The sequence below is a fragment of the Streptomyces sp. NPDC047061 genome, assembly GCF_040643955.1.
Lineage (GTDB): Bacteria > Actinomycetota > Actinomycetes > Streptomycetales > Streptomycetaceae > Streptomyces.
Genome location: NZ_JBEYVI010000052.1, coordinates 1 through 56,827, shown reverse-complemented (window position 1 = coordinate 56,827; position 56,827 = coordinate 1). Strand labels below are relative to the sequence as shown.

Genomic DNA, 56,827 nt, shown 5'->3' with positions numbered 1-56,827 from the left:
TGGGCGAGCTTGTCGCCCTCGACGTCCAGGTCGGGGAGCAGGCGGTCCAGCCAGGCGGGGATCCACCAGGCTCTGTCCCCCGCGAGTGCCATGGTGGCCGGGACGAGGGTCATCCGGATGACGAAGGCGTCGATGAGGATGCCCGTGGCCAGGGCGAAGCCGGCCTGTTTGATCATGGGCTGGGCGTTGAAGACGAAGCCGGCGAAGACGGAGACCATGATGGTGGCCGCCGCCAGGACGACCGAGCTCGCGCGGGCGAAACCGGTGACGGTGGCGTCGAGGGCGTCGGCGCCGTGGACGTGTGCCTCGCGCATGGAGGTCACCAGGAACATCTGGTAGTCCATCGCGAGTCCGTAGAGGACGCCGGTGATGATGACGGGCAGCAGGCTCACGACCGGTGCGGTGGCGTCGAGTCCGATGAGGTTCTGCAGCCAGCCCCACTGGAAGACGGCCGTGGTCAGGCCGAAGGTGGCGCCGATCGTCAGCAGGAAGCCGACGGTGGCCGTCACGGGGACCATGAGGGAGCGGAAGACCAGGAGCAGGATGAGCAGGGAGAGCCCGAGGACGGTCGCCACGTAGAGGGGCAGGACGTCGGCGAGCCGGTCGGAGACGTCGATCGCGAGCGCGGTGAAGCCGGTGATGCCCACCGTGACACCGTGAGCCGTGCCCATCCGTGCGCTCTTGGCCCGTACGGCGGTGACGAGGTCCTTGGTGGCGTCGTCGTTCGGACCGCCGGCGGGGACCAGGCTGAGGATGGCGGTGGTACCGGTCCTGTTCATCCCGGCCAGGGAGACCGAGGTCGCGCCCTTCACACCGCGCAGGTCGGAGGTGACCGCCGCGAGGGTCCCGGGAGTGAGGGACCGGCCGTCCGCGCTGGAGTTCACGGCGATCAGGAGCGGGCCGTTGTAGCCGGGGCCGTACGCCTTGCTGGTCAGCTCGTAGCTGCGGCGCTGTCCGGTGTCGGGGTTGTAGCTGGCGCCGGAGGGCAGGCCCAGTTTCATGCCGGCGGCGGGCACGGCCAGGACCGCGGGGATCAGGATCGCGGCCGCGAGGGCGGCGTACTTGTGGCGGACCAGGTGTGCTCCCCAGCGGGTGGCCCGTCCGCCGTCGGCGGCGGATACGTGCCGCTGCGCCCTGTGGCGGATCCGGGCGGGGCAGATCCGCTCCTTGACCAGACCCAGCAGCGCCGGCAGCAGGGTCAGGGCGAGCAGCACGGCGATCGCGACCGTGGCGGCCGCGACGAGGGCCATGGTGCTGAGCAGCGTGATGCCGACGACCAGGAGTCCGGCGAGGGCGATGACGACGGTGGTGCCGGCGAAGAACACGGCGCTTCCGGCGGTCCCGACGGCCCGGCCGGTCGCCTCGTGCGCGTCCAGACCGTCGTCCAGGATCAGCCGTCGCTCACGGTTGACGATGAACAGGGCGTAGTCGATGCCCACGGCCAGGCCCAGCATCAGGGCCAGCACCGCGGCGAGCGAGTGGATCTCGAACACGGTGGAGAGGGTGAACGCGCCGCCCACTCCCACGGTGACGCCGACCAGCGCGATGACCAGGGGCAGACCGGCCGCGACGACCGACCCCAGGGTGACCAGCAGGACGAGGGCCGCGACGGTGACGCCGACGATCTCCCCGACGCCGACGATCTCGGGGATCTCCAGCATCGACGCCGACGGCAGCACCTCCAGGCCGCCGTGTGCGGCCTGCCGCTCGGCGGTCTCGATGGTGCTGTCGATCGTGCCGGAGGGAAGCTCGTAGGTCTGCTGGTCGAACTGGAACTGCAGCAGCGCCGTCGAGCCGTCCGCGGAGACGATCACACCCGGCACCGGCCCGCCTTCCGACTGCAGGGGGACGGGGGTCCTGCCGGAGGACGGCGTTCCGGAGGCCTGGGCCACCGCGGTCTGGGCCCGCAGCAGGAGGCTGTTCTTGCCCTTGGCGGCCTCCGCGGCCAGGGCCTTCCTGGCGTCGATGACGTGGTCGTGGCCGTAGACGGCGTTCACCGCCGCCAGCAGGGCGGACCGGACCCGCGCGTCCTCGATCCGGGCGCCGGCCGGGGCCTTGAAGAGCAGCATGCCCTGGCCGCCGGACGCCTCCGGCAGGGAGACGGCCAGGTCGTCGATGACCTGCTGGGACGGGGTGCCGTCGATGCGCACCTCGTTGCTGAGCTTGACCGGGTAGGTCACGAGCAGGGCTATGACCGCCGTCAGCACGGCCAGCCAGCCGCCGATGACGTACCACGGTTTGCCGTAGGCGAACCTTCCCAGCCGGTACAGCAGAACGGACACAGCTCTCCCTTTCGTCCGGTGGTCCGGCGGTCCGGACCACGTCGCGAAGTGAGAGGGTACTACCAAAGCAATAGTCAACTATCACTACGATAGGATGCTATCGCCGCCGGAGGGGCGGCCTCCATCGCAGGACAGGGAAGAGTCACGCATGGCAAGCACCAACGAACGCGCTCCCCGGCAGCGGGTCGACGCCCGCTCCAGCGTGGAGCGCATCACCGCCGCCGGACGCACGGTGCTGGGCAGGGGGGACGGCTCGCTGGAGCAGATCGCGGCCGAGGCCGGCGTGGGCATCGCCACGCTCTACCGTCATTTCCCGAACCGCGAAGCCGTCGTGCGGGCCGTCCTGGACGACATCCTGGAAACCGACCTGCTTCCGCTGATCGACGGCGCCGCCGACGCCCCCGACACGCGCCGGGCGCTCCAGGACATCGCCACGCGGCTGCTCGACCTGATCACCGAGGAGCGGGGCCTGGTCACCTTCGCCAGCAACTTCGCCGACGTGGCGGTGGACGTCCTCCAGCACTTCAGCGCCTCGCTCCACCCGCTCCTGGTGCGCGGGCAGCAGGCCGGCGAGATCCGCCCCGACCTCACCGCCGAGGACATCCCGCACTTCCTCGTCATGGCCGTCGCCGGCCTGGCCCTCCCCGGAACCGCGCCCTCGTTGCGAGCCCGCTTCGTCGCCCTGCTCTTCGACGCGCTCGACCCCGCCGGCGCAACCCCCCTGCCCCCGCTGCTCACCGGCGAGGAGGACCTGCGCACCGCCGTCGGCAACGTCACGCGTACCTGAGCTCCCCGGGTCGCCTCGGGTTGCCTCGGGCCGCGACGTCCTCGGGGGTCAGCGGGGTTCGAGACGCAGCGTGGAGGCGCGGGCCCGGTCGGTCAGGACGTGTCCGACGATGCCGGTGTAACGGCCGTACTTCTCCCGGTAGGCCGCGTCCACATCGGCGTACTCGCCGGGATCGGCGTCGTGGAAGGCGACGTCGGCCCGGACGCCTCCGGCCTCGACGCGTCCCCGGTGCCGGGAGCGGGTGCCGCGGTACCAGGGGCCGTCGACGCCCTTGACCGAGCGGACGTAGAGCCGGTCGCCCGCGCGGACGACCCACATGGTCACGGGGGTGCGGAGGGTGCCGTCGACGCGTTCGGACGCCAGGTCCAGTTCTTCCGCCGTGCCGATCCTGCTCAGGTCGGCGTCGTTCCAGGTGGTCATGGTCCTCGCCTTTCGTAGACGGGGGGCGATTGTCTTCTGGGGGAGTGCGTCACGCCGTCGGATCGGCGAAGGTCGCGCCGTCGACGACGAACCGGTAGCGGACGTCGGAGGCGAGGATCCGCTCGTAGGCGGTGTTGATGTCCTGCGCGGCGATCAGCTCGATGTCGGCGCTCACGCCGTGCTCGGCCGCGAAGTCGAGCATCTCCTGCGTCTCGGCGATGCCGCCGAACAGCGACCCCGCGTAGGAGCGGCCGTTCTGGCACAGGGTGAGGACGTCCATCGGCATCGGCTCCGTCGTCACCCCGGCATTCACCATGGTGCCGTGCAGCCGCAGCATCCCGAGGTGGTCGGGGAGGGACACGGGCGCGCTGACGGTGTTCAGGACGATGTCGAAGGTGTTGGCCAGTTCGGTGAACGCCGAGCCGTCACCGGTCACGGCGTAGTGGTCGGCGCCGAGGGCCATGGCGGCCTCGCGCTTGCCGTCGGACCGGGACAGCACGGTCACGTCGGTGCCCATGGCCTTGGCCATCTTCACGCCGAGGTGGCCCAGGCCGCCGAGGCCGACGACCGCGACCCTGGTGCCGGGCCGGGCGCCGAACCGCTTGAGCGGGGCGTAGACGGTGATGCCGGCGCACAGCAGGGGAGCGGCGGCCGCCGGGTCGAGGGATTCGGGCACGCGGACGACGAAGTCCTCGGGGGCGACGATCGCCTCGGAGTAGCCGCCCTGGGTGTGGGCGCCCGGTTCGGCCGGGTCGGGGCTGCCGAAGACCAGGGTGTGGCCCTTGAGGCAGTACTGCTCCTGGCCTGCCTTGCAGTTCTCGCACGCGCGGCAGGAGTTGACCATGCAGCCGATGCCGACCAGGTCGCCGACGCGGTGGCGGGTGACCCCGGAGCCGGTCTCGGTCACCCGGCCGACGATCTCGTGGCCGGGGACGAGCGGGCTGACCGGCAGCGGGCCGAACGCGCCGCCGACGAAGTTGATGTCGGAGTGGCAGACACCGCAGTAGAGGATGTCGAGCCGGACATCGTGCGGGCCGACGTCCCGGCGCTCGATGCTCAGGGCGGTGAGCGGCTTGCCCGCTTCGTGGGCGCCGAACGCGTTGACGGTGGTGGGCATGGTGGTTCCTTTGCGCAGGTACGAGGTGAAGTCGGGCTTCTACGAGGTGACGTCAGGCTTCGGGGATGGCGCGGCCGTAGGCCGCGAGGGTGACGTTCTCCGGTTCGGGGCCGCCGCGGTGGCCGGTCTCCAGCGTGTCGAGGGCCTTCAGCTCGTCCGCGGTCAGCTCGAAGTCGAAGACGTCGATGTTCTCGGCGATGCGGTGGCGCCTGGTCGACTTGGGGATCACGGAGCGGCCGTGCTGCAGGCCCCAGCGGAGCAGCACCTGGGCGGGGCTCTTGCCGTGCGCCTCGGCGATGCCGGTGACGACGGGATCGGCCAGGACACTCCTGCGGTTCTCGCCGTACCCCGGGTAGAAGGTGATGCCGCCGATGGGGGACCACGCCTGGTTGACGATGCCGTGCTCGTCGTCGAAGTCGAGGACGGCGCGCTGCTGGAAGTAGGGGTGGATCTCCAGCTGGTTGACGGCGGGGACGACGGTGGTGGCGTCGAGCAGCGCGGTCAGGTGGTCGACCATGAAGTTGCTGACACCGATGGCCCGGACCTTGCCGTCCGCCAGGAGCTTCTCCAGGGCGCGGTAGGCGGCGAGGGTCCGGTCGAAGTCCGACGGCAGGGCCTGGTGCAGGATGAGCAGGTCGATGCGGTCGACGCCCAGCTTGGCGGCGCTCTTGTCGAAGCCGTGCAGGGTCTCGTCGTACCCGTAGTCGCTGATCCAGATCTTCGTCTCGACGAAGATCTCCTCGCGGGGTACGGCGGACTCGCGGACGGCCCGGCCGACCTCGCGTTCGTTGCCGTACGCGGCGGCGGTGTCGATGTGCCGGTAGCCGAGGTCGAGCGCGGCCGTGACGGCGGCCCGGGTCTCGTCCGGCGGGGTCTGGAAGACGCCGAGTCCGAGGGCCGGCATCTCGACGCCGTTGTTCAGGGTGAGGGTCTGCATCACAGGGACCTTTCGGTACGGGTGGCCCGGCCGCCCACGACCGGGACCTCGGTCTTTTCCAGAGAACCGCGCCTCGGGCCGCGGGTGGGAGTCACTGCTCTTCCAGGTAATGGCAGTACCTCGCAGGCCTTCGCCGACGGATCTACGGTGAGGAGAACGGCGCTGTCGTCAGGAGACCGGCACCGGATTCACGCCGACGATCAGAAGGAGCCACCGCATGTCCGCCCTCGCTGCCACCGCAGAAGCTCCGGGGCCCGAGCATGGCTGACACCGACAGGAAGACCCTGGCTGCCGAGGTCCGCGAGTTCCTGAGCACCCGGCGGGCCCGGATCACCCCGGAGCAGGCCGGGCTGCCGGTCTACGGCGGGAACCGTCGGGTCGCCGGCCTCCGCCGTGAGGAGGTCGCCCTGCTGGCGGGCATGAGCGTGGACTACTACATCCGGCTCGAGCGCGGGAACCTCACCGGCGCCTCGGACTCGGTGCTCGACGCCCTCGCGCAGGCCCTCCAGCTGGACGAGGCCGAACGCACCCACCTCTACGACCTCGCCCGCACGGCGACGCCGTCGGGCAGGCGGCCCACGGTGACCGCGTCCCGGGTACGGCCCACGATCCTGCGGCTGCTCGACTCGATGACCGACGTGCCGGCGTACGTGCGCAACGCGCGCTTCGACGTCCTGGCCGCCAACACGCTGGGCCGGGCGCTGTACGCACCCGTCTTCGACTCGCCGCTGTTCGCCCGGCGCGGTCCGGTCAACACCGCACGCTTCATGTTCCTCGACCCGGCCAGCCAGGAGTTCTGGACGGACTGGGACAAGGGCGCCAACGACGCGGTCGCCTTCCTGCGCACCGAGACGGGGCGGGCACCCCACGACAAGCTGCTCACCGATCTGATCGGAGAGCTCACGACCAAGAGTGACGACTTCGCCCGCCGGTGGGCCCGCCATGACGTGAAGTTCCACCGCTCCGGCGTCAAGCACCTTCACCATCCGCTGGTCGGTGATCTCGCGCTGCCCTACGAGGCGATGGACCTGCCGGCCGATCCCGGCCTGCGCCTCAACTTCTACAGCCCGGAACCGGACTCCCGGGAGCGGGAGGCCCTGGGCCTGCTCGCCAGCTGGGCGAGTTCCGGCACCGCCGTCTCCACCGTGAACGACTGACCACCGCACGATCCACCCCACACGATCTAGGAGAACCGTTTCATGCAGTACCGACCGCTCGGGCGCACCGGCGTCCAGGTCAGTCCGCTCTGCCTGGGCGCGATGATGTTCGGCCCCTGGGGCAACGAGGACGAGGCCGACTCGATCCGGATCATCCACCGCGCCCTCGACGCGGGCATCAACTTCGTCGACACCGCCGACGTGTACTCCGCCGGTGTCTCGGAGGAGATCGTCGGCAAGGCGCTCAAGGACCGCCGCGAGGACGTGTTCCTGGCGACCAAGTTCTTCATGCCGATGGACCCGGACGACCCCAACCAGCGGGGCGGCTCACGGCGTTGGATCATCCGTGAGGTCGAGAACTCCCTGCGGCGGCTCGGCACCGACCACATCGACCTCTACCAGGTCCACCGCCCCAGCCCCGACACCGACGTCTCGGAGACCATCGGCGCGCTCTCCGACCTCGTCCGCCAGGGCAAGGTCCGTTACCTCGGCTCCTCGTCCTACTCCGGCTCCCAGATCGTGGAGGCCCAGTGGGTCTCGCGCGAGCGGAACCTGGAGCGGTTCGTGACCGAGCAGCCGCCGTACTCGATCCTGGTCCGCGGCATCGAGGAGGACGTGCTTCCCACCGCGCGCCGCCACGGCATGGGCACCCTCACGTACAGCCCGCTCTCCGGAGGCTGGCTCTCCGGCCGCTACCGCAAGCACGCCACCGAGGGGCCCGCCTCCGCGGCCCGTCCCCAGGCCCGCTTCGACATGAGCACCCCCGCCAACCGGCGCAAGCTCGACGCCGTCGAACAACTCGCGGTCCTGGCGAAGAAGGCCGGTCTCACGCTCATCGAGCTCGCCGTCGCCTTCGTCGTCAACCACCCCGGCGTCACCTCGGCGATCATCGGGCCCCGCACCATGGAACAGCTGGAGGCGTTCCTGCCCGCCGCCGACGTCACGCTGTCGGCCGACGTGCTCGACGCCATCGACGAGATCGTCGCACCCGGCGTCACCGTCAACCCGGTCGACAACAGCTACGGCGACTTCGAGCTGCGCGCCGACCAGCGGCGGCGGTGAGCGAGTAGCTCGGCAGGCCACGGGTGTCCGACCCGCTCGGCGCCCCGGCATGTCCGTGGCCCGGGCGGTCGCACCGTCAACGGGTGGTGTAGTCCGCGGTGAGCCGGTCGAGGAACGTCGTGAGCCTGGCGTTCATCCCGGTGTAGTCGTTGGCGCGCAGCTGGTCGGGCTGCTGGACGTAGGGGCGGTCGGCGAGTGCGGCCAGTTCCTTCCCGTCGTGCTCGATCAGGGCTTCGATGCAGTCCGGGGTGAACTCCATGTGGCACTGGAAGGCGTACACGTAGCGGCTGTAGGCGATGATCTGGCGGGGGCATCCGGCGCTGGTGGCGAGCACGGTCGCATCGTCGGTGAGGCCCGGCATGTCGTTGTGCCAGTGGCCGGTGTGGAAGGAGTCCCCGAAGCCGGTGAGGAAGGGGTGGGCTCGTCCGGCGTCGGTGAGCGTGACGGGGAAGGAGCCGATCTCCGTGTGCGGGCTGGGCGCCCAGGCGGCGCCGAGGGACTCCCCGACGAGCTGGGCACCGAGGCAGATGCCGATGACGGCCCGGTCCGTCTCGATGCAGGAGGAGATGAGGGCCGTCTCCGCGGCCGCGTCGAAGTGCGGGCACTCCTCGACGGTCGTGGTGGGCTGCTGGGGGCCGCCCATCACGATCAGCAGGTCGATGTCCTGGCCGGACGTGGGCAGCGCGTCGCCCTCGTGGACCCGGGAGAAGCTGAGGTCGTGGCCCCGGGATCTGGCCCAGTCCTCGAGGGCCCCCGGGGCTTCGAACGCCTCGTGGACGACTATGTGTGTGCGCATGGCTTTGCCGGCCTCTCTGTCTCTGTCGCTGTCTCTGCGGGTGGGGGGAGCGGATTGTCGTGGTGGCTGATACCGCCGGCTCCTGGCCGGGGCGGATCAGGCCGGGCGGGCGTGGAGAACGGCGGCGAGGTCGTCGGTGAACTCGCGTGCCTGCTGCATGGTGAGCGTGGCGGTGGTCACCCTGATCTCCTGGCTGCCGCCGGCCCCGGCGGCGAAGAGGTGGCCGGGCTGGACCGCCCACCCACGCCGCGCCAGTGCGTCGGCGACCGGACGGCCCTCCGTGCCCAGCGGCACCCAGACGTTCAGGCCGTCCGGCCGGTAGCCGGACGGACGGCCGATACCCCGCTCGGCGAGCTCGGCCAGCAGCAGTGAGGCGCGCTCGGCGTAGGCGTCGCGCGCGCGGGCCGTCAGCTCGTGTACCTGTGGATCACTCAGCAGCCGGTACACGGTGTGCTGCAGCAGCCGGCTCACCCACGTCGTCCCGGTGTTCAGCCGCGTCTGCAGGCGCTGGGCGCTCTCCTCGTCCGTCGCGACGAGCGCGAGCCGAAGATCCGGCCCGAGGAACTTCGAGACCGAGCGCACCAGCGCCCACCGCGAGACCTGGGGCGGCGTGATCCGGTGGTACGGCGCGCTGGAGACCGCCCAGAAGTGGTCGTCCTCGATGACCAGGACCTGGGGATACGCCGCGAGGACCGACGCGAGCTCCGCGGCGCGCTCGCGGGTGATGCTCACACCGGTCGGGTTGTGGGCCCGCGGCGTGCACACCACCGCCCGTACCCCGCTCTCCAGCGCCGCCCGCAGGGCCTGGGGGCGCATTCCTTCCCTGCCGACCGGGACCGCGACGGTGCGCAGACCGTTCAGCCGCAGGGTGCCGATGCTGGCCAGGAAGCACGGGTCCTCCACCGCGACCGCGTCGCCCCGGGTGAGGTAGGCGTTCAGCAGCCGCTCCGTGGCGTCGACAGCGCCGTGTGTGACCAGAACCGGGAAACCGTCCGCGGAGAGGTCCGGTGCGAACTGCGCCCGGGTCCAGGCGGCGAGGTCCCGGTCGACCGACGGCGCGCCGTACAGCGCGGGCCGGTACCCGCCGCCCCGGAGCGCCCGCAGCGCGTCGGGGAGCAGCTCCGGATCGGGGTTGCCGCTGGCCAGATCGATCCGCGCCGGTGAGGACGCCCCCGCCGGTTCGCCCCTGGCCCAGGCGGGCACCCGCATCGGCCCCGCCCTCCTCGGGCTGGCCGCGGCCTGCGGTCACGACACCCTGCCGGTACGGCCCCGGCCCCGCGTCCGCATCCTGGTCACCGGCGACGAACTCACCCACACCGGCCGCCCCGCCCCCGGCCGGGTACGCGACGCCCTCGGCCCGCTCCTCCCGCCCCTCGTCCAGGCGATGGGCGGCGAGACCGCCGACGTCCACCACGTACCGGACCGGCCCACCGGCTCCCTGGCCACCGCCGTCCACACCCTGCCGTCCTACGACGCGGACGTGACCGTGGTGACCGGCTCCACCTCCGTCGGCGCCACCGACCAGCTGCGGCTCCTGCTCGCCGACGCGGACGCCCGGTGGGCGGTCGACGCCGTCGCCTGCCGTCCCGGACACCCCCAGCTCCTGGCCCGGCTCCCCGACGGCCACTGGGTCGTGGGGCTGCCCGGCAACCCGTACGCCGCCCTGGTCGCCGCCCACACCCTGCTCGCCCCGCTCCTGGCCGGCCTCACCGGTCGCCCGCTGCCCGCCCTGCCCCGCATCCCGGTCACCGGCGACATCCGCACCGCGCCCGGCCGCACCCGGCTGATCCCGGTCACCTGGGACGGAGCCACCGCTCACCTGGTCGGCGGCCACCGCCCCGCCTTCCTGCACGGCGCGGCCCTCGCCGACGCCCTCGCCGCCATACCCCCGGACTGGCAGCCCGGACAACCGGCACCGCTGCTCCTGCTCACCGGGTGACCCGGGAACCACACGTCCGGTCGGCGGCCCGGTGATCGCCGGGAAGCCGAGAAGCGATCCCCGGGACACGAACCCCTGCCACGTTGGTCAGCGACCCAGGCAGAGAGCCGTGGCACCCGACGATCGCCGTCCGGCCCGGGGGTTCACGCGGCCCTGTCCAGTGACGCCCGCGCCACGGCCGTTCCGGCCCGGAGCGCCGTGACCGGGTCGGGCGCCATGTCGAGTTCGACGAGGACCGTGCCGGCGCCGGGGGTTCGGGACATGGCTGCCGCCCAGCCGGGCCAGTCCACGATGCCCTGGCCCAGTTCCGTCATGTACGGCTGCTGCCGGGCGTACACGGTCTCGTCGATGGTGAGGTGGGTGTCGATCGGTCCGACCGCGTCCTTCCAGTGCGCCAGGGCGATGCGCGGCGCGTGGCGGCGGGCGACGGCCACCGGGTCGCCGCCGCCGAGGGCGATGTGGCAGGAGTCGGGGCACAGCCAGACGTACTGCGGGTCGGTGAGGGCCATGAAGAGGTCGATGTCGCGCTCGTACCAGAGGGTGCTGTTCGACTCGGTGTGCAGGGCGAGACGCACGCCGTGCCGGGCGACGGCCTCGCCGACGGCGTGGGCGACGCCGGCCATCCGGTTCATGTAGGCGGCGTCGACGAAGAGAGGCGGGCGGGTCCCGAACGTCCGGCGCATGGGCAGCCCGGCGACGAGGAGGTCGGCTCCGGCCTCGGCGAGGAAGGCCGCGCGGCGCTCCGCGTCGGCCACGATCGCCGGGAGGCTGCCGGCGTCCTGCCAGCTGGGGGCGTCGCTGTCGGCGATGAAGGTGCTCACCAACGACAGGCCCCGGGAGGTCAGTTCGCGCCGGAACGCCGACGCGCTGCCGAACGCCCGCAGCACCGAACCGATGTCACCGGGCGCAAAGGTCAACTCGAGGCCGGTCACGCCGGATTCGGCCATCGCGTCCATCACCCGCTCCCAGAAGGCCACGGGGTCGGCGAGGGCCCGGTCGCGCACGGCGTCGTCGGAGTCGAGGCCCCAGAAGTCGGGGTGGTAGAAGGTGATGACGTCGGTGGCGAAGCGCGGTGTCACTCGGAGCCTCCTCGGGCGTTGTAGACGGCGACCTCGTCCGCGTCGACGGCTTCCCGGTAGGCGCGGAACACGGTCAGTGCCTCGTCGCGGAGCACGTCCCGTACGACCTTGATGCCGCGGGCCTCGAACTGCTCGGCCCAGTCCGCGCCGAGCGGGCCCTCGTCGAAGGTGGTGATCTCCTCCAGTTCCGGGCCCTGTCCCGCGACCACGAGACCGCGCACCCCGGACCACAGGGTGGCGCCGTAACACTGGACGCACGGACGCCAGTTGACGACGAGTTCGTGGGCCGGCACCCCGTGGCCGCCCAGGTCCCAGCCGCCGGTCGCCTGCTGTGCGAGCCCGAGGGCGACGACCTAGGCATGGGCGCTGGAGATACCGGAGGCGAGGACGACGTTCACGCCCACCGAGACGATCCGGCCGGTGTCCTGCTCGGCGACCAGCGCGGCGAACGGACCGCCGTCGCCCTCGCGCCAGTTGCGGTCGGCCAGCCGGTGCGCGAGCCGCATCCGGTCCGCCCGGTCGGGGACGACCGCGGGCACGTCGGCCAGCTCGTCGTCGATCCACGCGGGCAGCGAGACGCGGAACTCCCTGGGAATGTCGATCATGGTCAGACCTTCTGTCGAGGGGTGGTGGTCAGCGCGGGATCCCGCCGGCCCGCGGTGTGTGCGGTGACGGCGCGGGCGGCCCGGATGGCGGTCACGGCGCCCGTCAGGGTGACGTTCGCGGCCATCGCCGTGGGGATCACGCCGTTGCCGGCGAGGTACAGGTTGTCGTGGCCCCACACCCTGCCGTCCGGGTCGCACACGCTGGTGCCGTCGTCGGCGGGGCCGGAGCGGACGGTGCCGGTCAGATGCAGTGAGGAGCCGGGCGGCAGCAGGGCGCTCTCGGTCGCGGGGTCGAAGGGGCCGAACTCCTCGGCCAGCGAGCGGACTTCGTCCTGCGCCCGGCGGATCAGCGCCCGGTCGGCGGCGGAGTGGGTGAACTCGACGCCGATCCGGGGCATCCCGGCGAGGTCCGTGTCCGACTCCGAGAACACCAGCCGGTTCTCCGGACGCGACTCGACCGGGACGTACAGCGAGATGCCGACCGAGTGGGCGAGCGGGCGGCCCGCCTCGTCCAGGTACGTGCGGTTCATGATCTGGCCGTGGAACGGCTGCGCGGCGCCGTTGTGCGGCAGCCACAGGGAGTCGGTGCTGAACTCGCCGGGGCGCGGCAGCGGCAGTGCGTCGAGGCCGATGCCGAACCGGTCGAGGTCGAGCAGCGCGCGGGCGGTCACGAAGGCGTGTTCGTTGAGGCGGCGGCCCAGCGCGTCGGGGCGGATGCCCGAGGCGAAGAGCAGTTGCGGAGTGCGCAGCGCGTCGGCGCACACCACGACGGTGTCCGCGTCCAGGTCCGACTCGAAGCCGTCGGCGACCCGGCGCAGCCGGGCGCCCGCGACCCGGCCGTGCACGACCCGGAGCCTGGTGACGAGTGTGCCGGTGACCAGGGTGAAGGCCGGGTCCGTGGCCGTCGCGAGCGGCGGGAAGACCGTCGCCGGGGCTGTGCGCGGCATGGGGCCGGCGGTCGTCGGCGTGACGGCCATGGGCATCGGCTGCGGGCGTCGGTCGGCCGGTCCGATGCCGTCGTAGCGGCGGCGCAGGATGTCGAGGACCAGTTGCCCGACCCCCGTCGGACCGATCGCGGCGGGTGCGACCGCGAGGAGCCGGCGGGCGGTGTCGAGGTCCGTCGCCCAGGCGGCCGGGTCCCCGGAGTCGAACACCTCGTGCCCGGCCGGCCAGGGGGTCGCGGCCGTCCAGTGCACGCCCATGCCTCCCGCGTTCCACGCGAGCGCGGCCTGGGGCATCGCCTCGGTGTCCTCCCCGAAGGCGAGCGCGTGGTACATGCCGGGCGGCAGGCCGGCGAGGTCGCCGGGGACCTCGCGCACCACCTCGGCGCCCGTGTACATGCCCTGGATGCCGGTGGCGACTTGTTCGTTGTAGCGGGCCCAAAGGAGGGGATCGTCGAGATCGTGCAGGTGTCTGCCGGGGGTGTCGCCGATCGCGGTGCCGGCTTCGACCATCGTGATCCGCAGCGCCGGATCGGACGCGCGCAGTCGCCGGGCCACGACGGCGCCCATGATGCCGCTGCCCACGATCAGGACATGGGTGTGGGGGGTGTGGGGCACGGAAAGCTCCAAAGGATCGGTGACGCAGGGGGACAGAGGCTCGGTACGGGAGGTCCGAACAACTGGGTGTCCATGCGGTCGAGTGCCAGCTTCACGGCGCCGACGAGGGCGGCGTCGCGGCCCAGGCCGGTGGCCCGCAGCTCGACCGCGGGGGTGCGGGCGGCGCGCAACGCCTCGCGCACCCGGGGCAGCAGCACGTCGGACGCGTCCTCCAGACCGCCGCCCAGCACGATCAGGGAGGGGGCGACCGTCCAGGACAGGGTGGTGAGGATCGCGGCGATGTGCGCCACGAACTCGTCGACCTCGGCGAGCGCGCCCGCCTCGCCCGCCCGGGCGGCCTCGACGCGGCCGAGCGCGACGGCCCGGCGCTCCGGCTCCGGCGAGGTGAGCCAGGCGACCGGCCGGTCCTCGACCGAGTCCGTGCGCATCGGCACCGCCTCGATGATCTCGCCCGCCGCTCCGTCGAGCCCCCGGTGCACCGCTCCCCGGATCAGGATGCCGAGGCCGGCCCGGTTGCCGAGCATCGCCCAGACGACGTTGTCGTGGTCACCGGCCACGCCGCGCCAACGCTCCCCCAGGGCACCGAGGTTGGTGTCGTTGTCCGCGAACCAGGGCACCCGGATCCGGCGGGTGAGTTCCGCGGGCAGATCCACGCCCTCCCACCGGGTCGTGTGCACGAGCCGCCGCACCACGCCGTCGTCGTCGATCGCGCCACCGCTCGCGAGCGCACCGGCCCGCAGCCGCTCGACCGACCCGCCCGCGTCCGCCAGCGCTTCCCGCACCAGCGTCGCCACGTCGTCGAGCGAGGTCCGCGGGTCCGGGTAGGAGCGCAGCGGGCGGTGCGCCCGGCCGACGATACGGCCGCGCACGTCCGCGACGACCGCGGACACGGTCTCCGTGGTGATCTGCGCGGCGGCCAGCAGGGCGTGCTCGGCCCGCAGTTCGTAGCGCCGGGCGGGCCGGCCTGCGCAGCCCCGGGCGGGTACCCGGTCGAGTTCGGCCACCCAGCCGGCCGTCAGGAGGGAGTCGAGGATCAGCTCTATGGTGCGCCGTGACAGGGTCGTCCGCTCGGCGAGGGCGGTGAGCGTCGTCGGCCCGGCCGACACCGCCAACGCCCGCAGAATCACAGAGGTGTTGACCCGGCGTACCGCGCTCTGGTTCATGCCCGCCATCAGCACGGCTCCGCCGCTGCCGGGACCACGGGGTCGTACCCGCCCGTGACGTCGGCGGCGGGCGCGGCGCCGGGACGGCCGTACTCGCGTGCCGTGTCGCCGGGTTCGCCGGTCGCCGGCGCCCAGGACGGCCGTCGTCCGCGCACGAACCCGACGAGATCCGCGTGCATCGACCCGGCCAGCTCCTGGGGCGGGCGCGGGCCCAGGGCCGCCCGGACGCCCGGTGCGTCGAGGACGTCGTAGAAGAACGGGATGTCGACGCAGTGGGTGGCGCCGCCGGTGGCGGGGGAGGGCCACTCGAAGGAGTACAGCCAGGTCCCGGCGGTGGCCTTCCGCCTCAGGCGTGCCGCGCGCGGGCAGGCGGCCCGGAAGAGGGTGTCGGTGACCCGGGTGCCGGCCGCGCGGGCGGACCGCGCTGCCGCGTCCGCTGCCGCGTCCGCTGCCGCGTCCGCTCTCACTCCGCCGTCGAACTCGTCGCCGGTCGCCCCCAGCAGCAGCGGTACGTCGAGCCCGTGACCGGCGAGCCCTTCGGCGGGGGACACCGGCAGGATGCCGTCACCCGTGACCGGCCCGAGCACCAGCACCTCCCCACCTCTCACATCCCTTACCGCCTGCTGCAGTCGTGCCACGCCGACGCCGCTGAATCCCTCCCGCGTCGGCGGTACGCCGAGCCGCGCCCCGAGCCGTTCCAGGAAGCCGTAGGCGGTGTCCCTTCCCGCCTCGAAGAAGCCGCCGGAGATGCTCACCGCCCGCTGGAAGCGGCCCCGGGCGGCCGGTGACGCCAGCAGCGCCAGCACCGCCGCGCCTCCGGCCGACTGCCCGGCGAGGGTGACCCGGTCCGGGTCACCGCCGAACGCGGCGATGTTCTCCCGCACCCAGTCGAGAGCGAGCAGCATGTCGCGCAGCCCGAGATTGGCCGGTACGCCGTCGAGCGGCGCGAACCCGTCCACGCCCAGCCGGTATCCGACCGTCACGGTGACGACCCCGTCCCGGGCGAAGGAGCGCCCGTCGTACCAGGGGCTCGCCGGACTCCCCGCGAGGAAGCCGCCGCCGTGGATCCACACCAGGACCGGGCAGTGTTCGGCGTCGACCGGGGCGACCACGCTCAGGTTCAGCACGTCGTCGCCCGGCACGGACGGCTCCGGGATCGTGGTCGTCGCCGACAGCGGCACCGCCTGCGCGGTCGCGCCGTGCCGGGACGCGTCGTACGGCTCGGTGAACCGGCCGCGCGGCACCGGCGCCGCGAACCGTCGGGCGCCGACGGGTGCTTCGGCGTACGGGATGCCGAGGAAGCGCCGGACCCGGCCCGCCCGGTGGCCGACGACCGCGCCCGCCGGGGCCCGCACCGTGTCCGTCGTGATCACCGTCACCGCATCCCCGTTCCCGCGATGCCCTGCACGAAGTACCGCTGGAGGCACAGGAAGAGCACCAGCACCGGCAGCATCACCACGATCGCACCGGCCAGCATCAGACCGTAGTCGGTGACGTGCGCCGCGGCCTGGCTGGTGGCGGCGAGACCCACCGGGAGGGTGTACGTGGACATGCTCTGGGCGACGACGAGCGGCCAGATGAAGTTGTTCCACGAGGTGAGGAACGACATGATCGTGATCGTCGCGACCGCGGGACCGGCCAGCGGCAGGAAGATCCGGAAGAAGATCCGGAACTCGCCCGCCCCGTCGATCCGGGCGGCCTCCAGCAGCTCGTCGGGGACCGACAGCGCGTACTGGCGCATGATGAACACCGACAGCGGCAGCGCCACGGCGGGCAGCGCGATGCCGGTCAGGGTGTCCGCGAGCCCCAGGTCGACGGTGATCACGAACTGGGTGACGAAGACCGTGGTGAACGGCACCATCATGGCCCCCATGACCGCGCCGAACGCGAGCCGCTTCCCCGCGAACTCCAGCTTGGCGAGGGCGTATCCGGCGGCCGACGCGGCCACGAGGTTCCCGACGACCACCATCACCGCCACGACGACGCTGTTCACCAGGAACCGGCCGAAGCCCTGGGTGCGGAACAGCCGGACGAAGTTGTCGAGAGTGAAGTGGTGCGGAAGCCAGGCGCCGGGGTCGGAGCGGATCTCGTCGAGACTGCGCAGCGAGCCGCCGGCCACCCAGACGAACGGCAGCAGCGTGAGCAGCGCGCACAGCACCAGCGCCCCGTACAGCAGGGGCTGGGAGAGGGACCGGCGCCGAACGGCGGTCCGGTCGGCGGAGGTGGGTTCGGTGTCGGTGCGTTCGGTGTCGGTGTTCTGGTACGCGGCTACGGCGGTCATGAGCGGGGCCTCAGCAGTCGGAACTGGACGACACTCACCAGGGCCACCATGACCAGCATCACGAAGGACGCGGCCGACGACATGCCCAACTGGCCCACGCCGAACTGGTGGTAGGTGTACAGCGCCACCGACTCGGTGGAACCGAGCGGGCCGCCGTCGGTGAGCAGGTAGGGCTCGTCGAACACTTGCAGGTAGAAGACGGTCAGCAGGACCGACACCATCAGCGTGGTGGGCATCAGCATCGGCAGGGTGATGTGCCGGAGCTGCCGCCACCGGCCCGCCCCGTCGAGGGCCGCCGCCTCGTACACGTCCCCCGGGATCGCCTGGAGCCCGGCGAGGAACAGCACCATCGCGGTGCCGAAGTTGCGCCAGACGCCGAGCGCGATGACCACGGGCATGGCCAGATGGGTGTCGTCCAGCCAGTTCGGCCCGGCCAGGCCGACGGCGGACAGCACACTGTTGACCGTGCCGTTCTCGTTGAAGGCGTACCGCCAGATCAGGGCGACCGCGACGACGTTGGTGACGACCGGTGCGAAGAAGACCGTGCGGAAGGCGCCGCGCAGCCGCCGGATGCCGGAGTTCAGCGCCAGGGCCAGCACGAACCCCACCGCCATGGTCAGCGGCACCCCGACGGCCACGAACAGCGCGGTGTTGAGGATGTCCCGCACGAAGCTGTCGTCCTGGAACAGCCGGACGTAGTTCTCCAGGCCGGTGAAGTCCACCGCGAGCGGATGCCGCAGGTCCGAGCCGCGCAGATCGGTGAGGCTGAAGCCGAGCGCGGCGACGGTGGGTACGGCCGTGTAGACCAGGAAGACCAGCGTGAACGGCGCGAGGAACAGCCAGCCGACGGCCGTCCGGCGGGTCCTCACCGCGCTCCCGTGCCGAGGCTCTCGGCGTACGCCTGGACGTTCGCCGCCGCCTTCGCCGCGCTCTCGGTGCCCTTGGCCACGGCCTCCATCTCCTTGCCCAGCCGGGTGGCGACCTGCTGCCAGGTGGACACCTGCGGGAACGCCCGGGTGTTCTTCAGCTGGGTCAGGAAGGCGTCCAGCAGCGGCTGTCCCTTGATCGCCGAGTCGTCCCAGGCGGAGACGACCGCAGGCAGCGAGCTGTACGCCTTGTACTGCGCGACCTGGGTGCCGGGCTTCGCCAGATACCGGACGAACTTCCACGACGCGTCGGCGTTGCCCGCGTCGGCGAGCACGCCCCAGCTGCCGCCCGCTGAGAAGGACACACTGCCCGACGACCCCGCCGGCAGCGGCGCGGTGGCGACATGGGCGGCAGTCCAGCCGGTCTTCTTCGCCGCGGTGTCGAGCTGCCCGACGACCCACGGTCCGGTGATCATCATGGCCGTCCTGCCGGACACGAAGTACGGCTGTGCGTCCAGGAAGGTCGGTCCGCCGGTGTCGGCGACCTTGGAGGTGAAGAACGACGCGTTGTACGTGAGGGCGTCGGCCATGGCCGGGGTGTCGAGTGTCCACTTCCCGCCGGAGAGCAGCGAGCCGCCCGCCTGCCAGGCGTACATGGCGACGTCCTGGCCGTTGAAGATGTCCCAGCCGATGTCCGCCCCCAGCCCGTGCGCCGCCCCGGCGCCCTGGAGCGCCTTGAGGAAGGGCACCATCCCCGCCCAGGTCGTCGGCGCCGTGACACCTGCCTTCTTGGCGAGGTCGGAGCGGTAGACCAGCGCGTACGTGTACGCGTACCAGGGGACCGTGTAGGCGACGTCCTCGACCACACCGGCGTCCCACAGGCTGGTGAAGAAGGACTTGGGGTTGACCAGGTCGTCCGGCACGGCCCGCAGGATCGACGGGTCGAGGAACTGGGCCTGCGACTCCGGGAAGAACTGGGCGACGTCCGGTCCCTTGCCCGCGGCGATCGCCGACTGGAGCTTCGTGTAGTACTCGGCGTTCGGGATCAGCGTGAACTTCACCGTGAGCTTCGGGTTCGCCGCCTTGAACGGCTTGATCACCTTGTCCAGGACGTCCGCATCGCCCTGGGCGGCCCAGATGTTCAGGGTGCCGGTGGCCGGAGAGTCGTCGACGGGCGCGGCGGAGGACTTCGCGGCCGTGGTCGCGTCGCCACGGCCGCAGCCGGTGAGTGCGCCGGCGCCGAGCAGCGCCAGGCCGGCGGTCAGCTTCAGGGCACCGCGTCTGGAGGGGAGGGACATTCGGGGGCTCCTGGATTTCGCGGGAAAGCAGCGTTATCGCTGACTGCGAAGCTACGAACGCCGTGTTGCACGGGCGTGGCCGAGCCATCACGAATAATTTCGGAACTTGTAGCGAAATCGACGAGGCGCTCAGCAGGAGCGTTCCCGGTCTGCGAGGCCGACCCGGAGAGCACGGGACAGCGGTTCTAGGAGGAGCCGCTCTCTCCTCCCCCCGACGGCCATAATCGATCCATGGGGACTGTGGCAGCGTTGTACCGGTATCCGGTGAAGTCCATGCTGGGTGAGGCCGTGATCGCCGTGGCCGTCACGGAACGCGGATTCGCCGGTGACCGGGGGTACGCCGTACTCGACGGGACGGGTGCCGTGGGCAGCGCCAAACACCCCCGCAAATGGGGCGAGTTGCTGCGCTGCCGGAGCCGGCTGGACGACTCAGGCGCGGTCCGGGTCGTGCTGCCGGACGGCACGGCCCTGTCGGTGGAGGACCCGGACCTCGACATGCAGCTGTCCAAGTTGCTGGGCCGCCAGGTGTTCGTGTCGGCCGTCGTACCGGAGCACAGCAGGCTGGAGCGGGCCGTGCCGGACTACGAGGGCGGTGTTCCGGACGTCGTGCGGGAGACCGCTTCCGTCGACGCCACGGGCGCGAGCATCACGACGGGCGGGGTCGCCTCCGGCACGTTCTTCGACTTCGGCCAGGTCCATCTCGTCACCACCGCCTCCCTGCACCGGATGCGGACCGTGTATCCCGCCGGGGACTTCGACGCGCGCCGGTTCCGGCCGAACCTGGTGGCGGACACCGACGAAGGGCCGGGTTTCCCCGAGGACGCCTGGCCGGGATCACGCCTGCGCGTGGGCGAGGCGCTGTTCCGGGTCGTGGTGCCCACACCCCGCTGCGTGGTCCCCACCCTCGGCCACGACGAGCTGCCGCCGGACCCGGGCATCATGCGCGCGGTCGCCCGGGACCACCGCATCCCCGTGTTCGACCTCGGCCGGCTCTCGTGCCTCGGCGTGTACCTGGACGTGCTGGAAGCGGGGACGGTCCGGGTGGGCGACGTGATCACGGTGCAGGAGGCCGCCTGATCACCGCCCTCGGCCTCCGGGTCCACGCCGCCGACAGGTGAGCGGGCCACCGCCTCACGAGTGCAGTTGTTTCTCACCAGGGCTCTGCGGCCGAGGACAGGGAACCCACCGCGTAGGTGTCGTAGATCTCCAGGAGGTCTTCGTCCTCGGGGATGTCCACCCTGTACTCCGTCTCCCGGCAGACCAGAGCGCTCAGCCGAGCCAGACGGCGCAGCCCGGGAAAGACCTCGTTCTGCACGAAACGGGGATCGGTGCCCTCGGCCCGAAGGGGCGCCGCTACCGCTTCCTCAAGACCTTCCGAGGGTTGTGCGAGGGCGATGTGCAGCTCGCTCCATCCGCGAAAGCGGTGCAGGAACTGCGCCACGGTGTCCTCGACGGCGCAGCGCAGGAAGTCGCCTCCTTCCACCGCCTGCTCGTCATCGATCACGCAGTACATGCCCAGGGTCGGGATCGGTCGGCATGCGCGGACGAGGCTCTGCCGCGCGGTCACCGGCAGACCCAGCCAGGACGTGAGTCCTGGTGCGTCCGCCAGCGCGGTGGCCGCTTTCCGCTCCGCGATGTCGGTCCGGTCGCTGCCGACGGCCAGAGTCGTCAGCTGATTCGGACGGGACGGGTCCCAGTCGATGACGCACAGGATCGGCCCGGCCGTTACTCGATACACGTCTCGTCCCCACCGTTGAAGTACTTCGACTCGTAGGTGTACACGGTCGTCGCCGTCGAAGCCGTACCCGGATCCGCCATGTCTTGCGGTTTCCGCCGAGAACGCGTGCGACCGCCGCCACCGGGGGTCGCCGGGCGCACAGTGAAGCCACCGGCGACGACGCCGGACGGACGAAAGGTGCCCAGGATGCCGGAATTCAACGACGGGACCGCGGAGACCGAACTCCCGGCCGGTCCGGTCATGGTCACGGACGTCGTGGTCGTGGGATCCGGACCGGCGGGCGCCGCGGCGGCCCTGGCGCTCTCCACGCTCGGCGTGGACAACATCATGATCACCAAGTACCGCTGGACGGCGAACACCCCTCGCGCCCACATCACGAACCAGCGCGCCATGGAGGTCTTCCGCGATCTCGGCATCGAGGACCAGGTGCTCGCCGACGCCACGGACCACGACCTCGTCGGCGACACGGTGTTCTGCACCAGCATCGCCGGGGAGGAGATCGGCCGGATCCACACCTGGGGCACCCGCCCGGACCGCGAGGCGGACTACCGGCTCGCCTCGCCCTGTCTCACCGTCGACATCCCGCAGACCTACCTGGAGCCGATTCTCGTCCGGAACGCCGCCCGGCGCGGCACCCAGGTGCGCTTCTCCACCGAGTACCTCTCCCACACGCAGGACGCCGAGGGCGTCACCGTCGACGTCCTCGACCGGCTGACCGGGAAGGCGTACCTGATCCGCGCCAAGTACCTGATCGGCGCCGACGGTGCCCGCTCCATGGTCGCCGCCGACATCGGGCTGCCCTTCGAGGGGGCGATGGACATCGCCGGCTCGATGAACATCACGTTCAAGGCCGACATCAGCCGCTACGTCTCCCACCGGCCCTCCGTCCTGTACTGGGTGATCCAGCCCGGATCGAACGTCGGCGGGATCGGCGCGGGACTCGTCCGGATGGTCCGTCCCTGGAACGAGTGGCTGATCGTGTGGGGCTACGACATCAACGAGGAGCCCCCGCAGGTCGACGACGCGGCGGCGGTCCAGATCGTCCGCAACCTCCTCGGCATGCCGGACCTCGACGTCGAGATCACCGGCACCAGCCTGTGGGGCAACAACGAGATGTACGCCACCCGCCTGCACAGCGGCCGGGTGTTCTGCGCCGGCGACGCCGTCCACCGGCACCCGCCGAGCAACGGCCTCGGCTCCAACACCTCGGTGCAGGACGCCTACAACCTCGTGTGGAAGCTGGCCGCCGTCCTCAAGGGCCAGGCGGATCCCGCGCTGCTCGACACCTACTCCGCCGAGCGGGCGCCGGTCGCCGAGCGGATCGTGAAGCGGGCCAACAGGTCGAGCCGGGAGTTCGTCGACATCTTCAAGGCCCTCGGTGTCCTCGACGCCACGACGGAGGCCGAGATGACGGCCGCGATCGAGGAGCGCAAGGCCAACACCCCCGAGGGCGCCGCCAAACGGGCCGCGCTGGTGCGGGCGATGGACCTGAAGAACTACGAGTTCAACGCGCACGGCGTCGAACTCGGCCAGTTCTACACCTCGTCGGCGATCGTCCCCGACGGCAGCGCGCCGCCCGTGTCCGAGCGTGACCCCGACCTCTACTACGAGATGTCCACGGTGCCCGGCGCGCACCTGCCGCACGCCTGGGTCGGGGACAGCGCGCACCGCAAGGCGCTGATGGACCTGGCGCCGTACGACCGCTGGACGCTCCTCACCGGCATCGCGGGCGAGGCGTGGGAGGCCGCGGCCGAGAAGGTCGGGCAGGAGCTCGGGGTGCCGCTGGCCACGGTCGTCATCGGCCCGGGGCGCGAGGTCACCGACCTCTACTACGACTGGGCCAAGTTGCGCGGGGTCGAGGAGGGCGGGGTGCTGCTGGTCCGCCCCGACAAGCACATCGCCTGGCGTGCGACGACCCTGCCGGACGACCCGGCGGGCCGGCTGCGCGACGCCCTGACCGCCGTACTGGGAAGGGCCTGAGCCGGTGCGTTTCGACCATGAGAACCTGCCGCAGCGCGTCCGGTTCGCCTCCGGTGCGGCGGCCGCGAACCTGGCCGCCGAAGTCGGACTCCTCGGCGGCCTGCGGCCGATGGTGATCGCCGACCCGGCCGCGCGGGCCGTCGCCCGCGAGATCGCGGCCGGGCTGCCCGTCGCGCACTGGCACGACCGGGACAGCGATGTCGTCATGCACGTCCCGGTCGCGGTGGCCGAGCGGGCCCGCGCGGCGGCGACGGACCACGACGTGGACGTCCTGGTCGCCGTCGGCGGCGGCTCGACGACCGGCCTCGCCAAGGCGGTCGCGCTGACCTCCGGGATCCCGGTGGTCGCGGTGCCGACCACCTACGCCGGCTCCGAGGCCACCGCGGTCTGGGGCCTGACCGAGGACGCCCGCAAGACCACCGGCACCGACCCGCGGGTCCTGCCCCGTGCCGTCGTCTACGACGCCGCGCTGACCCTGTCCCTGCCGGTCGGCATGAGCGTGGCCTCCGGGCTCAACGCCCTCGCGCACTGCGTCGACTCGATGTGGGCGCCGCGCACCGACCCGATCGACCAGGCCCTCGCGGCCGAGGGCGTCCGGGCCCTGCGCACCGGGCTGCCGCTGATCGTCAAGGAACCGGAGGGGCTGGACGGCCGGGAGCGCGCGCTGTACGGCGCCTACCTCTCCGCGACCGCCTTCGCGTCCGCCGGCTCGGGGCTGCACCACAAGATCTGCCACGTCCTCGGCGGCATGTTCGACCTGCCGCACGCCCAGACCCACGCCGTCGTCCTCCCGCACGTCCTCGCCTTCAACGCACCGCACGCCCCCGAGGCCGAGCAGCGCCTCGCGGCGGCCTTCGACGCGCCGACGGCGACCGCCGGACTGGCCCTCATGTACGACGAGTTGGACCCACCGCGCGCCCTGCGCGACCTCGGTATGCCCGAGGACGGCATCACCCCGGCGGCGGAGGCGATCGTCGCCGCCGCACCGCCCGACAACCCGCGGGCCGTCACGCTCGGACCGGTCCTCCGGCTGGTGCGTGCCGCCTGGGAAGGAGCACGGCCATGACCAGCGAGACCCGGGCCGCCGTCCCCGCCGAGCAGCAGGCGCGGGAGGCCGAGATCACCCGCCAGGTGCTCGACTCGTTCGGCGACTGCACCGATCCCCGTCTCAAGGAGGTCATGGAGTCCCTGGTACGCCATCTGCACGCGTTCGTCCGGGAGGTGCGGCTGACGGAGGACGAGTGGAGCAAGGGGATCGACTTCCTCACCCGGACCGGGCACATCACCGACGACCGGCGCCAGGAGTTCATCCTCCTCTCGGACGTGCTCGGCGCCTCCATGCAGACCGTCGCCGTCAACAACCAGGCGTACGGCGACGCCACCGAGGCCACCGTCTTCGGGCCCTTCTTCGTCGAGGACAGCCCGGAGATCGCCGACGGCGGGGACCTCGCGTTCGGCGCCGCCGGTGAACCCTGCTGGGTGGCGGGCACCGTCACCGACAGCACCGGCAAGCCCGTCCCCGGCGCGCGCATCGAGGTGTGGGAGGCCGACGAGGACGGCTTCTACGACACGCAGTACGGCGACGACCGTACGGCAGCCCGTGCGCACCTGTTCACCGGGGCGGACGGCGGCTACCGCTTCTGGGCCCTGACCCCGACGCCGTACCCGATCCCGCACGACGGACCGGTGGGCGAGCTGCTGGCGGCGACCGGGCGTTCGCCGATGCGCGCCTCGCATCTGCACTTCATGGTCAGCGCACCCGGCCTGCGCACCCTGGTCACGCACATCTTCGTGCGGGGCGACGAACTCCTGGACCACGACGCGGTGTTCGGTGTGAAGGACTCCCTGGTCAAGGAGTTCCGGCGGCAGCTGCCGGACACCCCGACACCGGACGGGCGGGACCTGTCTGGGCGCGCCTGGTCCCGGGCCGGGTTCGACATCGTGCTCGCCCCGGACGGCGCCTGACCCGCGTCCTGGGCGGGTGGCGGCGGGTCCGGCTCAGCTGTCGGCCCGGGCCTCCCGCAGCACATCGGTGGCGCGCACCCCGTACCGCTCCTTGAACCGGTGCGAGAAGCGGGCGGGCGAACCGAAGCCGCAGCGCGCGGCCACCTCGGCGACGGTCGGGTTCCCGCCCCCGGCCAGCAGCGCCCGCGCTCCCTCCAGCCGGCGGGCCAGCAGGTACTGCGGGACCGTCGTACCGCCCGCCGCGAACACCCGTGACAGATGCCGCTCGCTGATCCCGATGCCCCTGGCGATCCGGGCCGCGGTGAGCCCGCTGTCGCTCAGGTGGTCCTCGGCATAGGCCTTGGCCATCGCCAGATGGACCGCGGAGAGCGCGGCCGGTCGGCCGGTCACCACGCCGGCGAGCAGGTCCAGCAGGGTGTCCTCGTCGACCGGCCGGGACGTCTCGGGGTGCACGGCGCGGCCGGCCAGCCGCGCCAGCGTCCGGGCCTGGAGGTCGCCGGTGCCGAAGTCGAAGACCCGGGGGCGGGTCAGCGGCTCCGGCCCGGCGACCTCCCGCCACACCTGCCGCGGCACCTTGACGGCCAGCTCCTCCAGGCCCTGGGAGAAGCCGCGCATGAAGGGCCGGTCCGCGTCGCACACGATCAACTGCCCCGGCCGGACGACCTGTACGCCGGCGTCGTGGTAGAAGAACGCCTCTCCCACCAGCGTCAGGTAGCAGGCGATGGCCTCGGACGGCAGCCGCCGCACGACCGCGCGGGTACGTTCGACGACGTGGGGGTTGCCCGTCACCCGGGCCACATGCACCCGGGGGAGCTGAAGGTTGATCTCCGTGGCCTCGAGCGCCTCGTCATCGAGCGACCGGCAGCGCAGGCCGATCAACGCGCTCGCGTTGTGGTTCTCCCACAGCGCGACACGCTGCGCCTCGGGCAGTCCGATCGTGCTGAAGCGCACGGGCTCCGACAGCATGCCGGTCGTCATCCCCCCAGCGTAGTCCCGCCGGCGTCGGGACAGGTGCCGGTGTCGGAGGGCGCCGGGCCCTTGACTCGCGGGCGTGACGAGGCCCAGTGTTATCGTTAACGCACTCGTGAGCAAGTCGTGGGCAAGACGCACGCCGGTCCTTGGAGCATGACGTGACCCGTCTCTATGAACGCAACCCCCGCTACCCGACGGTCGGGGGCGCCGTCGCCCGTGGCTGGGATGCCGCCGTCAGGACCCTTCCGGCCGGCCCCGCCGTCCTGGCCCTCGACGGCCCGGCCGCCCTGGACTGGGACAGTGCCGCCGCGGCGCTGGCCGCCGCCCTCGCCGACCGCGGGGTGCCGGCCCGGCTGCTGGACCTGCGTGCTCACGAGGCCGACTGGGACACCGTCCTCGGCCGTACCGGCGACAGCGCCGGTCCCGCCGCGGACCCCTACTACCTGCCGCTGGCGCAGAACTCCCTCGCCGACGTCTACCGCGAGCTGCCGCGGGCCGAGCGGCCCGCCGAGGGGCTGCTCGTCGTCCACGGGCCCGGCTCGGCGCTGGTCGAGCACGACCTCCTCTGGTACGCCGACCTGCCGAAACGTCACGCGGAGGCGGCGATCGCCGCCCAGCAGCCGCCGCTCGGTGTGAACCTCGGCCGGCACCGTGAGCCGGGCGACCTGCGCCGCCTCTTCTACGCGGACTGGCCGATGACCGACGCGCACCGCGACGCGATCGCCACTCGCATCGACCGCTGGCTCGACCTGCAGCACCCGGAGACCCCCGCCTCCGTCGACGGCGCGACGATGCGTGCCACGCTCGCGGCGCTCGCCAGGGGCCCGGTGCGCTCCCGCCCGTACTTCAACTCCACGCCGTGGGGCGGCCAGTGGGCCGTCCGCGAGCTGGGCTTCGAGCCGCGCCACGGCAACACCGCGCTCGGCTACGAGCTGATCGCGCCGGAGGCGGGCGTGCTGGTGGGCGACGGCCCGGCGGCGGAGGTCGAGCTGCCCTTCCAGCTGCTGTGCGTGCTGCACCCGGTGGAGTTCCTGGGCGCGGCCGTCCATGCCGAGTACGGCACCTCGTTCCCGATCCGCTACGACTACCTGGACACGGTGGAGGGCGGCAACCTCTCCCTGCACCTGCACCTGCACCCGCGCGCCGAGTACATGCGGACCCGCTTCGGCCGGCCCTACACCCAGCACGAGACCTACTACGTCACCGCCAACACTGGCGAGGGCGCGCGCATCCACCTCGGTCTCCGGCAGGACGCCGACACCGGCCTGATGCGCAAGCAGGTCGAGGCGGCGATCGAGCGGGGCGAGGAGATGGACGTCGAGCGGTTCGTGCAGAGCCACCCCTCGCGGGAGGGGCAGCTGTACATGATCCCGGCGGGCACCCCGCACGCCTCCGGCGCGGGCAACCTCGTCCTGGAGGTCAGCGCCACGCCGTACCTGTACTCGCTGCGGTTCTACGACTGGCTGCGCAAGGACGCGCAGGGCAACTCCCGTCCGCTGCCCTACGAACACGGCTTCGCCAACCTCGACACCGGCCGCCAGGGCGAGGACGTGGTCCGCGACCTGGTCCAGGAGCCGCGCACGCTGCGCGAGGGGCCGGGCTGGCGCGAGGAGGTCATCGGCGCCCTGCCGGAGATGTTCTACGAGGTCCGGCGCCTGGTCATCGACCCGGCGGCGGACGGAGCCCGGCCCGCCGAGGACGACACCGAGGGCCGCTTCCACATCCTGAACGTCTCCTCCGGCGAGGGCGTGGTCGTCGAGACCGCCGACGGCCGAAGCCATGAACTCGTCTTCGCCGAGACACTGACCGTGCCCGCCGCGGTCGGCGCCTACCGGCTCCGGCCGCTGGGCGGGCGGCCGGTGCACGTGGTCAAGTCCCTGGTCCGCTGAGCACGGATCGACTGACGTGTTATCGATAACGCAATCCATGTCGGGCGCCTTGCACCCGGGCCTGGCCGAAGCCGCACGACAGGGGGCTGATCGCGTGCTGACCGCATCCACATCCGTGCCGGTCCTGGAGGTCGGCGGCACCCACGTCACCGCCGCCCTCGTGGACCTGAGCGGCGGGAAGACGGTCGGCGGGGTGGTGCGCCGGCCGCTGCCCGCGCAGGGCACCGCCGAGGAGATCCTCGACGGCATCGCCGCCACCGCCGCCCGGATCGACGCCCCCGCGGGGGCGTCCTGGGGCGTGGCCGTGCCCGGCCCGTTCGACTACGCGTCCGGCATCGCGCTCTTCGAGGACGTCGGCAAGTTCGACGCGCTGTACGGCGTGGACGTGCGCGCGGAACTGTCCCGGCGGATGCGCCCGGCGCCCGGCGCCCTGCGTTTCCTCAACGACGCGGACGCTTTCGGCATCGGCGAGTGCGTCGTGGGAGCGGCCGCCGGTCATGAACGCGCCGTCTGCATCACGCTGGGCAGCGGCGTCGGCTCCGCGTTCCTCGACCGGGGTGAGCCCGTCAACGACGGACCGCTGGTACCGCCGGACGGCAGCGCCCATCTGCTGTCGTACGACGGCCGGCCCCTGGAGGAGACGGTGTCACGGCGCGCGATCCGCGCCGCGTACGCCGGGGCGGTGCCGGCCGACCAGGGCCTGCTCGGCGATGTTCCCGACGTGCACGCCATCGCCGAGCTGGCTCGCGGCGGGGACCGGGACGCGCGGGCGGCGCTGGAGCATGCCTTTCGGGCTCTGGGGGTCGCGCTGGCGCCATGGCTGGCGCGGTTCGGGGCGACCGTGCTTGTCGTCGGCGGCTCGATGGCCGCCTCCTGGGACCTGATCGAAGGGCCGCTGAGAAGTGGGGCCGGCGCGGGCGCCGGGCGTGCCGTTCGGCTGCGGTTCCGCGCCGCCGAACGGGCCCACGACGCACCCCTGCTCGGCGCGGCCGCGTGGGCAGCACGACCGCAGTCCGCGGCGGTGGCCGGTCACGGCCCCCACGTAGGATGAAAGGCCGCGGGCGTACCGTCGAGGCGCCCGCGGCCATCCCTCTTCAGGAGAGAGCGAGCGCAGTGCCCCCTTCCGGCGTCCCCGAACCGTCCGGGTCGGCCGCTCCCACGATGCGCGACGTGGCCGCCCGGGTCGGAGTCAGCGCCATGACCGTGTCGCGGGCGCTGAAGGACGACAAGCGGATCAGCCCCGAGACCAGACAACGGGTGCTCGCCGCCGTACGGGAACTGGGCTACCGCCGCAACGAAGTGGCCCGCAACCTGCGCCTGCGCCGCCCCAGCGGCATGATCGGCCTCGTCGTCACCAACCTCGGCAACCCCTTCTACTCCCGGCTCGCGCTCGGCGCCGAGCAGGTCGCCGAGGAACACGGGCTCCGGCTGGTGCTGGGCAACACCGCGGAGCAGGTCGCACGCGAACGCAACCTGGTGGAGGACCTGGTCGCACGCCGCGTGGACGGGATCATCGTGGTCCCGGCCGGCGCCACACACCGCCACCTCAGTCCCGCCTCGCTCGGCGGCACCCCCGTGGTCTTCGCCTCCCGGCCCCCCTCCGGCACGGAAGCCGACACCGTGCTCGTCGACGACTTCGGCGGCGCCCGCGACGCCACCGCGCACCTGCTGGCGCAAGGGCACCGGGCCGTCGGCTTCCTCGGCAACCCTCCCGCCCTGTTCACCGGCGCCGAACGCTTCCGCGGCTACTGGGCAGCCCACGAGGAGAGCGGGCTGACGCCCCGCGAGGAGTGGATCCGCCGGGGGCCGCACGACATCCCCACCGCGGAGACGGCGGCCCTGGCGGTCCTGGACCGCGACGACCCGCCCACCGCCCTGTTCTGCACCAACAACCGCATCACCCTGGGCGCCTACCGCGCCGTCCGTCGCCTGGGCACCGACACCGCGCTCGCCGGCTTCGACGACTTCGAGATGGCCGACATGCTGGGCGTACCCGTCACCGTCGTCTCCTACGACGCGGAAGAAGTCGGACGCCAGGCCGCCCGACTCCTCCTGGACCGCATCGAACGAGCACCGGACGCGCCGTCAGGTCCGCCCCGCCGCACGGTGGTACCTACGTCCGTCGTGCGCTACGGGGCCTGAGACCCCCTGTGTCCGGCCGCCGAGGCGGCTTCGCGCCGCGGTGCCGTACGTCAGCGCAGCAGGTCTGTCATGACGCGGTGAGCCCGTTCGTGCAGGCGGCACCCGGCTCGGGGGTCTGCGGGCCCTGGACGTACTTGGTGAGGAACTGCTCGACCCTCGGGTCGGCCGCCGTCCTCACGCTGAGCTGGTGGCCCCAGGCGGTCAGCGTGATCGCTCCGGACTGGGTCCTGTCCGGACTCATCAGCGTGTAGGGCGTCTTGGAGACCTTGTCGGCGAGGGTGTCGCGGTCGGTCTGCGTGGCCTTGTCGTTGTACGTGACCCAGACCGCGCCGTGTTCGAGGGAGTGGACGGCGTTCTCGTCCGGGACGGCCTTGGTGTAGACGTCGCCGTCGCAGGTCATCCATGCCGGGGCGTGGTCGCCGCCGACGGGCGGGTTCTCGGGGTAGTCGACCTTGGTCTGGACGTGGTTGCGGGTGAGCTTCTTGGCGTCCCAGACCTTCTCGCCGGATATCGGCTTCGCGGCCTCGGCGGCCTTCTGCTCGTCCTTCCGGTCGGCGTTGTCGACGGCGTAGGCGCCCCAGCCGACCAGTCCGGCGACGATGACGGTGCTGAGGGTGACGGTGATGACGCGGTTGCGGCGTTCGCGGGCTCTTTCGGCGCGGCGCAGCGCCTCGATACGGGCCTTGCGGTCGGCGGCGGCCTGCTTCTTGCTGGTCTTGGACATGACTGGGCGTTCCTCGTCCCCGCCGGGCCGAGTCGTCGGCCGGCGGTGGGTACAGGGTGGATGAACGGACGCTGACTGCCGCGCGCCCGAGCGCACGGCGGGGCGTTCGGCTACGTCCGCTGCACCTGGAGGAAGTGGAGATCGGGAGCGCCGCGCGTGGGCGTCAGGCCGAGCGAACAGGCCTGGACGGCCGAGCCGGAGCGGCCGGGGACGTGGGTCAGGACGGCCGGCGCGGGCTGGGCCGCGGTGGGCAGCACCGCCCGGACACCATGCGTGTCCTGAGCGCAGCAGACGTCACCGGCGGGGCAGTTGCCCGGCTGGGTCGCCTGCGCCGTCCCGTGGTCGGTCGGATGGCCGGCGGCCGGTGCCGTCGGGGCGGGCGGCGTGGCGGTCGTCGGCGCGGTCGCCAGGTCGGTGGCGGCATGAGCCGCGGGGCCCAGGCACATCACCAGCGCCGTGAGCAGCATGACCAGGGCGTGGCACAGCGCCGCGGGCCGCGTGGTCCGCCACGCGCCGCGCCGCCCGTGCTGTGTCCGGCCGCTCATCACGGAAATGCTAGGCGGACGCTGTGAACGGACTGTCGGCGGGGTCGGGACCGTCCGTGCTCATGGCGCTCCCCTTTCTGTGCACGGCCTCCGCCTGCTCGGCGGGCAGCGGGGAGCTGCCTTTGAGCCCGCTTCCCGCATGCCATGTTTCCGCAGGTCAGAAGGCTCCTAACGGAGATGACAACGGTCACCGGTGCAGCCTTTGGTGATTCCCGGTCGGGTGCGTTTCACTGCGGTCAGGGCACCCGTCGCGAGGGGGAAGACGTCAGCATGAGCGATCACGACCACGACCACGATCATGACCACGGCCAGGGCCACGACCACGGCCACGCCGCGGGGCACGGCGCGGGCGGGCATGCCGGGCACGCGCACGGTGTCTCGGCGGACGCCGACCGCCGCTGGCTGGCCATCGCCCTCACCCTCATCACCGCGTTCATGGCGGTCGAGGTCGTCGTCGGTGTCGTCGCCGGTTCGCTGGCCCTCATCTCCGACGCGGCGCACATGCTCACCGACGCCGCCTCGATCGTCCTCGCGCTGGTCGCCATGCGGCTGGCCGCCCGGCCGGCCAGGGGCGGCTTCACGTACGGCCTCAAGCGCGCCGAGATCCTCTCCGCCCAGGCCAACGGGCTGACCCTGCTCCTGCTCGGGGTGTGGCTGGCCTACGAGGCCGTACGCCGCCTGATCTCCCCGCTGCAGGTCGAGGGCGGCCTGATGCTCGCCACCGCGCTCGCCGGCATCGTGGTGAACGTGGCCGCGACCTGGTGCCTGTCCAGGGCCAACCGGTCCTCGCTCAACGTCGAGGGCGCCTACCAGCACATCCTCAACGACCTGTTCGCCTTCATCGGCACCGCGATCGCCGCGCTGGTCGTCGTCCTGACCGGCTTCGCCCGCGCCGACGCCATCGCCACCCTCGTGGTGGTCGCCCTCATGGTGAAGGCCGGCTACGGGCTGCTGCGCGAGTCCGGCCGCATCTTCCTGGAGGCGGCGCCGGCCCACGTCGACCCGGACGCCCTGGGCGACAAGCTGGTCGCCGAGCCGCAGGTCGTCGAGGTCCACGACCTGCACGTCTGGCAGATCACCTCCGGCCAGGCGGCCCTGTCCGCGCACATCCTGGTCGAGCCCGGCGGTGACTGCCACGCCGTCCGCCGCGACCTGGAGGAACTCCTGCGCCACGACCACGGCATCACCCACACCACCCTCCAGGTCGACCACGCCTCCGCCCCCGTGCTCGACAGCGCCCTGCCCGGCGACCGCGACCTGCTCCCCCTGGACGCCGACGGGCACTGCGAGGAGCCGCACGGCCCGGTCCACCGCGACGAACCGCACGAACACTGACCCTCTGACCCTCTGACCTGCTGTCGACCGCGACCTCCGACATCGACGCCCCGGTTCCTCCGCCCGGATCACGATGCTCGCCCGCTCCCGCGCGATCCGTTCCCGGCCGAGGGAGTCGGCACCGCTGGAGGTCGAGCCCGCGCTCGGGCTGATCTCCGTGATGTTCTTCCGGTACGACGTGTGCGACATCGGCTTCTGCGCCGAGGCGGCTGTCGGGATCGCCGTGAAACCGGCACGGCACGGCAGGCTCGGCTTCCCCGAGTGGGTCACCGACCCCGACGTCCACATCGACGCCCGCCGGACGACCGCACGCGTGGCGAACGGCGTCGGCGGCACCGACCTCGCGCTGTCCGCGCCCAATCCGGCCCGGACCGCCCACCCGAGCGGCAAGCGGGTTTCGCAGGCGACGAGCACCTGGGGCCCTTCCCGTCTGCCCGTCGGGCCGTCTACGCGGGGCCGCCCTGTGACGCGGACAGCCAGGCGCGGTAGCGGCGCAGGGCCCGACGCTGCCTGCGCTGCTCGGAGACGAGGGCGAGCGCCGGGTGGGTGCCGGGCGTGGGGCGGCTGCCGCGGGCGATGCGGCGCATCTGGTGGCGGACCTGTGCCATGCCGGCCGCCGAGGCGAGGGCCTTGTCGGACCATGTCACCGGCCGGAGCTGAGCGTCGGCCTCGCGCCCCTGGCGCCAGCGGGCGGGCAGGTCCGGGGTGACGGCGAGGGCCGTACCCATCCCGGTGATCGCCACGCCGCTGTCGAGGACCTTCTCGGCGGTGGCGCGCCGGGTGATGCCGCCGGTGAGCATCAGCGGCAACGGGCTGGTCCTGACCAGGTCCTTCGCCAGGTCGAGGAAGTACGCCTCGCGGGCCTGGGTACGCGCGTCGGCGGGGCGTCCCGACATCGCCGGGCTCTCGTAGCTGCCGCCGGACAGTTCGACCAGGTCGACGCCGAGCGGTGCGAGCATCTCGATCACCTGGCGGGCGTCGTCGGCGTCGAACCCGCCACGCTGGAAGTCGGCGGAGTTGAGCTTCACCGCGACCGCGAAGGACGGGGAGACGGCGGCGCGGACCGCGCGGACGACGTCCAGCAGCATCCGGGCCCGGTTCTCCAGCGATCCGCCCCACTGGTCGGTGCGCTTGTTGACCAGAGGGGACAGGAACTGCGACAGCAGGTAGCCGTGCGCGGCGTGGATCTCCACGCCGTCGAAGCCCGCCTGCTCGGCGCGCCGGGCCGTGACCGCGTACCGGGTCACGGTGGTCCGGATCTGCTCGGGCGTCATGGCCACGGGGCGGCCGAAACGGCTGCTGTGCCTGCCCAGGTCGACGGCGACCGCGGACGGGCCCCACACGACGCCGGGCATGTCGGACCCGATCTGGCGGCCGGGGTGGTTGATCTGCATCCAGATCGCGCCGCCGCCCGTCCTGCCGGCCCTGGCCCACTCGATGAAGGGCTCCAGCGGCGCGGCCTCGTCGAGGACCACCCCGCCCGGACCGGTCAGCGCCTCGGCGTGGACCATGACGTTGCCGGTGATCAGCAGCCCGGTGCCGCCGGCGGCCCATCGCCGGTACAGGTCGAACAGCACCTTGTCCGGGAGCTGGCCGTCGCCGGCCATGTTCTCCTCCATGGCCGCCTTCGCGATCCGGTTGTTCAGTACCTGCCCGGAGCGCAGGGACAAGGGCGAGAACAGCTCGCTGGTCATCCGGGTTCCCCTTCGATCTCGATCGCTTACGATGTATGCAGTGTTCACATTAGGGCTGCGATGTAAGCGACGTGAACATGGAGGCGTGTGACCTGCGTCGCAGATGGGCGGGGGTTGGTGGGGGTGGTGGCCGGCGCCCTGCACCGGGCCGACGTCATGCAGCGCCAGGGGCTCTACCCCCTGGCGCCGGGTGTGTCGCCGTGTCCGGGACTGGAGGCTGCCCATGTCCGAGGCCGCCGAGGCGCACCGGCGCATGGAGGCCGGCGGGCACCTCGGCAAGATCCTGCTGGTGAACGGCCAGAGCCGCTGGAGCCGGCGTCGCCGGGCGGCCGTCGCCCCGGCCAGGCCGTCAGGGGGTGCCGGGTCAGGGGGTGCCGGGATCCTCGTACGGGATGCGGTTCAGGTGTACGACCTCACCGAGGGTGCCCCATTCGTCCGCGCCGAGTTTGGTGAGCGGACGCAGCAGCTCGCTGCTGGGCCGCCCGTCCACCAGGTAGTCCTCGTCGACGGCGGCATGCAGCACCCGCCCGAAGACCAGTGTGGAGTTGCCCATGCGCAGCGTGGTGTGGGAGCGGCACTCCAGAACCACATGGGACGCGGCGACCCTGGGCGGACGTACGCACGTGCTGGCCTCGCGTGCGATGCCCGCGGTGTCGAACTCGCTCACCGAACGGGGGAGGTCGGTGGCGGTCGCGTTGATCAGCCGCAGCAGCGGTTCGGACGAGAAGTTGACGACGAACTCCCCGGTGTCCTCGACGTTCCGCAGGGAGTCCTTCCGGCCGATCGAGGTGAACTGGACGATCGGGGGGTCGGTGCTGGCGATGCTGAAGAAGGAGTGCGGGGCCAGGTTCTCGGTGCGTCCGTCGGGGGTGATCGTGGAGATCCAGGCGATCGGCCGCGGAACGACGACCGATGTCAGGAACCGGTAGAAATCCGTGCTGCTCATCGCTTCAGGAGCGTATTCCAGACGCATGGTGGCCTCCCGGGCGCTGTAGTGGCCGTGGTTCGCGCCGCGGCCGGTCGTACCGGTGCTTCACACCGTCGGTTCGGTCGGCCGCGGGGGAGCGGGCAGCCCCCGGCTCACCAGGTCCACGGCCTCGGACACCAGGGCGACCACCTCCGGGCCGGAGTCCGGCTGCCAGCAGCTGATGGCAGCCTGCAGAGCCGCGAAGACCGCGGCCGCGGCCGTCCGTACATAGAGGTGGCACTCCGGCAGGCCGGTGCGCGCCGCCACCGCCCTCGTCACCGCCTCCTCCACCGTGCGGTTGGTCAACATGATCCGTGGCAGGAGCTCCGGACGCTCGCGCAGCAACAGCACGCGGTCCAGCCAGATCCTGCCGGTGGCGAGCTCGCTCAGCCGCTCCACGAACACGGCCCTGATCGCCTCCGGCGGGGTCTCCTCCGGAGGGCGGGCGGTGATCCGCCGCTCGATCAGCGCGGGTGCCCCCTCCTCCAGCATGAAGGCGGCCTCGTCCTTGGTGGCGAAGTAGTTGAAGAAGGTGCGGGGGGAGACTCCGGCCTCGGCGCAGATGCTCTCCACCGTGACGGCTTCCGGGCCATGGCGGCGGAAGAGCCCCACCGCGGCGCTCTGCAGCGCTCGGTGCGTCGCTCGCTTCTTGCGTTCGCGCAGCCCGTCGGGGCGGCCGCTCTCCATCTGCTCGTCGCTCCTCATCCGCTCGTCGGGCCCCCGGGTACCGGTGGCCGTGACAATTGCTACAGTACTGCAAAAATGCAGTACTGCAATAATCCATTACGATGACTGCTCTCAGTCGTACGCCGGACGGGACCCGCTCCGGTCGTCCCCGGCGCATTGGAGTTCCCGTGGCGGAACGGACAGAACGATCCAGGGGCCAGTCCGTGGCCATGACCCTGGCCGAGGCCCTGTGGTTCCCGGTGTGCCTGTTCCTGGGCATGCTGTTCTTCTTCGCGCCCGCTCTGCACGCACCGCAGCCGCACCATGTGAAGGTCGCGGTGGCCGATCCCGCGGTGGCCGGGCGGGTCGACAGCGCGCTGGGCACCAGGGTGCCCGGCGGGTTCGACGTCACCGCGGTCGCCGACGGACCGTCGGCCCGGCAGTCGGTGCTCGACCGGGACACGGCGGCGGGTTTCCGCCAGGACCGGCTCCACGCGGTGCTCTACGTGGCGAAGGCCAACGGCGGCTCCCTGGAGCAGGCCCTGACCCGGACGTTCACCCAGGTCGCCGCCGAGAGCCACCGGCATCTGACCGTCGTCGACGTGGCGCCCACCGAACAGAAGGACGAGCTGGGCACCACCCTGCTGTACTTCGCCCTGGCCTGGAGCATCCCTGCCTACGTGCTGGCGACCACGCTGCTGCGTGCGGTGACCTTCGGCCGGCGCGGGAAGCTCCTCACCATCGCCGGTGTGGCCGCCGGGTACAGCGTCGTCGGCTTCTACGTCGGCGTGTGGCTGGGCTACCTGCCCGACAGGCCGGCGGCCATGGGGGTGTCCTTCCTGCTCACCACGGCGGTGGCGACGGCCGCCTCGGGGCTCGCCCCGTTCGTCCGGCAGTTCTTCCCGGCCGTGGCCATGGGGCTGTTCATCGTGATGAGCATCCCGACCAGCGGCGGCGCCGTGCCCGCGCCGATGCTGCCGATGTTCTTCCAGCACGTCCGCGCGGCGATGCCGCTGGCCAACGGCCTGGACGCGCTGCGCGGCGTCCTCTACTTCGACGGCGCCGGAGTGCTGGAGCCGGTCCTGGTCCTCTGCGCCTGGTTCGCGGGCGGCGTCGCCCTGCTCGGGCTCGACCTCCGGCTGCACCGGCGCAGGACCGGGGCGCAGGCCGGGGGAGCCGGGGAGGCGGACGACGGCGACGGGCGGAGCGAGCTCGTCGAGGAACCCCCGGTCGAGGACCCGTCCCTGGAGACGCCCAGGCCGGCGGCGCTCCCGGTGCACGCGCACCACTTCGGGGAGCAGGTGCCGGTGCTCACCGGCCGGGTCCAGGACCGCGAGGGCCGCCCGGTCCGCGGCGCCGCGGTGACCGTCATCGACGCGCGGGGACGCCAGCTCGTGCGCAGCGTGACCGACGAGACCGGTGAGTACGCCGCGACCGGCCTTCCCGAGGGGTACCTCAGCATCGTGGTCTCGGCGCCCGGCCTGCATCCGATGGTGCACCAGACGCTGCTGCAGAGCGGGATGACGGCCCGGGCCGACTTCGCCCTGCACGGCAGGCTGCCGCACGGACGTCACGCCAAAGCGGTGCACGTGGTCGGCCCGCCGGTGTGACGGAGACGAGCGGCCGACCCGCCGGTGTGACCGAGAAGAGCGGCCGACCCGCCACCGTTCCGTGGGGCGCGTGCGGTCACGGCGGTCTTCCGGGGCGTCCCCCGGGCTCCTCCCCGTCGACCTCGGTGCCGGCGTCGTCGGTGCCGGCACCGTCGGGGGGCAGTGCGGGGTAGCCGCCCGCGGCGAGTCTGGCCACCATCGCGGCGAGCTGCCCACAGGCTCGGGCGATCTCCCGCTGCGTCGCGTTGCGCTCGCTGACGGCCGCCGCGACGAGCAGTGCGGTGAGCGCGGAGGAACCGTTGAACGCCTGCAGGGTGATCATGTCGGTGAGGAGGTCGTGACCGGCGAACGGACCGGCGCCCCGGGCGGCCGCGACGACCGCGAAGGTCGACACGGCCAGGGCGCAGGGCGCCGCCCCGGCCAGCTGGAAACGGAAGGCCGCCCAGATCAGCAGCGGGAAGCCGAGGAACATGAGCGGCGTGCTGCCGGTCTCCAGGAGGCCGACGCCGTAGGTGGCCGCGACGAGCAGCAGCGCCTCCACCCAGCGGGAGACCGGAACGTCCCTCGGCCGGTGTGCCGAGCGCAGCGCGAGCAGGACCGGCGTCACCACCAGGACGCCCATCGCGTCGCCGGTCCACCAGACCGACCAGGTGGGCCAGAACCGGCCCGCGGTCAGCGCACCGGCGAGGGCCAGGGTCGCGCTGCCCGTCGTCGAGCTGACCAGCATCCCGGTGAACGCACCGAGGAAGATCAGGGCGAGCGCGTCCCGCAGCCGGTCCAGTCCGAGACGGAACCCCGTACGGCGGAGCAGGGCGTACGAGCACACGGGCGCCAGGGTGTTGCCCGCCGCGATCCCGATGACGGCCCACGCCGACGGTCCGAGGGAGACGTTGACCAGGAGTGCGCCGATCGCGATCCCCGGCCAGACCCGCGGCCCGCGCAGGAGCAGGCCCGCCAGGGCGATGCCGGTCGGCGGCCACAGCGGGGTGACCTGGCCGCGCACCAGTTGCAGGAGGAGCCCCAGCCTCGCCGAGCCGTAGTACAGCGCCGCGACGACGAGGATGTCCAGAGCGGCCACACCGCCGCGCCGGAGCCGTTCACGCCGGGCGACAGTCATCGGGCGACCTCCGCGTCGACACCGCCCCGAGATCCATCATCCGCCGGATCCCTCCGATCCTCCATGGCACCGCTGAGCTGGACGTTCGGCGGCGCCGCCGGGTCAGGCGCACGGGGTGCGCAGGGCGAGCACGGCCATGTCGTCGTGGCCGTCGCTCGGATGGTGGTCGGCCAGTGCCCGGACGAACTCCGCCAGCGGCAGGTCGGCGTACGCGGTGGCGAGACCGGTGAGTTCGTCGAGGCTCGCGTCGATGGGCCGGTCCGGGCGCTCGATCAGCCCGTCCGTGAAGAAGACCAGCGTGGCGCCCGGGGGCACGAAGCGGGAGTGGTCGGGGCGGGGCTGCTCGGAGTCGACCCCGAGGGGCAGCCCCGGCTCGACGAACAGGTACTCGGCCTGGTGCCCGGGGGTGATGAGCAGTGGTGGGACGTGTCCCGCGCTGCTCCACCGCAGCCGCCAGCCCGGCCCGTCCGGCTCGATGCGTGCCAGGGTCGTGGTGGTGACGGGATTCTCGGTGATGGCCTGCAGGGTGCGGTCGAGCTGGGCGAGCACCGCACCGGGCGGCCCGCCCCCTTCGTACAGCAGCGCGCGCAGCATGTTGCGGATGGAGGCCATGGCGGCCGCGGCCCGCAGATCGTGACCGACCACGTCGCCGATGACGACGGCCACGACGTTGTCGGGCAGGGGGATCGCGTCGTACCAGTCCCCGCCGAGCCGACTGGGTTCGGCGGCCGGCCGGTAGACGGCGGCGGCGGTGAAGGGCCGCAGGTCGGGCAGCTTGGGCAGCAGCAGGCGCTGGAACTGCTCGGCTCCGATACGCACCCGTTCGAACAGGCGGACGTTCTCGATCGCGATGCCGGCCGCGCCGGCCAGGGCGACGACGACGCTCTCGTCGTGGGCGTCGAAGGGCCGTCCGTCGCGGCGCTCGGACAGGTAGAGGTCACCGTAGACCTCGCCGCGGACGCTGATGGCGACGCCGAGCAGGGTGCGCAGGTGCGGATGGCCGGGCGGGAATCCGACGGACGACGGATGGGCCGTGATGCGGTCGACCCGCAGGGGCTCGGGGTGACGGATCAGGTGCCCGAGGACTCCCAGACCGCGCGGGAACTCGGTCCGGGCCAGGTCGGCGTGTTCCTGCGCGGACAGGCCGGCGGAGATGAACTGCTCCAGGTGGTCTCCCGACTCGTCCAGTACTCCCAGTGCCCCGTAGCGGGCGCCCACCAGGTCCATGGCGGTGGTCACGATGCGGTCCAGCACCGCGGGCAGTTCGACCTCGCGGCTGATGGCCACCACCGCGTCCAGCAGGCCCTGCAGCCGGTCCATGGCGGTCAGCAGGGCGTGCAGCTGCTCGTCGATCCGCCCCAGCTCGGAGCGCAGACGCAGCTGCAGCTCGGGGAGGTGGGGCTCCCTCTCGGGTCTCCCGTCCCCGGTTCCTGACATCACGGGTGTCCGGTGGCGGAAGGTCCGGTCGCGGTCACCCTCGGCCGACGATCGTCGCTCCGCATCGACGTCGTCGGGTCCGCCCACATGATCGAGCGGTGCATTCCGGCCTCCTGGCGCGTCCCTGCGCCACCGGTCCACCGTGGCCACAGCAAGAACGGATAAACAGTCTATAAGGTTATTTATCGGATCCTGGCATGGCACGTCCAGGCGACGGCGCCTGCTCCGGTGAGCAGCGGGCGCCGGCCTTCGACGCCGCGGCGGGCTCGATTCCGGCTGGATCCGTCGACGACGCCCTGTGCGACCGGCCCGCCACGGCCGTGCCCAGGGCCGGATCAGCCCTGGTCCTCCTGCGTGAGGGTGTCCCGGAGCTGGGCTCGGGCCGTGATGCCGAGCTTGGGGAAGACCTTGTGCAGGTGGTAGCCGACCGTACGGGGGGAGAGGTAGAGGCGGGCCGCGATGTCGCGGTTGGTCAGACCCTGGGCGGCCAGCTCGGCGATCTGGCGTTCCTGCGGCGTGAGTTCACCGGCGGGAGCGGGGGCCGTCGCCGCCCCGGCGGCCCGCAGCTCCGCCTTCGTGCGCTCGGTCCAGGGGCGGGCGTCCAGGCGCTGGAAGCACTCCAGGGCCGCGCTCAGGTGCGGACGGGCCTCGGCGCTGCGCCGGCGCCGGCGCAGCCACTCGCCGAAGTCGAGGTGGGCAAGGGCCTTTTCGAAGGGCCAGCAGTCGGTGGCCGGGTCGTCGAGGGCGGCGCGGAAGTGCTGTTCGGCTTCGTCGGCGTCGGTCAGCAGGGCGGTGGCCCGGTGCAGTACGGCGGCCAGGCGCGGGGAAGGGTCGGGCATCAGGTCCTGCCGCGCGGCGGCGGCCACCGTGCGCGCGTCGTCCGCCCGCCCGGCGCGGACCGCCGCGGCCGCGAGGTCGCCCAGGTAGTAGAGCGAGGCGTGGTAGTGGACGGGCGCCGGGCGGAAGTCCCGGGTGAACGTCGCACGCAGGTGTTCGTAGGCGTCCGCGTGGTCGCCGGCGACGAACGCGGCCATCCCCATGGCGTGCCGGTGGCGCACCTGAAGACTCAGCGACCTCCGCAGGTCCACGCCCCGTACGGCGTGCAGCGCCTCGGTCCGGGCGGTCGCGGGGTCGCCCTGGAGTGCGCGCAGGGTGGCCCGCAGGATGCCGGCACCCACGGTCACGTTGTCCGCCCCCGCCTCCGTCGCCATCCAGAACGCCTCGTGCGCCGCCTCCTCGGCCGCCGTCCACGAGCCGTTCTCGAACAGGGCCAGGGCGAGTGCCTGGGTCACGGTCGCGTTCGTGCCCGCGCTGCCGGCCCGCCGCAGGAGGTCCATGGTCAGCCCGAGGATGCGTACGGCCTGCTCGGTCTCGTCCAGGATCCAGGTCGCGCCGCCCAGCGCGGTGAGGTTGCCGAGCGACTCCTCCTGCGCCAGGGCGGCCAGCCCCTCCGTCAAGTGCCGTGTCAGAAGCGGCCGTTCGTGAACGGGATCGACGACCGCCCGGGCCCAGGCACGGCCGGCGGGGTCGCCGTCCCCGTCGATCAGAGCGCCGATCCGGTCGAGTTCGGCGCGGTAGTGGGGGGCGCCGGAGTTGTAGACGGACGTGGCTGCGGTGCTCAGAGCGCCGAGGGCGAGCTCCGGAGCCGAGCCGGCGGTGGCCTCGGCGACGCCCAACAGGAGAGTCAGCGCCTCCTCGTGACGGAGCGTCACCCCGAGGGCCCAGCCGCCCAGCAGCGAGGCCTCGGCACGCAGCCGGGGATCCTCGGTCATCCCGCCGACGCGGCCGCTCAGCTCCCCGACCCACTGCGGATGACCCGCGAACATCGCGGCCTGCGCGGCCGCCAGCAGCCGCCGCGCACGCAGCTCCGGCTCCGGGGTCAGCTCGGCGGCGCGTTCCAGCGAGGTCGCGGCCGCCGCGTAGCCGCCCCGGCCCCGGGCCCGTTCGGCGCTCTCCGCGAGGGCGTCGGCGACCTCCGCGTCCTGACCGGTCGCCGCGGCCGCCAGATGCCAGGCCCGCCGGTCCGGCTCGTCGGCCAGCGCGGCGGCCAGGGCGAGATGGGCCTGCCGGCGCTCGTGGAAGGAGGCCGCGTGGTAGACGGCCGAGCGCACCAGCGGGTGACGCAGCAGCACCCCGCCGTCCGCCACCCGCACCAGGCCCGCCCGCTCGGCGGGGTCCAGCGCCTGTACGACGTCCAGCTCGGGGGCGGCTCGCATGAGGTCCGTCAGCCGGGCCGGGCCGGCCGCGGCCGCGAGGAGCAGAGCCGCCCGGGTGGGTGCCGGCAGACCGGGCAGGTCGGCGGCGAACAGGTTCTCCAGACGCGCGGTGAGCGGCAGCGTGGCACCCCCGGCGCCGCCGGCCCCCATGTCCCCGGCCCGGCCCCGGGCCAGGGCGCGGGGCAGCTCGATCAGGGCCAGCGGATTGCCGGCCGCCTGCCGGAGGATCTCGGCCCGTGCCTTGCCGCGCGGCGGATCCGGCTGCGCGTCCAGGAGCTGCCCGGCCGCGGAACGGTTCAGCGGGCCCAGCGTGATCTGCGGGAAGGCCCGGTCGAAGCGGGCCGGTACGCCGTCCTCGCGAGCGGCGAGCAGCAGCACCACCGGCCTGCCCTCCAGCCGACGGGCGAGGAAGGCCAGTACGTCCACCGAGCCCAGGTCCAGCCACTGGGCGTCGTCCACCAGCAGGAGCTGTGGCCGGCGGGCGGCGGCCTCGGTGATGAGTCCCAGCACGCCGACGCACAGCGACAGCTGATCGAGTTTCAGCTCGTACCCGGCCGCCTCCGGCCCGAAGGCGCGGTCCAGCACCTCCCGTTGCGCCGCGGGCAGACCCTCGCCGGGCAGCAGCGGATGCAGCAACTGGTGCACGCCCGACAGGCCGAGGCCCGCCTCGCCCTCGCTGCCCCGCACCCGCAGGATGCCCAGACCCCGCTCCCGCCCCCGCTCGGCGGCCCGGTCCACGAGGGTGCTCTTGCCCGCCCCCGGCTCCCCGGTCAGCACCAGCACCTGCGGACCGCTGCCGTCCACCGCCCCGAGCAGCCGGTCGAGGCGGCCCAGCTCGGCGGCCCGGCCCAGGATGCCCGGATCGGAGAGGTGGTCGGTGGTGCCGGCGTGCATGAACCGTCCTTGTCGTCGAGCCGCTGATACGGCAATCCTGCCAGCGGCCGGCGGGAGGACCGGAACCGCGGGCTCGCGCGCATCGACCGGGCCGCGGGCGCAGGTGACCGGTCATGTGACAGAAGCGCGCCTCCCCGGTCTCCGCGATGATGGCCCCGGCCAGGGAGAACGCGCACCATCCGGGGAGTACGTGCATGACGGTCCACCCACCCCAGCAGTCCACCACGACCGGCGACGAGCCCGCCGTGCTGGGCCGGGACGGTGAGATCGAGCGGATCCTGCGGTGCGCGACGCGCGAGCCCGGCACACCCCAGACCCTGCTCCTCCTCGGCGCGGAGGGCACCGGGCGTACGACACTGCTCCGGCACGTCCGGGACCGGGCCGGCGCCGAGGGCGTCCTGGTGCTGGCCGCGCAGGGCTGGGCCGAGGACCCGCGGCACGCGCACGCCTGCCTGCAGCAGCTGCTGACGCCGCCGGTGCGGGACGAGCTGGCCGCCCTGCCCGCCGGCCGGCAACGGGCGCTGACGGCCGTACCGCCGGCCGACGCCCCGGCGGACGAGGCCGAGCTGCACGCGGCGGTGACGGCGCTGCTGGACCGGCTCGCCGGGGCCGGTCCGGTGCTGGTGTGCGTGGACGACGCCGACCTGTGCGGCCGCGCCTTCCCGGAGGCGCTGTTCGCCGCGGTCCGGCAGCTGACCGGCCGTGCGCTCACGGTGCTGCTCGCCGCACGCCACGAGGCCGCCCTGCCCGGTCCGCCGCCCGGCACCGAGACCCTGCGACTGGGCCCGCTGAGCGGCCCCGCGGCCGCGGCCCTGCTCGACCGGCAGCCGGCGGCGCCCACCGGCCGGCACCGGCTGGAGATCCTCGCCGAGGCCGAGGGCAACCCGCTGGCCCTCGTGGAACTGGGCCGCGGTGCGCCGGGCCCCGCCACCCCGGTGCGGCACACGCACGTCTTCGGCGTACGGGTCGACGCGCTTCCCGCCGAGACCCGCCGGGCCCTGCTGTACGCGGCGGCCGCGGGGCCCGGCGGGACCGTCGCCGCGGTCATGGCCGCCCTCGGCACCGGCGACCTGGCGGTGTGGGCGCCGGCGGAGGCGGCCGGACTGATCGCGCTGGCCGAGGACCGGTTCGACTTCGGGCATCCGCTGGCCCGCTCGGCCGCCTACCTCGGGCGCCCGGCCGGTGAGCGCCAGCAGGCCCACCGGGAGCTCGCCAGGGTCGCCGTGCAGTCCGACGTCAGGGCCCGGCACCTGGCCGCCGCCACCGTGGGCGCCAACGCGTTCGTCGCCGCCGCCCTGGAGGTCTCCGCCTGGCGGCGCGGGGACGCGGTGGAGGCCGCACGCGCCCTGGAACAGGCGGCCCGGCTCAGCCCACGGCCGCCGGAACGCGCCCGCCGACTGGCCGAGGCCCTCACCGCGGCCCACGCGACGGGCGACCCCGGCTGGGTCCGCGAACTGCACGAACGGCTCGTCCGGGAAGGGGCCGAGCCGGAGTTCGGCTGCGCCGCGGCCGGTGCGCTGGCCTCCGCGCTCTCCCACGAGTCGGCCCAGCGCGAGGCCTTCGCGCTGCTGGCCGACGCCTCGGAGCACTTTCCCGCCGTCGACCGGTCCCTCGCCCTCGCCCTCGCCGGCCTGGCGGCGGGCATCGCCGCCCAGTCCGGGCTGCCGGAGCACACGGCGGCCCTGCCCGCTCTGCTCGACCGGGCCCGGCAAGCCGAGGCGTCCGGGCGGTGGCGGCCCGCCACGGCCGGACCGCTGGCCCGCCTGGACACCCCGCACACCCGGCAGGCCATGGCCGCACTGGTCACCGCGGTCGCCCGGCCACGCTCCGCCACCGGCGCCCCACCCGCCCTCGGCCGCTCGCACCATGCCGCCCCGCCCGACGCCTCCACCACCACGCCCGCCTTCACGCACGGCACCGTGCCCGCCATCACGCACGGCACCACGCCCGCCCCCGCAGCCCACGCGGTCCTCGCCGCGGTCGCCCACCAGGCCGACGAGGCGGACGTGGACCTGGGGCAGTCGCGGACCGCCGACGAACGGCTGCGCGGCGCCCGCGCCTTCGGGCTGCGCGGCTGGTCGGTGCTCCCGCTGGTGGACACCCTCCTGGCCACCGGGCGGTTCGCGGAGGCCGGCAGCGTGATCGAGGACGCCCTGACGGAGGCCGCGGTGCTGCGGCTGCCGCGCCTGCGGGCCGACCTGGAGACGCAGGCGCTGACCGTACGGGCGCTGCGCGGCGCCCTGCCGCCGGAGCCCTGGTTCACCCCCTCCGTGTGGCGGGCCGTCTGCCTGGACGAGAACCGGGCCACCCATGCCCGGCTGCTGCGCGCCCGCGGACTCGCGTCCGTCGCCCGCGGCGACATGGAGGACGCCTGGCGGCAGCTGCGCGGCCTGTTCACCGCCGACGGCTCGCCCCTGCACCCCTTCCTGTCCGCGCGGGCCGTCGCCGAACTCGCCGTCGCCGCCCAGCGCACCGGACGGTCGGCCGAGGCGCTGCCGATCCTGGAACGGGTCCGCGCCGAGCAGGGGGACCGCCCGAGCACCCGGATGACGCTGCTCCTGCACCACGCCACCGCCCTGGTCGGCCGGGACTGCGGGGCCGAGCAGCACTTCCAGCTCGCGCTCGTCAACCACGGGGCGAACCGCTGGCCCTGGGAGTGCGCCCACGTCCGCCTCAACTACGCGATCTGGCTGCGCCGTTGCCGCCGTACCCTGGAGGCGCGCCAGCAGCTGACCGAGGTCCTGGAGACCGCCGAACGCCTCGGCGCCGGCACCCTCGCGGCCGCCGCAGGCAGCGAACTGCGCGCCAGCGGTGCGGCCCCCGCCCCGGCGGACGCGGCGGACGCGGGTCTGCTGGAGCAACTGACCGCGCAGCAGCAGCAGATCGTCCAGCTCGCCGCGCGCGGCCTGTCGAACCGGGAGATCGGCGAGCGGCTCTTCCTGTCACCGCGTACCGTCGGCTCGCACCTGTACAACGTGTACCCCAAGCTCGGCATCAGCAGCCGCCATCAGCTCCGTGACCTGGTGGAGGACCGGTGAGGGCAACCGGGGGCCGGCCGGCGGAACGCCCATGACGCCCGGAGCACCGGGGCCGGGTACCGCCGTCGTCCTCGACCCCGTGGTGCAGCGCCTGGTCAGCGCCGCCGCTGTGCCGCCCGCCCTCGACGACCTCGGCCCGGACGCGGCGCGGCAGGCGCTGCGGGAGAGCCAGGCCGACCGGTTCGAGGACTTCGACGTGGACGCGGCCTTCCACGTGGCGCCCGTCGGCCCCGCGCGGCTGCTCGGCTTCTGGACCGTACGCCCGGCCGGGGCGCGGGGCCCGCTCCCGGCCCTGCTGTACCTGCACGGCGGCCGGTGGGCGCTCGGCGACGCCCAGACCCACGCCCGGCTGATCAGCGAACTCGTCACCGGCGCCGGGGTGTGCGCCGTCGTCCCCGAGTACAGCCGCGCCCCCGAGGCCCGTTACCCGGTGGCGCTGGAGGAGTGCTACGCCCTGCTGGCCTGGTCGGTCACCCAGGCCGACGCGCTCGCGCTGGACCCCGGCAGGCTGGCGGTGGCCGGCGACTGCGCGGGCGCCACGCTGGCGTCCGCCGTGACCATGCTGGCGAAGACCCGGCACGGGCCGCGGATCAGCGCGCAACTGCTCTACTACCCGCTCACCGACGACCGCTGCGACAGCCCCTCGCAGCACTGGTTCGCCACCGGCCACCTGCTCACCCGCCGTGCCCTGCGCGACTACTGGCAGCGGTACGTCGCCAACCCGGCGCACCGGAGCGAGCCCACCGCGGCTCCGCTGCGGGCCCGCCCGGAGGAGCTGGCGGGGCTGCCGCCGGCCCTGGTCGTCACCGCCGAGGCCGACGTGGCCCGGGACGAGGGCGAGCAGTACGCGCGGCGGCTGTCCGAGGCCGGCGTCGAGACGCTGTCCGTACGGTTCCTCGGGACCATCCACGACTTCGTGGCGCTGCACGCCCTCGCCGACAGCGCGCCCACCCGGGCGGCGCTGCTGACCGGTTGCGCCTTTCTCCGTGCCCGTTTGCGGTGACGGGGCCCGGCACCCGCCGATGACCAGTCGGCCGACTGATGCGCCGGTACCGGTCGCCCGGTGAGGCTGGCGGCATGGCAACCGCGATCGGCTCCCACGAGGAGAGACGCCGGCCTCCGACCGGCACGACGAGCGAGCGGAACAGGGTGCTGACCACGCGCTCGGTTCCGCCGGAGGAGAGCCTGGAGTACTGGCACGACGCCGTGTTCGACACCCTGGTGGGGATGGACATCGCCGCCGAGGGCGGTACCTACGACGCCACCCTGCGCACCGACCGCCTCGGGGACCTGCGGATCACCACGGTGGAGGCCGACCCCGGCCGGGTCCACCGGGCGCCCAGGTTCATCGCCCGCGGCGACGGCCGGGAGGTCTTCGTGGCCGTCCAGAGCACCGGCCGCGCCCGGGTCGAACAGGACGGCCGCAGCACCGAGCTGCGGACCGGCGACATCGGGTTCTTCGAGACCCTCCGCCCCTTCCGCACCACCTTCCCGGACCGCTTCCGGCTGAAGATCTTCGCGGTACCCCGCTCGCTCCTCGAACTGTCGGAGGCCGACGTACGGCAGCTCACCGGCCGCGCGGTCCACCCGGACGACGGACTCCCCGCGCTGCTCGGGCCGCTGCTGGAACGGCTCGCGGACACCTCCGCGTCGTACACCGCACCGGCGGCCGAGCGGCTGGCCGAGAGCGTCGTCGACCTGGTGGCGGCCACCGCCGCGGACCAGCTCGGGGCGGAACCCGCCGACCTGCCCGGCGCCGACGGCGTGCTGCTGCTGCGCATCAGGACGTACATCCGCTGGCACCTGTCGGACCCCGCGCTGACCCCGACCGCCATCGCCCGGGTGCACGGCATCTCGGTGCGCTATCTGCACCGGCTGTTCCAGGCCGAGGGCACCACCGTCTGCCAGTGGATCCGCGACCTGCGGCTGCGCGAGTGCCGCCGGGAACTCGCCGCCCGCCCGGCGGGCTCGGTCAGCCTCGGCCAGGTCGCCCGGCGCTGGGGGTTCACCAGCGCGGCCGGGTTCGGCAAGGCCTTCCGCAGCTCCTTCGGGCTGTCCCCGACGGACTGGCTGGACCGGGCGCGCACGGACGGTCCGCCGTGCTGACCGCGGTGTCCTGCGCCACCCGGGACCTGGCCCCCGGCGACCGCCTCGACGCCTGGCAGCGCGTCCTGTCCCGGACCTTCGTGGACGTCGAGGTCACCGTGGACCGGGACCGCCCGTGGACCGGTGAACTGGCCGCCCGGCGGCTCGGCGCCCTCCAGATCGCCACCGAGGACTTCGGCCCCGGCACGATCCTGCGCGGCGCCCGCACGGCCGCCGCCGATCCCCGCACCCACATCCTGGTCCGCCGCCAGCTGACCGGCACCGCCCTGCTGCTCCAGGACGGCCGCACCGCCGAACTCCACCCCGGCGGCCTGGCCTTCCACGATGCGCGGCGCCCGTTCCGGATCGTGCTCCCCGAGCGGCAGCGGGCCCGGATCCTCATGGTGCCCCGCGCCCTGCTGCGCCTGGAGGAACGGCAGCTGCACGCCCTCACGGCGACGGCGGTGGAGGAGGCCGAAGGGGGTGCGGCGGCCCTGCTGCTGCCGCTGCTCGACGGACTCGTCGACGAGGTCCCCCGGGTCGCTGCGGCCCGGCGCGAACAGCTGGCCCGGACCGTCGTGGACATCCTCGCGACCGTGGCCCTGGAGCGGATCGGCGGGCCGCCCGAGTCGGCCCTGTGGGAGCGGATCACGGCGTCCGTCCGGGCCCGGCTCGGCGACCCCGGACTCGCCCCGCAGGACATCGCCGACCAGCACGCCATCTCGCTGCGCTACCTGCACCGGCTCTTCCAGCGCCAGGGCACCACCGTGGGCGCCTGGGTCCGGGCGCGCCGGCTTGAGGCGGCCCACGCGGAGCTGGCCCTGCCCGGTGCCGCCCACCGGTCGATCGCCGCGGTGGCCGCCCGCTGGGGCTTCGCCAGCCCCTCCCACTTCAGCCGGGCGTTCCGCGAGACGTACGGGATGTCGCCGGCGCAGTGGCGGCGGGCTGCGGGCGCGGTCCGGGCGGACTGACACCGCGGCTGTTCCCTGAGGGACCGCACCCCGGGCGCTCTCGGAACGATCGCCCCCGCCCGCCCCGCCTACCGTCCGGAGCACCGGGTTTCGGCAGAGAGGGACACGCATGAAGCGCAAGGCGATGGCATGGACTCTCCCCACGCTGCTGGTGGCGCTGAGCGTGGTGGGCGCCGGTGCCCCGTCCTCGGCCCGCAGCGGCACCGGCGCCCGGGCCTCGACCACCGCGGTCGGCCCCCAGTACGACACCACCCACGTGTACGTCACCCCCGGCCAGGAGGACGCCTTCGCGGACAGCTGGGTGGCGACCTTCGGCGGCACCCACACCGCGAAGGTCGTCACGGACGTCACCCCGACCCCCAGCGAGACCGAGTCGGAACTGGTGCTCTCGCCCGTCGGGACCCTGTCCGTCTTCGACTTCAGGACCCCGGTGCCGTATCCGTTCGGCGGCGAACGCACCGGCTGGCTCATGAGCGACTTCGACCGGGGCGTCCGGCTGGCCCGGCAGAGCGGCGCGGACGTCGTCGTGGCACCGTTCGACGACCCGATCGGGAAGGACGCGGTCGTCCAGTTCCCGGGCGGGATCGACGCCCAGCTGTACTGGCACACCAAGGCCCCCTCGTACGCGCCCCTGGCGACCGTGCCCGACAACCGGGTCTATCTCACCCCGGACTCGGCGTCCGCCTTCCTCCGTTCCTACCTGCGGTTCACCGGCGGCCGGATCGTCTCCGACGACCGTACGGCGGACGGTGGCGACCTCGGGCTGCCCGGGAAGAGCTACCGCCGTATCGCCCTGACCTCGCCGTTCGGCAACACGGTCGTCAGCGTCACCGACGGCCACCTGCCCTACCCGTTCGGACGGGAGACCACCGGCTATGCGGTCGAGGACCTCACGGCCACCCTGCACAAGGCCGAGGCGGCGGGCGCGCGGGTCCTGTGGGGCCCGTACGACGGCAAGGGCCGTGACACCGCGATGGTGCAGTTCCCCGGCGGTTACGTCGCCGAACTCCACCAGGGCGGCAGCACCCGCTGACCGAACTCCTGGAGACCCCTCATGGCCTCGTCCTCCGTCGTGGAGCTGTCGCGCTGGCAGTTCGCGATCACGGCGATCTTCCACATGACCTTCCCGGCGCTCACCGTCGGCCTGTCCCTCCTCCTCGCGGTCGCGTACACCGTGTACGTCCGCACCGGCAACCCGCTCTACCTGCAGATCTTCCGCTTCTGGAAGAAGATCTTCGCCGTCGGCTTCGGTCTCGGCGTGGTCGCCGGCACCGTGATGACCTTCGAGTTCGGCCTCAACTGGGGCATCTACGCCCACGCGGTCGGCCCGGTCATCGGCGTCACCATCGGCATGGAGGTGATCACCGCCTTCTTCCTGGAGGCCGGTTTCATCGGGATCATGCTGTACGGCGACGGCCGGGTGAAGCCCCGCACCATGGCGCTGGCCTCCTGGATGGTGGCCGCGGGCACCCTGCTCTCCACCACCTGGATCCTCTCCGCCAACAGCTGGATGCAGGACCCGGCCGGATACACCGAGGTGGACGGCCAGTTCCACGTCACCGACTGGTGGCAGGTGCTCCTCAACCCGGCGTTCAGCTACCGCTTCCCGCACATGCTGATCGCCGTCCTGATCTCCGCGTCCTGGTTCGTCGCCGGCATCAGCGCCTGGTACCTGGTCAAACGCCGGGCGTCCGCGCTGCCGTTCGCCCGCCGTACCCTGTCCGTGGCCCTGGGCGTCCTCGCGATCCTGATGCCCGTCCAGCTCTACGTCGGTGACGCCACCGCCGTCTTCATGGGCGGCCACCAGCCCGCCAAGCTCCAGGCGTTCGAGGGCAACTGGAAGACCGACAACAACGGCTACAACCTGGTCGTCATCCCCGACACGGACAAGGGCGAGAACGACTTCCGCGTCGAGATACCCCACCTCGGCGCCGTCATCGGCCACGACGTGACCGGCCAGGCCAAGGTTCCGGGGCTGTTGCACACCCCGCCCGACGAACGGCCCAACATGTGGAGCGCGTTCTACGGCTTCCGGGCCATGTACTTCACCGCCCTCGCCATGTTCGCCACCGCCTTCGCGGGACTCGTCCTGCGTCTGCGCGGCCGCCTGTTCACCTCGCCGCGCTTCCTGCGCTGGCTGGTCTGGATGACGCCCGCCGGAATCATCGCCATCACCGGCGGCTGGATCACCGCCGAGACCGGCCGCCAGCCCTGGGTGGTCTACGGCAAGCTGCGCACCGCCGACGCCGTCTCCCACCTGAGCCTCACCGAGGCGGCCCTCAGCCTCACCGGGTTCGTCGTGCTCTACGCGACCCTGCTCACCCTCTGGATCCGCTACATCGTCCGCACCGTCAAGGCCGGTCCGGAACCGGTCACGGACCTTCGAACTCCCGCTCCGGAGGCCTCCGTTGTCTGAGTACCTGACCTACGCCCTGGTCCTGCTGTCGCTCGGGGCCTACGTGGTCCTGGACGGCTACGACCTCGGTGTCGGCATGCTGAGCCTCTTCGACCGCGACGAGCGCCGCCGCCGCGAGTACAACGAACTGATCGCCACCGCCTGGGACGCCAACGAGAGCTGGATCATCCTGGCCGGCGTGGCCCTGTGGGCCGGGCTGCCCGGGGCGTACGCGACCGTCCTGCCCGGGGTGTACCCGCCGCTGATCGCCATGCTGTTCGCGGTGATCCTGCGCGGCATGGGCCTGGAGTTCCAGAGCGCGTCCGGCACCTACCGGCGCGGCTGGGGACTCCTCTTCGGCGGGGCCTCCCTCGCCGTGGCCCTCTGCCAGGGCCTGGTGATCGGCGCGGTCCTGTCCGGACTCCCGCAGCAAGGCGGCCACTTCACCGGCGACGCCCTCGCCTGGCTCACCCCCTACAGCGTGCTGTGCGCGCTCGGCCTGGTCTGCGTGTACCTGCTGGCGGGCGCCGCCTGGCTCCAGGACAAGACGGAGGGCACGGCCCACGCGTGGGCGGGGCGGCTCGGCCGTCCGCTGCTCGGCGCGACCGTCGTGGCCGCCCTGGTCCTCGGCTTCGGCCCGGAGGTCGCCGACCCGCAGCACTTCCCCTTCGAACAGCCCCTGCGCGCCGCGCTCTTCTGGCTCGCCGTGGCCGCCGCCGCGGTGTGCGGCGCGGTCGCCTGGTACGGCTTCGGACGGCGGCCGGACTGGCGGCCGTTCGCGGCGGTGCTGGGCGCCGAGGCGGCAGGGCTGCTGGCGCTGGTGGCGGCGACCGTACCGGTCGTCGTACCGCCGTCGCTGACCCTGCACGAGGCGTCCAGCCCGCACGGCTCGCAGGTGTTCCTGGTGGTCGGGGTCGGGCTGTGCATGCCGTTCGTACTGGCCTACAACATCTATGCCTGGTGGGTCTTCCGGGGAAAATTCCGGGAGCCCGAGCGGCAGGCGGCGGCCGCGACGACGGCACCGGACGACCGGTCGGCCGACGGGACGGCCGCACCCTTCACACCCCGGCCGGAGTCCCGGGTCGTCGTCATCGTCCGCCGGACGCTGCTGACCCTGCTCGGCATCCTGCTGGCGGCCGTCTCCCAGGACATCTTCGGCGGCGAGTCCACGTGGGTCGACCCGCTCGGCGTCGCCCTGCTGGCCGGTACCGCGCTCGTCGCCTGGATCCTCGGCGACCGCCGGGCCACGCGACTCGGGGAGTACGACCTGCCCGGCGGCCTTCCCGGTGATCTGCCGGGCGCCCTGCCCGGCGGCGAACGCCCGTGACCGACACCGCCGCCCTGGTGGCGGCGCTCGCCGACGAGGACGGCCGGGGCGCGGCCGAGCGGGCATCCACGCGCCGGCTGCGCGCCTGGGCGCGGATCGGCGAACCGGAGCTGCGCCGGGCGGGCACCCTGCGCGGTCTCGCCCAGCTCGGCACCGTGATCTGGGCGGCGGGCCTCGCCTGGGCGGCCCAACGGGGGCTCGCCGCCCAGCAGTTGCACACCGCCCCGGCGGCCGTCGCGCCGGCCGCCGGGGTCGTGGCCGGCGGCCTGGCGCTGCGCGCCGCGCTGCTGGCGGCGGCCGACCGGGCGGCGGCGACGGGCGCCGCCCGGGTCCGGTCCGCACTGCGCGCCCGGGTCCTGCGCGCGGCCCTGCCGGGGCGGGCACCGTGCGGCGGACTGGCGGACGTCGCCTACGCCGAGGCCCTCGACGCCGAGGTGGCCCGCCTCGACGACTGGCTCACCGACTACGTCCCGGCCCGCCGCGCCATGCTGATCGGCAGCGGTGCCGTCCTCGCCGCCATCGCCCTGCGCAGCTGGTTCGTGGCCCTCCTGCTGGTGCTGGCCACCCCGCTGCTGCCGGCCAACCTCAAGGTCATCGGGATGGGCACGAAGGCGGCCGTACAGGCCCAGCTCGGTGCCGTCCGCACCCTGCACGCCCGGCTCCTGGACCAACTGCGCGGGCTGCCCACCCTGGTCGGGCTCGGCGCGCAGGAGGAGGCGGCGCGGGCTCTGCGCCGGGACGACGAGGAACTCGCCCGCCGCACCACCCTCGTGCTGCGCGTGGCGTTCCTCTCCACCGCCTGGGTGGAACTGCTCATCACCGGCACCCTCGCGGTCGTCGCCACCTACTGCGGCTTGGTGCTGCTGGACTACCTGCGGCTGCCCGGCGTACCCGACCACATGAGCCTGGCCACCGCCCTGTTCGTCCTCACCCTCACCCCCGCCTACTTCGCGCCCGCCCGCGAACTGGCCCGCGGCTATCACGCCCGCGCCCAGGCGGCGGCCGCGGCCGACCTGCTCGCCGGGGCGATGCGGGGTGCGGTCCCCGAGTCCCGGCTCCGCCCGGCCGTCCGCGGTGCCGCCCCGCTGTCCGTCCGCCTGCGCGAGGTGTCCGTGGTCCATGCCGGACGGGCGCGGCCTGCGCTGGACCGGGTCGAACTCGACGTCCGGGCGGGGGAGTTCGTGGTGGTGACCGGCCCCAGCGGTGCCGGCAAGTCCACGCTGCTGTCCGTGGCGGCGGGCCTGCTGGTGCCCGACCGGGGCAGTGCCCTGCACGGGCGCGAGCGGGCAACTCCCGCGCACGTGGCCTGGGTCGGCCAGCCGGGCTTCCTGCTCCCCGGGAGCGTGGGCGAGAACCTCCGGCTCGCCCGACCGGATGCCGATGACTCCGAACTCATCGCCGTTTTCGAGGAATTGGGCTTCCGCGGCCTCCTGGCTGCACTCCCCGACGGCCTCGGCACCCCCGTCGGCGAACGCGGCCACGGCCTCTCCTCCGGCCAGGCGCAGCAACTGGTCTTCGTACGCGCCCTGTTGCGGGACGCGCCGCTGCTCTGCCTGGACGAACCGACGGCTCATCTCGACCCCGGCGCCGAGGCGGCCGTCGCGGACGCACTGAGTCGACTGGCCCGGCACCGGACCGTCCTGCTGGCCACCCACAGCCCGGCTCTGCTCCCCCTCGGGGACCGCCTGCTCACTCTGGACCAGGGAAGGTTCGTATGACCCTGCGCCTGCTGAGAACGGCGGTCCGACGGCGCGACCTGCTGTACGGTCTGCTCCTCGCCGCGGCCGCCGAACTGTCCGCCGCCACCCTGCTCGGCGTGTCCGGCTGGTTCCTCACGGCGTGCGCCCTGGTCACGGTACGGGCCGACACCACCTGGTCCTGGCTGTACCCGTCCGGCGCCGTCCGCGCCCTCGCCCTGTCCCGCACCGGGCTGCGCTACGCGGAGCGCCTGGTCAGCCACCGGGTCCTGCTCGACGCCACGGTGTCCCTCCGGGCCCGGCTGGTGCGCGGCGCCGCGGCCCTGCCGGCACGGCATCTGCGCGCCCTGCGGGACGGGGCCCTGCTGAGCCGGCTCACCGACGACGTCACGACCGTCGGCGCGCTCCCCGCCGACGTCCTGGCCCCCCTCGCGAGCACCGCGGTGACGGCGGCGGTCGTGACCGGGCTGCTGTGGCACGCCGACGCCCGGCTGGGCGCGGCGGAACTGCTGGTGTTCCTGCTCGCCGCCGCGACCGCCGTGGCGACGCACCGGCGTGCGCAGGACGCGGTACGGCGGACGGCGCGCGAGCAGACGGTCGTACGGACCGAACTCCTCGGCGCCCGGGACGCGTTGCCCGAACTGATCTGCCTGGACGCCGCGACACCGGCCAGGGCCCGGATCACGGCGGCGCTGGAGCGGGCCCAGCGTGCCGACGACGACACCCGACGGGCGCTGCGCGCAGGCCGGGCGGCGCTCCGCCTGCTGGGCGCGCTCGGCCAGTGCCTCGTACTGGCCCTCGCCCTGGACCTCGCCGCGACGGCGCAGTCCGTGTCCGCCGCGATCGGTGAGGTCCTGCTGGTCGCCGCCGGATACGAGCTGGTCGAGCAGCTGCCGAGGATCCTGCCGGCGTACGGCCGGGTGCGTGCCGCGGCGCGGCGGCTGGCCCTGCTGGACGCCGTGCCCGGTCCGCCGGCCGACGGGACGGCGGTGGCCTTCGAGGCCGAGCCGGGCACCACCACCCTGGTGACCGGCCCCAACGGCAGTGGAAAGAGCACGCTGCTGGGCCGCCTGGCGGGCCGCGCGACCCCGGGTGACCTGACCCTGGTCGAGGCCGAGGACTGGCTCGCCGACGCGACCGTCGCCGAGAACCTGCGGCTGGCCGACCCGGACGCGGACCCGGAACGGCTCGCCGAGGTGCTGGCCCTGGTCGCCCTGGACGACATCCCGCCGGACTTCCCGGTGGGCCCGAACGGCGCCCGGCTCTCCCAGGGCCAGCGCCGCCGGCTCGCCCTCGCGCGGGCCGTGCTGCGCGACCCGCCGGTCCTGCTGCTGGACGAGCCGACCGCGGGACTCGACCGGACCACCGCCCGCCGCGTCCTGGGCGCCGTCCGCTCGGCCCTTCCCGCCACCGCTTTCGTGATCGCACTGCCCGACCGCGACCACGACCTCCTACCCTTTCCGGTTGACGGCCGGATCGAACTGACGGCCCGAGTGACGATGGAGCGCGTATGACCGACGAGGCGATGGGTGACGAGGTCTACCAGCCGGACGGTTCGGAGGTGCAGGACGACGCCGGTCTGCTGGACGCCTCGGACACCCTGGACTACCGGGCCGGCGAGGAGGCCCTGGACGAGGGCTACTCGCCGCCGGAGCGGCCCTGGGCCGTGGAGCACACCGGGGTGACGGCGGCGGAGGGGCAGCGCGGGGAGACCCTGGACGAGCGCCTCGCCGAGGAGGTGCCGGACATCGGCGTCCCAGAGGGCGACGACCTCGGCGACGCCTGGGACACGGACGGCGAACTCCTCGACGACGAGGTCGGCGACGACCGCGCCGGACGGCTCCTCGCACCCGACGAGGGCGCACACGAGGTCACCGACTCCGACCTGTTCGCCTCCGACCGGGGGCTGGACGGCGCCGGGGCGTCGGCGGAGGAGGCCGCGATGCACGTGATCCCCGACTCCGAGGACTTCTGAGACGACATGTGCGGGGGCGCGGCCCGGCCCGCATCCGCGAACTGTTCGCCGCGGCACCCTGGGCGACCGGCTACGGCATCGCCTGCGGGCTGCCCCCGCA

General features: G+C 73.2%; 46 protein-coding genes and 3 pseudogenes (1 of these 49 cut by a window edge). 25 read left to right on the top strand and 24 right to left on the bottom strand.

Going from position 1 to position 56,827, the window contains the following annotated elements:
* Window positions 1-2,282: the 5' portion of an MMPL family transporter gene (locus tag ABZ887_RS44600; RefSeq protein WP_361303967.1), read on the bottom strand. Its footprint begins 73 nt before the window's first position; only the first 2,282 of its 2,355 coding nucleotides appear in the window; the start codon lies at window positions 2,280-2,282; its stop codon lies off the left edge, out of view.
* 148 nt (window positions 2,283-2,430) lie between these two features.
* On the opposite strand from ABZ887_RS44600, the gene ABZ887_RS44595 reads away from it, so the two are divergent.
* The gene (locus ABZ887_RS44595) at window positions 2,431-3,069 is read left to right on the top strand and encodes a TetR/AcrR family transcriptional regulator (RefSeq protein ID WP_361303964.1); all 639 of its coding nucleotides are present in this window, start codon (window positions 2,431-2,433) and stop codon (window positions 3,067-3,069) included.
* 48 nt (window positions 3,070-3,117) lie between these two features.
* On the opposite strand, the gene ABZ887_RS44590 is transcribed toward ABZ887_RS44595, so the two are convergent.
* The 3 genes from ABZ887_RS44590 to ABZ887_RS44580 are packed head-to-tail and all read right to left on the bottom strand — an operon-like array spanning window position 3,118 to window position 5,543.
* Window positions 3,118-3,489 carry a DUF2255 family protein gene (locus ABZ887_RS44590; RefSeq protein ID WP_361303961.1) on the bottom strand — a complete coding sequence of 124 codons (372 nt, stop codon included), beginning with the start codon at window positions 3,487-3,489 and terminating at the stop codon, window positions 3,118-3,120.
* A 49-nt stretch (window positions 3,490-3,538) separates the two neighbouring features.
* Window positions 3,539-4,606: an NAD(P)-dependent alcohol dehydrogenase gene (locus tag ABZ887_RS44585; protein WP_361303958.1), complete on the bottom strand. Its 1,068-nt coding sequence runs from the start codon at window positions 4,604-4,606 to the stop codon at window positions 3,539-3,541.
* Between the two features lie 52 nt (window positions 4,607-4,658).
* The gene (locus ABZ887_RS44580) at window positions 4,659-5,543 is read right to left on the bottom strand and encodes an aldo/keto reductase (protein ID WP_361303955.1); all 885 of its coding nucleotides are present in this window, start codon (window positions 5,541-5,543) and stop codon (window positions 4,659-4,661) included.
* Window positions 5,544-5,803: 260 nt separating this feature from the next.
* Between ABZ887_RS44580 and ABZ887_RS44575 the strand changes: the two genes are divergently transcribed.
* A complete protein-coding gene (locus ABZ887_RS44575; RefSeq protein WP_361303952.1) occupies window positions 5,804-6,700 on the top strand; it encodes a helix-turn-helix transcriptional regulator in 897 nt (298 codons plus the stop codon).
* Window positions 6,701-6,742: 42 nt separating this feature from the next.
* Window positions 6,743-7,762 carry an aldo/keto reductase gene (locus tag ABZ887_RS44570; RefSeq protein WP_361303949.1) on the top strand — a complete coding sequence of 340 codons (1,020 nt, stop codon included), beginning with the start codon at window positions 6,743-6,745 and terminating at the stop codon, window positions 7,760-7,762.
* Window positions 7,763-7,838: 76 nt separating this feature from the next.
* On the opposite strand, the gene ABZ887_RS44565 is transcribed toward ABZ887_RS44570, so the two are convergent.
* Window positions 7,839-8,558: a hypothetical protein gene (locus ABZ887_RS44565; RefSeq protein WP_361303946.1), complete on the bottom strand. Its 720-nt coding sequence runs from the start codon at window positions 8,556-8,558 to the stop codon at window positions 7,839-7,841.
* Between the two features lie 96 nt (window positions 8,559-8,654).
* On the bottom strand, window positions 8,655-9,767 hold the full coding sequence (locus ABZ887_RS44560) for an aminotransferase class I/II-fold pyridoxal phosphate-dependent enzyme (protein WP_361303943.1): 1,113 nt from the start codon (window positions 9,765-9,767) through the stop codon (window positions 8,655-8,657).
* On the opposite strand from ABZ887_RS44560, the gene ABZ887_RS44555 reads away from it, so the two are divergent.
* Complete coding sequence (locus tag ABZ887_RS44555) at window positions 9,691-10,497, top strand: molybdopterin-binding protein (protein WP_361303940.1); 807 nt, start codon at window positions 9,691-9,693, stop codon at window positions 10,495-10,497. The two genes, ABZ887_RS44560 and ABZ887_RS44555, sit on opposite strands and share 77 nt — an antisense overlap.
* Before the next feature lie 143 nt (window positions 10,498-10,640).
* Here the strand turns inward: ABZ887_RS44555 and ABZ887_RS44550 are convergent, their stop codons facing one another.
* The 8 genes and pseudogenes from ABZ887_RS44550 to ABZ887_RS44515 all read right to left on the bottom strand — a co-directional run bounded on the left by ABZ887_RS44550 (window position 10,641) and on the right by ABZ887_RS44515 (window position 19,348).
* Window positions 10,641-11,576, bottom strand: coding sequence for a sugar phosphate isomerase/epimerase (locus ABZ887_RS44550; protein ID WP_361303937.1), 936 nt, complete (start codon window positions 11,574-11,576; stop codon window positions 10,641-10,643).
* Window positions 11,573-12,181, bottom strand: a pseudogene (locus ABZ887_RS44545) (nucleoside deaminase). Before ABZ887_RS44545 ends, ABZ887_RS44550 begins: the two are co-directional and overlap by 4 nt.
* Window positions 12,182-12,183: 2 nt before the next feature.
* Complete coding sequence (locus ABZ887_RS44540) at window positions 12,184-13,740, bottom strand: GMC oxidoreductase (RefSeq protein ID WP_361303934.1); 1,557 nt, start codon at window positions 13,738-13,740, stop codon at window positions 12,184-12,186.
* A complete protein-coding gene (locus tag ABZ887_RS44535; protein ID WP_361304006.1) occupies window positions 13,710-14,903 on the bottom strand; it encodes an ROK family protein in 1,194 nt (397 codons plus the stop codon). The genes ABZ887_RS44540 and ABZ887_RS44535 overlap by 31 nt, the downstream gene beginning before the upstream one ends.
* 8 nt (window positions 14,904-14,911) lie before the next feature.
* Window positions 14,912-16,276 (bottom strand): carboxylesterase family protein, encoded by a 1,365-nt coding sequence (locus tag ABZ887_RS44530; protein WP_361303932.1) that lies wholly within the window; start codon window positions 16,274-16,276, stop codon window positions 14,912-14,914.
* A gap of 2 nt (window positions 16,277-16,278) precedes the next feature.
* Window positions 16,279-17,184 carry a carbohydrate ABC transporter permease gene (locus ABZ887_RS44525; RefSeq protein ID WP_361303929.1) on the bottom strand — a complete coding sequence of 302 codons (906 nt, stop codon included), beginning with the start codon at window positions 17,182-17,184 and terminating at the stop codon, window positions 16,279-16,281.
* Window positions 17,181-18,053, bottom strand: coding sequence for a sugar ABC transporter permease (locus tag ABZ887_RS44520; protein WP_361303926.1), 873 nt, complete (start codon window positions 18,051-18,053; stop codon window positions 17,181-17,183). The genes ABZ887_RS44525 and ABZ887_RS44520 overlap by 4 nt, the downstream gene beginning before the upstream one ends.
* Complete coding sequence (locus ABZ887_RS44515) at window positions 18,050-19,348, bottom strand: extracellular solute-binding protein (protein ID WP_361303923.1); 1,299 nt, start codon at window positions 19,346-19,348, stop codon at window positions 18,050-18,052. Before ABZ887_RS44515 ends, ABZ887_RS44520 begins: the two co-directional genes overlap by 4 nt.
* A gap of 231 nt (window positions 19,349-19,579) precedes the next feature.
* On the opposite strand from ABZ887_RS44515, the gene ABZ887_RS44510 reads away from it, so the two are divergent.
* Window positions 19,580-20,425, top strand: coding sequence for an MOSC N-terminal beta barrel domain-containing protein (locus ABZ887_RS44510; RefSeq protein ID WP_361303920.1), 846 nt, complete (start codon window positions 19,580-19,582; stop codon window positions 20,423-20,425).
* A gap of 73 nt (window positions 20,426-20,498) precedes the next feature.
* Here the strand turns inward: ABZ887_RS44510 and ABZ887_RS44505 are convergent, their stop codons facing one another.
* Entirely contained in the window at window positions 20,499-21,086 is a 588-nt protein-coding gene (locus ABZ887_RS44505; RefSeq protein ID WP_361303917.1) for a hypothetical protein, read from the bottom strand.
* Between the two features lie 186 nt (window positions 21,087-21,272).
* Here ABZ887_RS44505 and ABZ887_RS44500 point away from each other — a divergent pair, with 186 nt between their 5' ends.
* Genes ABZ887_RS44500 through ABZ887_RS44490 form a run of 3 tightly spaced genes read left to right on the top strand, consistent with a single transcriptional unit; the run spans window position 21,273 to window position 25,031 of the window.
* A complete protein-coding gene (locus ABZ887_RS44500) occupies window positions 21,273-23,066 on the top strand; it encodes an FAD-dependent monooxygenase (RefSeq protein WP_361303914.1) in 1,794 nt (597 codons plus the stop codon).
* 4 nt (window positions 23,067-23,070) lie between these two features.
* A complete protein-coding gene (locus ABZ887_RS44495; RefSeq protein WP_361303911.1) occupies window positions 23,071-24,132 on the top strand; it encodes a maleylacetate reductase in 1,062 nt (353 codons plus the stop codon).
* A complete protein-coding gene (locus tag ABZ887_RS44490; RefSeq protein WP_361303908.1) occupies window positions 24,129-25,031 on the top strand; it encodes an intradiol ring-cleavage dioxygenase in 903 nt (300 codons plus the stop codon). Before ABZ887_RS44495 ends, ABZ887_RS44490 begins: the two co-directional genes overlap by 4 nt.
* 33 nt (window positions 25,032-25,064) lie before the next feature.
* On the opposite strand, the gene ABZ887_RS44485 is transcribed toward ABZ887_RS44490, so the two are convergent.
* On the bottom strand, window positions 25,065-26,009 hold the full coding sequence (locus ABZ887_RS44485) for an AraC family transcriptional regulator (protein ID WP_361303905.1): 945 nt from the start codon (window positions 26,007-26,009) through the stop codon (window positions 25,065-25,067).
* Window positions 26,010-26,161: 152 nt separating this feature from the next.
* On the opposite strand from ABZ887_RS44485, the gene ABZ887_RS44480 reads away from it, so the two are divergent.
* The 3 genes from ABZ887_RS44480 (at window position 26,162) to ABZ887_RS44470 (ending at window position 30,034) form a co-directional block, all read left to right on the top strand.
* A complete protein-coding gene (locus ABZ887_RS44480) occupies window positions 26,162-27,892 on the top strand; it encodes a hypothetical protein (RefSeq protein WP_361303902.1) in 1,731 nt (576 codons plus the stop codon).
* A 94-nt stretch (window positions 27,893-27,986) separates the two neighbouring features.
* The gene (locus ABZ887_RS44475) at window positions 27,987-28,943 is read left to right on the top strand and encodes an ROK family protein (RefSeq protein ID WP_361303899.1); all 957 of its coding nucleotides are present in this window, start codon (window positions 27,987-27,989) and stop codon (window positions 28,941-28,943) included.
* Window positions 28,944-29,053: 110 nt separating this feature from the next.
* Window positions 29,054-30,034: a LacI family DNA-binding transcriptional regulator gene (locus ABZ887_RS44470; RefSeq protein ID WP_361303896.1), complete on the top strand. Its 981-nt coding sequence runs from the start codon at window positions 29,054-29,056 to the stop codon at window positions 30,032-30,034.
* A 67-nt stretch (window positions 30,035-30,101) separates the two neighbouring features.
* Here the strand turns inward: ABZ887_RS44470 and ABZ887_RS44465 are convergent, their stop codons facing one another.
* The gene (locus tag ABZ887_RS44465) at window positions 30,102-30,758 is read right to left on the bottom strand and encodes a DUF3105 domain-containing protein (RefSeq protein ID WP_361303893.1); all 657 of its coding nucleotides are present in this window, start codon (window positions 30,756-30,758) and stop codon (window positions 30,102-30,104) included.
* A 110-nt stretch (window positions 30,759-30,868) separates the two neighbouring features.
* Window positions 30,869-31,303: a hypothetical protein gene (locus tag ABZ887_RS44460; RefSeq protein ID WP_361303890.1), complete on the bottom strand. Its 435-nt coding sequence runs from the start codon at window positions 31,301-31,303 to the stop codon at window positions 30,869-30,871.
* Window positions 31,304-31,573: 270 nt separating this feature from the next.
* On the opposite strand from ABZ887_RS44460, the gene ABZ887_RS44455 reads away from it, so the two are divergent.
* Window positions 31,574-32,638, top strand: a complete 1,065-nt coding sequence (locus ABZ887_RS44455) for a cation diffusion facilitator family transporter (RefSeq protein WP_361303887.1) — start codon at window positions 31,574-31,576, stop codon at window positions 32,636-32,638.
* A 55-nt stretch (window positions 32,639-32,693) separates the two neighbouring features.
* Window positions 32,694-33,038, top strand: a pseudogene (locus ABZ887_RS44450) (acetoacetate decarboxylase); the annotation flags it as partial.
* Window positions 33,039-33,084: 46 nt separating this feature from the next.
* On the opposite strand, the gene ABZ887_RS44445 reads toward ABZ887_RS44450, so the two are convergent.
* Window positions 33,085-34,332, bottom strand: coding sequence for an NADH:flavin oxidoreductase/NADH oxidase family protein (locus ABZ887_RS44445; protein ID WP_361303884.1), 1,248 nt, complete (start codon window positions 34,330-34,332; stop codon window positions 33,085-33,087).
* Window positions 34,333-34,446: 114 nt separating this feature from the next.
* On the opposite strand from ABZ887_RS44445, the pseudogene ABZ887_RS44440 reads away from it, so the two are divergent.
* Window positions 34,447-34,554 (top strand): annotated as a pseudogene (locus ABZ887_RS44440) (NAD(P)H-quinone oxidoreductase); the annotation flags it as partial.
* Between the two features lie 142 nt (window positions 34,555-34,696).
* On the opposite strand, the gene ABZ887_RS44435 reads toward ABZ887_RS44440, so the two are convergent.
* Together ABZ887_RS44435 and ABZ887_RS44430 are read right to left on the bottom strand one after the other, a co-directional pair.
* Complete coding sequence (locus ABZ887_RS44435; RefSeq protein WP_361303882.1) at window positions 34,697-35,305, bottom strand: flavin reductase family protein; 609 nt, start codon at window positions 35,303-35,305, stop codon at window positions 34,697-34,699.
* Window positions 35,306-35,365: 60 nt separating this feature from the next.
* Entirely contained in the window at window positions 35,366-35,986 is a 621-nt protein-coding gene (locus tag ABZ887_RS44430; RefSeq protein ID WP_361303880.1) for a TetR/AcrR family transcriptional regulator, read from the bottom strand.
* 209 nt (window positions 35,987-36,195) lie between these two features.
* On the opposite strand from ABZ887_RS44430, the gene ABZ887_RS44425 reads away from it, so the two are divergent.
* A complete protein-coding gene (locus ABZ887_RS44425; RefSeq protein ID WP_361304003.1) occupies window positions 36,196-37,575 on the top strand; it encodes a carboxypeptidase regulatory-like domain-containing protein in 1,380 nt (459 codons plus the stop codon).
* Window positions 37,576-37,651: 76 nt separating this feature from the next.
* On the opposite strand, the gene ABZ887_RS44420 is transcribed toward ABZ887_RS44425, so the two are convergent.
* From ABZ887_RS44420 to ABZ887_RS44410, 3 genes are all read right to left on the bottom strand, one after another.
* Window positions 37,652-38,692 (bottom strand): MASE1 domain-containing protein, encoded by a 1,041-nt coding sequence (locus ABZ887_RS44420; RefSeq protein ID WP_361303877.1) that lies wholly within the window; start codon window positions 38,690-38,692, stop codon window positions 37,652-37,654.
* A 102-nt stretch (window positions 38,693-38,794) separates the two neighbouring features.
* On the bottom strand, window positions 38,795-40,129 hold the full coding sequence (locus ABZ887_RS44415; RefSeq protein WP_361303874.1) for a GAF domain-containing SpoIIE family protein phosphatase: 1,335 nt from the start codon (window positions 40,127-40,129) through the stop codon (window positions 38,795-38,797).
* Window positions 40,130-40,464: 335 nt separating this feature from the next.
* Entirely contained in the window at window positions 40,465-43,239 is a 2,775-nt protein-coding gene (locus tag ABZ887_RS44410) for a LuxR family transcriptional regulator (RefSeq protein WP_361303871.1), read from the bottom strand.
* Between the two features lie 194 nt (window positions 43,240-43,433).
* On the opposite strand from ABZ887_RS44410, the gene ABZ887_RS44405 reads away from it, so the two are divergent.
* The 10 genes from ABZ887_RS44405 (at window position 43,434) to ABZ887_RS44360 (ending at window position 56,727) form a co-directional block, all read left to right on the top strand.
* Window positions 43,434-46,277 (top strand): AAA family ATPase, encoded by a 2,844-nt coding sequence (locus tag ABZ887_RS44405; RefSeq protein ID WP_361303868.1) that lies wholly within the window; start codon window positions 43,434-43,436, stop codon window positions 46,275-46,277.
* A 31-nt stretch (window positions 46,278-46,308) separates the two neighbouring features.
* Window positions 46,309-47,280 (top strand): alpha/beta hydrolase, encoded by a 972-nt coding sequence (locus ABZ887_RS44400; protein WP_361303865.1) that lies wholly within the window; start codon window positions 46,309-46,311, stop codon window positions 47,278-47,280.
* A gap of 74 nt (window positions 47,281-47,354) precedes the next feature.
* A complete protein-coding gene (locus ABZ887_RS44395; RefSeq protein ID WP_361303862.1) occupies window positions 47,355-48,383 on the top strand; it encodes a helix-turn-helix domain-containing protein in 1,029 nt (342 codons plus the stop codon).
* Window positions 48,377-49,333, top strand: a complete 957-nt coding sequence (locus ABZ887_RS44390; protein WP_361303859.1) for a helix-turn-helix domain-containing protein — start codon at window positions 48,377-48,379, stop codon at window positions 49,331-49,333. The genes ABZ887_RS44395 and ABZ887_RS44390 overlap by 7 nt, the downstream gene beginning before the upstream one ends.
* A gap of 109 nt (window positions 49,334-49,442) precedes the next feature.
* Complete coding sequence (locus ABZ887_RS44385) at window positions 49,443-50,366, top strand: glyoxalase (RefSeq protein ID WP_361303856.1); 924 nt, start codon at window positions 49,443-49,445, stop codon at window positions 50,364-50,366.
* Between the two features lie 21 nt (window positions 50,367-50,387).
* Complete coding sequence (locus ABZ887_RS44380; RefSeq protein ID WP_361303853.1) at window positions 50,388-51,749, top strand: cytochrome ubiquinol oxidase subunit I; 1,362 nt, start codon at window positions 50,388-50,390, stop codon at window positions 51,747-51,749.
* Window positions 51,742-53,055, top strand: coding sequence for a cytochrome d ubiquinol oxidase subunit II (locus ABZ887_RS44375; RefSeq protein WP_361303850.1), 1,314 nt, complete (start codon window positions 51,742-51,744; stop codon window positions 53,053-53,055). The genes ABZ887_RS44380 and ABZ887_RS44375 overlap by 8 nt, the downstream gene beginning before the upstream one ends.
* Window positions 53,052-54,773, top strand: a complete 1,722-nt coding sequence (locus ABZ887_RS44370) for an ATP-binding cassette domain-containing protein (protein WP_361303847.1) — start codon at window positions 53,052-53,054, stop codon at window positions 54,771-54,773. The genes ABZ887_RS44375 and ABZ887_RS44370 overlap by 4 nt, the downstream gene beginning before the upstream one ends.
* Window positions 54,770-56,266 (top strand): ATP-binding cassette domain-containing protein, encoded by a 1,497-nt coding sequence (locus ABZ887_RS44365; protein ID WP_361303844.1) that lies wholly within the window; start codon window positions 54,770-54,772, stop codon window positions 56,264-56,266. The genes ABZ887_RS44370 and ABZ887_RS44365 overlap by 4 nt, the downstream gene beginning before the upstream one ends.
* Window positions 56,263-56,727, top strand: a complete 465-nt coding sequence (locus ABZ887_RS44360; RefSeq protein ID WP_361303841.1) for a DUF5709 domain-containing protein — start codon at window positions 56,263-56,265, stop codon at window positions 56,725-56,727. The genes ABZ887_RS44365 and ABZ887_RS44360 overlap by 4 nt, the downstream gene beginning before the upstream one ends.
* The last annotated feature ends 100 nt before the right edge of the window (window positions 56,728-56,827 follow it).

What these genes read in the sequence shown, in the direction of transcription:
- ABZ887_RS44595 (WP_361303964.1), top strand. Translation starts at nt 2,431, where the DNA reads ATGGCAAGCACCAACGAACGCGCTCCCCGGCAGCGGGTCGACGCCCGC.
- ABZ887_RS44590 (WP_361303961.1), bottom strand. Translation starts at nt 3,489, where the DNA reads ATGACCACCTGGAACGACGCCGACCTGAGCAGGATCGGCACGGCGGAA.
- ABZ887_RS44585 (WP_361303958.1), bottom strand. Translation starts at nt 4,606, where the DNA reads ATGCCCACCACCGTCAACGCGTTCGGCGCCCACGAAGCGGGCAAGCCG.
- ABZ887_RS44580 (WP_361303955.1), bottom strand. Translation starts at nt 5,543, where the DNA reads ATGCAGACCCTCACCCTGAACAACGGCGTCGAGATGCCGGCCCTCGGA.
- ABZ887_RS44575 (WP_361303952.1), top strand. Translation starts at nt 5,804, where the DNA reads ATGGCTGACACCGACAGGAAGACCCTGGCTGCCGAGGTCCGCGAGTTC.
- ABZ887_RS44570 (WP_361303949.1), top strand. Translation starts at nt 6,743, where the DNA reads ATGCAGTACCGACCGCTCGGGCGCACCGGCGTCCAGGTCAGTCCGCTC.
- ABZ887_RS44565 (WP_361303946.1), bottom strand. Translation starts at nt 8,558, where the DNA reads ATGCGCACACACATAGTCGTCCACGAGGCGTTCGAAGCCCCGGGGGCC.
- ABZ887_RS44560 (WP_361303943.1), bottom strand. Translation starts at nt 9,767, where the DNA reads ATGCGGGTGCCCGCCTGGGCCAGGGGCGAACCGGCGGGGGCGTCCTCA.
- ABZ887_RS44535 (WP_361304006.1), bottom strand. Translation starts at nt 14,903, where the DNA reads ATGAACCAGAGCGCGGTACGCCGGGTCAACACCTCTGTGATTCTGCGG.
- ABZ887_RS44525 (WP_361303929.1), bottom strand. Translation starts at nt 17,184, where the DNA reads ATGACCGCCGTAGCCGCGTACCAGAACACCGACACCGAACGCACCGAC.
- ABZ887_RS44515 (WP_361303923.1), bottom strand. Translation starts at nt 19,348, where the DNA reads ATGTCCCTCCCCTCCAGACGCGGTGCCCTGAAGCTGACCGCCGGCCTG.
- ABZ887_RS44510 (WP_361303920.1), top strand. Translation starts at nt 19,580, where the DNA reads ATGGGGACTGTGGCAGCGTTGTACCGGTATCCGGTGAAGTCCATGCTG.
- ABZ887_RS44500 (WP_361303914.1), top strand. Translation starts at nt 21,273, where the DNA reads ATGCCGGAATTCAACGACGGGACCGCGGAGACCGAACTCCCGGCCGGT.
- ABZ887_RS44490 (WP_361303908.1), top strand. Translation starts at nt 24,129, where the DNA reads ATGACCAGCGAGACCCGGGCCGCCGTCCCCGCCGAGCAGCAGGCGCGG.
- ABZ887_RS44485 (WP_361303905.1), bottom strand. Translation starts at nt 26,009, where the DNA reads ATGACGACCGGCATGCTGTCGGAGCCCGTGCGCTTCAGCACGATCGGA.
- ABZ887_RS44470 (WP_361303896.1), top strand. Translation starts at nt 29,054, where the DNA reads ATGCGCGACGTGGCCGCCCGGGTCGGAGTCAGCGCCATGACCGTGTCG.
- ABZ887_RS44465 (WP_361303893.1), bottom strand. Translation starts at nt 30,758, where the DNA reads ATGTCCAAGACCAGCAAGAAGCAGGCCGCCGCCGACCGCAAGGCCCGT.
- ABZ887_RS44460 (WP_361303890.1), bottom strand. Translation starts at nt 31,303, where the DNA reads ATGAGCGGCCGGACACAGCACGGGCGGCGCGGCGCGTGGCGGACCACG.
- ABZ887_RS44455 (WP_361303887.1), top strand. Translation starts at nt 31,574, where the DNA reads ATGAGCGATCACGACCACGACCACGATCATGACCACGGCCAGGGCCAC.
- ABZ887_RS44445 (WP_361303884.1), bottom strand. Translation starts at nt 34,332, where the DNA reads ATGACCAGCGAGCTGTTCTCGCCCTTGTCCCTGCGCTCCGGGCAGGTA.
- ABZ887_RS44435 (WP_361303882.1), bottom strand. Translation starts at nt 35,305, where the DNA reads ATGCGTCTGGAATACGCTCCTGAAGCGATGAGCAGCACGGATTTCTAC.
- ABZ887_RS44430 (WP_361303880.1), bottom strand. Translation starts at nt 35,986, where the DNA reads ATGGAGAGCGGCCGCCCCGACGGGCTGCGCGAACGCAAGAAGCGAGCG.
- ABZ887_RS44425 (WP_361304003.1), top strand. Translation starts at nt 36,196, where the DNA reads ATGACCCTGGCCGAGGCCCTGTGGTTCCCGGTGTGCCTGTTCCTGGGC.
- ABZ887_RS44420 (WP_361303877.1), bottom strand. Translation starts at nt 38,692, where the DNA reads ATGACTGTCGCCCGGCGTGAACGGCTCCGGCGCGGCGGTGTGGCCGCT.
- ABZ887_RS44415 (WP_361303874.1), bottom strand. Translation starts at nt 40,129, where the DNA reads ATGTCAGGAACCGGGGACGGGAGACCCGAGAGGGAGCCCCACCTCCCC.
- ABZ887_RS44410 (WP_361303871.1), bottom strand. Translation starts at nt 43,239, where the DNA reads ATGCACGCCGGCACCACCGACCACCTCTCCGATCCGGGCATCCTGGGC.
- ABZ887_RS44405 (WP_361303868.1), top strand. Translation starts at nt 43,434, where the DNA reads ATGACGGTCCACCCACCCCAGCAGTCCACCACGACCGGCGACGAGCCC.
- ABZ887_RS44400 (WP_361303865.1), top strand. Translation starts at nt 46,309, where the DNA reads ATGACGCCCGGAGCACCGGGGCCGGGTACCGCCGTCGTCCTCGACCCC.
- ABZ887_RS44395 (WP_361303862.1), top strand. Translation starts at nt 47,355, where the DNA reads ATGGCAACCGCGATCGGCTCCCACGAGGAGAGACGCCGGCCTCCGACC.
- ABZ887_RS44385 (WP_361303856.1), top strand. Translation starts at nt 49,443, where the DNA reads ATGAAGCGCAAGGCGATGGCATGGACTCTCCCCACGCTGCTGGTGGCG.
- ABZ887_RS44380 (WP_361303853.1), top strand. Translation starts at nt 50,388, where the DNA reads ATGGCCTCGTCCTCCGTCGTGGAGCTGTCGCGCTGGCAGTTCGCGATC.
- ABZ887_RS44365 (WP_361303844.1), top strand. Translation starts at nt 54,770, where the DNA reads ATGACCCTGCGCCTGCTGAGAACGGCGGTCCGACGGCGCGACCTGCTG.
- ABZ887_RS44360 (WP_361303841.1), top strand. Translation starts at nt 56,263, where the DNA reads ATGACCGACGAGGCGATGGGTGACGAGGTCTACCAGCCGGACGGTTCG.